The sequence below is a fragment of the Sphingobacterium sp. JB170 genome, from assembly GCF_900163865.1.
GTDB lineage: Bacteria > Bacteroidota > Bacteroidia > Sphingobacteriales > Sphingobacteriaceae > Sphingobacterium.
The window spans coordinates 173,014-230,684 of record NZ_FUKU01000026.1 but is presented as its reverse complement, the minus strand read 5'-3'; the positions used below and the strand labels follow the sequence as shown (position 1 = coordinate 230,684).

General features: G+C 41.6%; 47 protein-coding genes and 1 tRNA gene (2 of these 48 only partly in view). 24 read left to right on the top strand and 24 right to left on the bottom strand.

The genetic code is table 11. The features are described 5' to 3' along the window. The 8 genes from atpB to FM107_RS06485 form a co-directional block, all read left to right on the top strand. Nucleotides 1-102: the 3' end of a F0F1 ATP synthase subunit A gene (gene atpB, locus FM107_RS06520; protein WP_086947703.1), read on the top strand. Its footprint begins 987 nt before the window's first position; 102 of the gene's 1,089 nt are visible here — the last part of the coding sequence; its start codon lies beyond the left edge, outside the window; the stop codon is at nt 100-102. 36 nt (nt 103-138) lie between these two features. Continuing rightward, nucleotides 139-327 carry an ATP synthase F0 subunit C gene (gene atpE / locus FM107_RS06515; RefSeq protein ID WP_028070619.1) on the top strand — a complete coding sequence of 63 codons (189 nt, stop codon included), beginning with the start codon at nt 139-141 and terminating at the stop codon, nt 325-327. Between the two features lie 102 nt (nt 328-429). After that, nucleotides 430-930, top strand: coding sequence for a F0F1 ATP synthase subunit B (gene atpF, locus FM107_RS06510; protein ID WP_086947702.1), 501 nt, complete (start codon nt 430-432; stop codon nt 928-930). Between the two features lie 30 nt (nt 931-960). After that, the gene (locus FM107_RS06505; RefSeq protein WP_086947701.1) at nt 961-1,506 is read left to right on the top strand and encodes a F0F1 ATP synthase subunit delta; all 546 of its coding nucleotides are present in this window, start codon (nt 961-963) and stop codon (nt 1,504-1,506) included. A 56-nt stretch (nt 1,507-1,562) separates the two neighbouring features. Then, a complete protein-coding gene (gene atpA / locus FM107_RS06500; RefSeq protein ID WP_086947700.1) occupies nt 1,563-3,137 on the top strand; it encodes a F0F1 ATP synthase subunit alpha in 1,575 nt (524 codons plus the stop codon). 74 nt (nt 3,138-3,211) lie between these two features. Beyond that, nucleotides 3,212-4,096, top strand: coding sequence for an ATP synthase F1 subunit gamma (atpG, locus tag FM107_RS06495; RefSeq protein WP_086947699.1), 885 nt, complete (start codon nt 3,212-3,214; stop codon nt 4,094-4,096). Between the two features lie 212 nt (nt 4,097-4,308). Next, nucleotides 4,309-6,210 carry an ATP-dependent DNA helicase RecQ gene (locus FM107_RS06490; protein ID WP_086947698.1) on the top strand — a complete coding sequence of 634 codons (1,902 nt, stop codon included), beginning with the start codon at nt 4,309-4,311 and terminating at the stop codon, nt 6,208-6,210. A gap of 104 nt (nt 6,211-6,314) precedes the next feature. Next, nucleotides 6,315-6,965 carry a sterol desaturase family protein gene (locus FM107_RS06485; RefSeq protein ID WP_256959383.1) on the top strand — a complete coding sequence of 217 codons (651 nt, stop codon included), beginning with the start codon at nt 6,315-6,317 and terminating at the stop codon, nt 6,963-6,965. A gap of 49 nt (nt 6,966-7,014) precedes the next feature. On the opposite strand, the gene FM107_RS06480 is transcribed toward FM107_RS06485, so the two are convergent. After that, a complete protein-coding gene (locus FM107_RS06480) occupies nt 7,015-8,061 on the bottom strand; it encodes a 3-oxoacyl-ACP synthase III family protein (protein ID WP_086947697.1) in 1,047 nt (348 codons plus the stop codon). Between the two features lie 379 nt (nt 8,062-8,440). On the opposite strand from FM107_RS06480, the gene FM107_RS06475 reads away from it, so the two are divergent. The 3 genes from FM107_RS06475 to FM107_RS06465 all read left to right on the top strand — a co-directional run bounded on the left by FM107_RS06475 (nt 8,441) and on the right by FM107_RS06465 (nt 12,123). Beyond that, the gene (locus tag FM107_RS06475) at nt 8,441-8,722 is read left to right on the top strand and encodes an ATP-dependent Clp protease adaptor ClpS (RefSeq protein WP_086947696.1); all 282 of its coding nucleotides are present in this window, start codon (nt 8,441-8,443) and stop codon (nt 8,720-8,722) included. An 82-nt stretch (nt 8,723-8,804) separates the two neighbouring features. Then, the gene (locus FM107_RS06470; protein WP_086947695.1) at nt 8,805-11,255 is read left to right on the top strand and encodes an outer membrane beta-barrel family protein; all 2,451 of its coding nucleotides are present in this window, start codon (nt 8,805-8,807) and stop codon (nt 11,253-11,255) included. 52 nt (nt 11,256-11,307) lie between these two features. Then, nucleotides 11,308-12,123: a DUF1080 domain-containing protein gene (locus FM107_RS06465; protein WP_086947694.1), complete on the top strand. Its 816-nt coding sequence runs from the start codon at nt 11,308-11,310 to the stop codon at nt 12,121-12,123. A gap of 74 nt (nt 12,124-12,197) precedes the next feature. Here the strand turns inward: FM107_RS06465 and FM107_RS06460 are convergent, their stop codons facing one another. Continuing rightward, nucleotides 12,198-12,899 carry a YjjG family noncanonical pyrimidine nucleotidase gene (locus FM107_RS06460; RefSeq protein ID WP_086947693.1) on the bottom strand — a complete coding sequence of 234 codons (702 nt, stop codon included), beginning with the start codon at nt 12,897-12,899 and terminating at the stop codon, nt 12,198-12,200. A 108-nt stretch (nt 12,900-13,007) separates the two neighbouring features. Here FM107_RS06460 and FM107_RS06455 point away from each other — a divergent pair, with 108 nt between their 5' ends. Genes FM107_RS06455 through FM107_RS06430 form a run of 6 tightly spaced genes read left to right on the top strand, consistent with a single transcriptional unit; the run spans nt 13,008 to nt 17,265 of the window. Then, a complete protein-coding gene (locus tag FM107_RS06455) occupies nt 13,008-13,886 on the top strand; it encodes a sensor histidine kinase KdpD (RefSeq protein WP_086947692.1) in 879 nt (292 codons plus the stop codon). Next, complete coding sequence (locus FM107_RS06450) at nt 13,876-14,586, top strand: response regulator transcription factor (RefSeq protein ID WP_086947691.1); 711 nt, start codon at nt 13,876-13,878, stop codon at nt 14,584-14,586. The genes FM107_RS06455 and FM107_RS06450 overlap by 11 nt, the downstream gene beginning before the upstream one ends. Nucleotides 14,587-14,594: 8 nt before the next feature. Beyond that, nucleotides 14,595-15,116 carry a hypothetical protein gene (locus FM107_RS06445; RefSeq protein ID WP_086947690.1) on the top strand — a complete coding sequence of 174 codons (522 nt, stop codon included), beginning with the start codon at nt 14,595-14,597 and terminating at the stop codon, nt 15,114-15,116. Beyond that, the gene (hemE, locus tag FM107_RS06440) at nt 15,113-16,147 is read left to right on the top strand and encodes a uroporphyrinogen decarboxylase (protein ID WP_086947689.1); all 1,035 of its coding nucleotides are present in this window, start codon (nt 15,113-15,115) and stop codon (nt 16,145-16,147) included. The genes FM107_RS06445 and hemE overlap by 4 nt, the downstream gene beginning before the upstream one ends. Nucleotides 16,148-16,197: 50 nt before the next feature. Continuing rightward, the gene (locus FM107_RS06435; RefSeq protein ID WP_086947688.1) at nt 16,198-16,749 is read left to right on the top strand and encodes a CopD family protein; all 552 of its coding nucleotides are present in this window, start codon (nt 16,198-16,200) and stop codon (nt 16,747-16,749) included. A 9-nt stretch (nt 16,750-16,758) separates the two neighbouring features. Continuing rightward, nucleotides 16,759-17,265, top strand: coding sequence for a hypothetical protein (locus tag FM107_RS06430; protein WP_086947687.1), 507 nt, complete (start codon nt 16,759-16,761; stop codon nt 17,263-17,265). Nucleotides 17,266-17,277: 12 nt separating this feature from the next. Here the strand turns inward: FM107_RS06430 and FM107_RS06425 are convergent, their stop codons facing one another. The 4 genes from FM107_RS06425 to FM107_RS06410 all read right to left on the bottom strand — a co-directional run bounded on the left by FM107_RS06425 (nt 17,278) and on the right by FM107_RS06410 (nt 22,315). Next, on the bottom strand, nt 17,278-18,711 hold the full coding sequence (locus FM107_RS06425) for an NAD-dependent succinate-semialdehyde dehydrogenase (RefSeq protein ID WP_086947963.1): 1,434 nt from the start codon (nt 18,709-18,711) through the stop codon (nt 17,278-17,280). Between the two features lie 341 nt (nt 18,712-19,052). Beyond that, nucleotides 19,053-20,267, bottom strand: a complete 1,215-nt coding sequence (locus FM107_RS06420; RefSeq protein WP_086947686.1) for a bifunctional 3,4-dihydroxy-2-butanone-4-phosphate synthase/GTP cyclohydrolase II — start codon at nt 20,265-20,267, stop codon at nt 19,053-19,055. Between the two features lie 75 nt (nt 20,268-20,342). Then, nucleotides 20,343-21,803 carry an LptF/LptG family permease gene (locus FM107_RS06415; RefSeq protein ID WP_086947685.1) on the bottom strand — a complete coding sequence of 487 codons (1,461 nt, stop codon included), beginning with the start codon at nt 21,801-21,803 and terminating at the stop codon, nt 20,343-20,345. Nucleotides 21,804-21,934: 131 nt separating this feature from the next. Beyond that, nucleotides 21,935-22,315 (bottom strand): START-like domain-containing protein, encoded by a 381-nt coding sequence (locus tag FM107_RS06410; protein ID WP_086947962.1) that lies wholly within the window; start codon nt 22,313-22,315, stop codon nt 21,935-21,937. A gap of 391 nt (nt 22,316-22,706) precedes the next feature. Between FM107_RS06410 and FM107_RS06400 the strand changes: the two genes are divergently transcribed. Beyond that, a tRNA-Met gene (locus FM107_RS06400) sits at nt 22,707-22,780 on the top strand. Nucleotides 22,781-23,438: 658 nt separating this feature from the next. Here the strand turns inward: FM107_RS06400 and FM107_RS06395 are convergent. The 9 genes from FM107_RS06395 to FM107_RS06355 form a co-directional block, all read right to left on the bottom strand. Next, nucleotides 23,439-24,599, bottom strand: a complete 1,161-nt coding sequence (locus FM107_RS06395; protein WP_086947683.1) for an exo-alpha-sialidase — start codon at nt 24,597-24,599, stop codon at nt 23,439-23,441. 11 nt (nt 24,600-24,610) lie between these two features. After that, complete coding sequence (locus FM107_RS06390; protein WP_086947682.1) at nt 24,611-26,599, bottom strand: beta-N-acetylhexosaminidase; 1,989 nt, start codon at nt 26,597-26,599, stop codon at nt 24,611-24,613. Between the two features lie 34 nt (nt 26,600-26,633). Then, on the bottom strand, nt 26,634-27,812 hold the full coding sequence (locus FM107_RS06385; protein ID WP_086947681.1) for an AGE family epimerase/isomerase: 1,179 nt from the start codon (nt 27,810-27,812) through the stop codon (nt 26,634-26,636). 2 nt (nt 27,813-27,814) lie between these two features. After that, a complete protein-coding gene (locus FM107_RS06380; protein ID WP_086947680.1) occupies nt 27,815-29,908 on the bottom strand; it encodes a GDSL-type esterase/lipase family protein in 2,094 nt (697 codons plus the stop codon). A gap of 1 nt (nt 29,909) precedes the next feature. Beyond that, the gene (locus FM107_RS06375) at nt 29,910-31,154 is read right to left on the bottom strand and encodes an MFS transporter (protein WP_086947679.1); all 1,245 of its coding nucleotides are present in this window, start codon (nt 31,152-31,154) and stop codon (nt 29,910-29,912) included. A gap of 6 nt (nt 31,155-31,160) precedes the next feature. Further along, nucleotides 31,161-32,294 carry a hypothetical protein gene (locus FM107_RS06370; RefSeq protein ID WP_086947678.1) on the bottom strand — a complete coding sequence of 378 codons (1,134 nt, stop codon included), beginning with the start codon at nt 32,292-32,294 and terminating at the stop codon, nt 31,161-31,163. Then, the gene (locus tag FM107_RS06365; protein ID WP_086947677.1) at nt 32,294-33,217 is read right to left on the bottom strand and encodes a dihydrodipicolinate synthase family protein; all 924 of its coding nucleotides are present in this window, start codon (nt 33,215-33,217) and stop codon (nt 32,294-32,296) included. The genes FM107_RS06370 and FM107_RS06365 overlap by 1 nt, the downstream gene beginning before the upstream one ends. A 131-nt stretch (nt 33,218-33,348) precedes the next feature. Continuing rightward, nucleotides 33,349-34,902, bottom strand: coding sequence for a RagB/SusD family nutrient uptake outer membrane protein (locus FM107_RS06360; RefSeq protein WP_086947676.1), 1,554 nt, complete (start codon nt 34,900-34,902; stop codon nt 33,349-33,351). 19 nt (nt 34,903-34,921) lie between these two features. Continuing rightward, complete coding sequence (locus FM107_RS06355) at nt 34,922-38,302, bottom strand: SusC/RagA family TonB-linked outer membrane protein (RefSeq protein ID WP_218778930.1); 3,381 nt, start codon at nt 38,300-38,302, stop codon at nt 34,922-34,924. Nucleotides 38,303-38,432: 130 nt separating this feature from the next. Between FM107_RS06355 and FM107_RS06350 the strand changes: the two genes are divergently transcribed. Both FM107_RS06350 and FM107_RS06345 read left to right on the top strand, forming a co-directional pair. After that, the gene (locus FM107_RS06350) at nt 38,433-39,140 is read left to right on the top strand and encodes a FadR/GntR family transcriptional regulator (RefSeq protein ID WP_086947675.1); all 708 of its coding nucleotides are present in this window, start codon (nt 38,433-38,435) and stop codon (nt 39,138-39,140) included. Next, entirely contained in the window at nt 39,137-40,234 is a 1,098-nt protein-coding gene (locus FM107_RS06345; protein ID WP_086947674.1) for an SGNH/GDSL hydrolase family protein, read from the top strand. Before FM107_RS06350 ends, FM107_RS06345 begins: the two co-directional genes overlap by 4 nt. 369 nt (nt 40,235-40,603) lie before the next feature. Here the strand turns inward: FM107_RS06345 and FM107_RS06340 are convergent, their stop codons facing one another. After that, nucleotides 40,604-40,972: a family 16 glycosylhydrolase gene (locus tag FM107_RS06340; RefSeq protein WP_086947673.1), complete on the bottom strand. Its 369-nt coding sequence runs from the start codon at nt 40,970-40,972 to the stop codon at nt 40,604-40,606. Nucleotides 40,973-41,564: 592 nt separating this feature from the next. Between FM107_RS06340 and FM107_RS06335 the strand changes: the two genes are divergently transcribed. After that, the gene (locus tag FM107_RS06335) at nt 41,565-42,425 is read left to right on the top strand and encodes an endonuclease/exonuclease/phosphatase family protein (RefSeq protein ID WP_086947672.1); all 861 of its coding nucleotides are present in this window, start codon (nt 41,565-41,567) and stop codon (nt 42,423-42,425) included. Between the two features lie 44 nt (nt 42,426-42,469). Here the strand turns inward: FM107_RS06335 and FM107_RS06330 are convergent, their stop codons facing one another. Next, nucleotides 42,470-43,036: a pentapeptide repeat-containing protein gene (locus FM107_RS06330; RefSeq protein WP_086947671.1), complete on the bottom strand. Its 567-nt coding sequence runs from the start codon at nt 43,034-43,036 to the stop codon at nt 42,470-42,472. Between the two features lie 88 nt (nt 43,037-43,124). Here FM107_RS06330 and FM107_RS06325 point away from each other — a divergent pair, with 88 nt between their 5' ends. Beyond that, entirely contained in the window at nt 43,125-43,454 is a 330-nt protein-coding gene (locus FM107_RS06325; protein WP_086947670.1) for a cupin domain-containing protein, read from the top strand. 242 nt (nt 43,455-43,696) lie between these two features. On the opposite strand, the gene FM107_RS06320 is transcribed toward FM107_RS06325, so the two are convergent. From FM107_RS06320 to FM107_RS06290, 7 genes are all read right to left on the bottom strand, one after another. Then, the gene (locus tag FM107_RS06320; protein ID WP_086947669.1) at nt 43,697-46,237 is read right to left on the bottom strand and encodes a TonB-dependent receptor; all 2,541 of its coding nucleotides are present in this window, start codon (nt 46,235-46,237) and stop codon (nt 43,697-43,699) included. A gap of 570 nt (nt 46,238-46,807) precedes the next feature. After that, nucleotides 46,808-47,074 carry a hypothetical protein gene (locus FM107_RS06315; RefSeq protein WP_143559445.1) on the bottom strand — a complete coding sequence of 89 codons (267 nt, stop codon included), beginning with the start codon at nt 47,072-47,074 and terminating at the stop codon, nt 46,808-46,810. 499 nt (nt 47,075-47,573) lie between these two features. Further along, nucleotides 47,574-48,596 (bottom strand): asparaginase, encoded by a 1,023-nt coding sequence (locus FM107_RS06310; protein WP_086947667.1) that lies wholly within the window; start codon nt 48,594-48,596, stop codon nt 47,574-47,576. A 7-nt stretch (nt 48,597-48,603) separates the two neighbouring features. Further along, a complete protein-coding gene (locus FM107_RS06305) occupies nt 48,604-49,386 on the bottom strand; it encodes a TatD family hydrolase (protein ID WP_086947666.1) in 783 nt (260 codons plus the stop codon). A gap of 118 nt (nt 49,387-49,504) precedes the next feature. Next, nucleotides 49,505-50,473 (bottom strand): FKBP-type peptidyl-prolyl cis-trans isomerase, encoded by a 969-nt coding sequence (locus tag FM107_RS06300; protein ID WP_086947665.1) that lies wholly within the window; start codon nt 50,471-50,473, stop codon nt 49,505-49,507. A 21-nt stretch (nt 50,474-50,494) separates the two neighbouring features. Next, nucleotides 50,495-51,505: a bifunctional oligoribonuclease/PAP phosphatase NrnA gene (locus FM107_RS06295; RefSeq protein WP_086947664.1), complete on the bottom strand. Its 1,011-nt coding sequence runs from the start codon at nt 51,503-51,505 to the stop codon at nt 50,495-50,497. A 161-nt stretch (nt 51,506-51,666) separates the two neighbouring features. Next, nucleotides 51,667-54,288 (bottom strand): PQQ-binding-like beta-propeller repeat protein, encoded by a 2,622-nt coding sequence (locus tag FM107_RS06290; RefSeq protein WP_086947663.1) that lies wholly within the window; start codon nt 54,286-54,288, stop codon nt 51,667-51,669. A gap of 316 nt (nt 54,289-54,604) precedes the next feature. Between FM107_RS06290 and FM107_RS06285 the strand changes: the two genes are divergently transcribed. Continuing rightward, nucleotides 54,605-54,994, top strand: coding sequence for a DUF423 domain-containing protein (locus FM107_RS06285; protein WP_086947662.1), 390 nt, complete (start codon nt 54,605-54,607; stop codon nt 54,992-54,994). A 359-nt stretch (nt 54,995-55,353) separates the two neighbouring features. Next, nucleotides 55,354-57,671: the 5' portion of a primosomal protein N' gene (gene priA / locus FM107_RS06280; protein ID WP_306298637.1), read on the top strand. It continues 244 nt past the right edge of the window; the window shows 2,318 of its 2,562 coding nt (coding positions 1-2,318); its start codon is at nt 55,354-55,356; its stop codon lies beyond the right edge, outside the window.

The following is a 57,671-nucleotide window of genomic DNA, read 5'->3' as shown; positions in this document are numbered from 1 at the left end:
TTTTTCCTTGAGCTATTGGTTGCTTTTTTACAAGCGTTTATTTTTACAATGCTATCTTCTTTATTTATTGGGATGGCGGTCGAGGAACATGCGCATCACTAAATTGAATTTTTTGTTAAATTTTATAAATTAATTATTATGTACAATCTAATTGGAGCAGGTTTAATCGTTATCGGTGCAGGTTTAGGTCTTGGTAAAATCGGTGGTTCTGCAATGGAAGCAATCGCTCGTCAACCTGAAGCGGCATCTAAAATTCAAACTGCAATGATCATCATTGGTGCCCTAGTTGAAGGATTAGCATTCGGTGCTTTAATCTTAGGGAAATAATCCAATGTATCGTACTTAAAGTACCGCGTGCAACGGTTGGTTGCAAACGGTACTTTATTATTGAACAAAAAATAAAACGAATAATATTTTACAAAATATAAAATGGAAGCATTAGTTGAACAGTTCTCGTTAGGTTTAGCGATTTGGCAAGCGATTATCTTACTGATCGTGATCTTTGTCTTGGGTAAATTCGCTTGGAAACCTATTGTAAACGGATTGGATGAACGCGAAAGAGGAATTTCTGAGGCCCTTGCTTCTGCTGAGAAAGCTAAATTGGAGATGGCTCGTTTAACGAACGAGAATGAGCTGCTACTGAAGGAAGCTCGCGCAGAACGCGATTCGATTTTAAAAGAAGCCAAAGAACTAAAAGATAAGATTGTGGCTGAAGCCAAAGGTGAAGCACAAGATGCGAGTCTTAAGATTTTAGAGCAAGCTAAAGTTGAAATTGAAGACCAAAAGAACAAAGCCTTAGCAGAAGTCAAAAGTCAAGTGTCTTCATTATCTTTGGATATCGCTCGCAAAGTACTATCGAAAGAATTTGAAAACCAAGGGAAGCAGGAATCATTTGTTTCTGATCTGTTGAAAGACGTGAAATTAAATTAATAGGTTCGTCACTTTTTTTAAATTTAGTATATGTCAATTTTTACTGTTGCATCCAGATACGCCAAGTCACTCCTTGATCTTTCTAAAGAAAAGGGGAGCGAAGATATCATAAAGGGTGATATTGATCAGGTTATTGCGGTTCTAAAAGAAAATTCTCAGTTACAGAAAGTTCTTAAAAATCCAATTATAAAAGCGGATAAAAAACGAGCTATTCTATCAGGAATTTTTGAAGGAAAAGTAAATCCGTTGGTATTATCTTTTTTTGGAATTCTTGTCGATAAGGGTCGTGCTAATATTTTGTTCGAGATCGCTAATGAATTTGTGCGTAGCTATAACGAGTTCAAAGGTATCGTGAATGCAACGGTCGTTTCGGCAACCTCGCTGTCTGATGAAATTCTGACGGAATTACAAAAGACACTTGAACAAGAAATTAACAACCAAGTTATTTTGAAGAATAATGTAGACCCTTTGTTAATTGGTGGTATTGTTGTTCGCGTTGGCGATAAGCAAATCGATGCGAGTATCGCGGGTCGATTGGATAAATTGAAGAAACATTTTGTAAGTCAAGGCATATAATTTCGCTTTGGCTTTTTTAAGATAAATAGAATAGAAAACCCCTTATAATAACAACAATGATAGAGGTAAGACCAGATGAAGTTTCGGCAATTCTAAGAGAGCAATTGTCAGGGTTTAAGTCAGAAGCCGAACTAGAAGAAGTGGGTACCGTACTTACTATTGGTGACGGTATTGCTCGTGTTTACGGCTTAACTAAAGTTCAGTCGGGAGAATTGGTTGAGTTTGGTGACGGATTAGAAGGTATTGTATTAAACTTAGAAGAAGATAACGTAGGTATCGTTCTTTTAGGCCCTTCTGACGCTGTAAAAGAAGGTGACGTCGCAAAGCGTACAGGACGTATTGCATCTCTTAAAGTAGGTGAAGGTATGTTAGGCCGTGTTGTTAATACGTTAGGTCTACCAATTGATGGTAAGGGGCCAATTTCTGGCGAAACCTATGAGATGCCGATTGAGCGGAAAGCACCCGGTGTTATTTATCGTCAGCCAGTGACTGAACCACTTCAAACGGGTATTAAGGCGATCGATGCGATGATTCCTGTGGGACGTGGGCAACGTGAGCTTGTGATTGGTGACCGCCAGACTGGTAAGACAGCGGTGTGTATCGATACGATTTTAAACCAAAAGGAATTTTACGATGCGGGGCACCCTGTATTCTGTATATATGTTGCCGTTGGTCAAAAGAATTCAACCGTAGCGAATATTGTGCGTGTTCTTGAAGAAAGAGGCGCAATGGCCTATACAGTAGTTGTTGCTGCATCAGCCGCTGATCCTGCTCCACTTCAATTTTATGCGCCAATGGCAGGTGCTGCAATTGGAGAATTTTTCCGCGATACAGGTCGTCCCGCGCTGATAGTATATGATGATTTATCGAAACAAGCAGTTGCATACCGCGAAGTTTCCCTGCTGCTACGTCGTCCACCGGGACGTGAGGCATATCCGGGCGATGTTTTCTATTTGCACTCCCGTTTATTGGAAAGAGCTGCGAAAATTAACACGTCGGATGCAATTGCTAAAAACATGAATGACCTTCCGGAATCGATTAAGCATTTAGTCAAAGGAGGTGGTTCACTTACAGCTTTACCGATTATCGAGACACAAGCTGGTGACGTTTCCGCATATATTCCGACGAATGTAATTTCAATTACCGACGGTCAGATATTCTTGGAATCGAATTTATTTAACGCGGGTATCCGCCCTGCAATTAACGTCGGTATCTCGGTATCACGTGTGGGAGGGAATGCCCAAATTAAATCGATGAAGAAAGTTTCAGGTACTTTAAAGCTGGATCAAGCACAATACCGCGAGCTTGAAGCTTTTGCGAAGTTCGGGTCAGACCTTGATGCCGCTACAAAAGCCGTATTGGATAAAGGAATACGTAACGTAGAGATTCTTAAGCAAGGACAATATTCTCCTGTTGCGGTTGACAAACAAGTTGCGATTATCTACGCGGGTACGAAAGGATTGTTTCGCAGTGTACCAGTGAATAAAGTTCGTGAATTTGAAGAAGAATATTTGACACAACTAGAACAACGTCATCCAGAAGTGTTGTCTGCGTTAAAAGCAGGTAAATACAGCGATGAGTTAACTGGAGTGTTGGATAAAGTAGCTAAAGAATTAGCAGCAAAATATTAATCAGATAAGGGGTTGTAGTACGATATTCTAAACAAAAGTATCTCGCGCTGCTGGACTCAAATCTAAACTAGTATATGGCAAATTTAAAAGAAGTAAGAAACCGGATCGGTTCGGTAACATCGACTCAACAGATTACCAAAGCGATGAAAATGGTGGCTGCGGCTAAATTGAAACGTGCAACAAATGCAATCGTGCAATTACGTCCTTACGCTAATAAGTTAAGAGATATCTTGGCGCAAGTTTCTGCTTCTGTTGAAGATAATGATTCTCCGTTTACTCAAGACCGCGTGCCGACGAAGGTATTGGTGATTGTGTTAACTTCAAATAGAGGTTTGGCGGGAGCTTTCAATGCAAATGCGATTAAAACAGCGAATAACCTCATATTTGGTAAATATGCTGAGCAACATGCCCGCGGCAATCTTAGTATTATTGCTATTGGTAAGCGTGGTCATGATTTCTTCCAAAAGCGGGGGTTTAATGTCATTGGGGATAATAATGAACTGTATAGCGATCTTACGTTTTTGAATGTGTCGAAAGTTACCGATTATGTAATGGACGAATTTAAAGTAGGTAATATTGATCGCGTTGAAGTGGTGTATAACCAATTCCGTAATGCTGCAGTTCAGTTATTGACCGCAGAGCAATTACTACCTTTAATCCCGGAAGAAAAACAGCGAGAAGAAGTTTCAGCAGAGGTGGATTATATAATTGAACCTTCAAAGGAAAAAATTATTGAAGAATTGATTCCAAAAGCGATAAAAACGCAGTTATTCAAAGCTGTTCTGGATTCTAATGCTTCTGAACACGGAGCAAGAATGACGGCGATGGATAAAGCAACAGAGAATGCGGGAGATTTATTGAAAGCACTTAAGTTATCTTACAACCAAGCACGTCAGGCAGCAATTACGACGGAGCTAACGGAAATCGTTTCGGGGGCGGCAGCATTATCGAACGGATAATTAGCGCTTCAATTTAAAGTATAAGGGAAGGTAGAAATACTTTCCCTTTTTTTTTTTTAAGTATGTTTTTCGAATTGGGTAGCCCAAGGAGTTTAACCTACGAACATGTGAAGAACGATAAAAGGCCGAATTAGGTGTTTTTTTGTATTTTTAGATTCCGGTACGTTTAAAGTGACTACCGGAGCTAGAAGCATTGTGTGATAGAGTGATACATGGAACAAAAAAGTGTTACAATTTTAAAGCAGTATTGGGGCTACGATTCTTTTCGTCCGTTGCAGCAGGAAATTATCGATTCTGTTTTGCAAGGACATGATACGCTTGCCTTAATGCCTACTGGAGGGGGCAAATCAATCTGTTTTCAAGTACCAGCCCTTCAGCTTGCTGGAATCTGCATTGTGATAACACCGTTAATAGCGTTGATGAAAGACCAAATACAAAGCTTGAGAAGCAAAGGTATTGATGCTGTAGGGGTTTTCTCTGGTATGTCCAAAAGAGAAGTCGACATCATTTTAGATAACTGTATTTTTGGGAAAATTAAGTTTCTCTATTTAGCACCTGAACGCTTGCATAGCGAAATCGTCCAGGAGCGTTTACGCTACATGAAAATATGCCTTTTTGCGATTGACGAGGCACATTGTATTTCAGAATGGGGTTATGATTTTCGTCCATCATACTTGCAACTTTCTAAACTCAGGGAAATTCACCCTACTGTTCCATTTTTAGCATTAACAGCGACGGCAACGGTACGGGTAGTGGAAGACATCCAGGAGAAGTTGCAGTTCTCGGCACCACAAATATTTCAAAAAAGCTTTCGCCGTGATAATCTTTGCTATTTGGCACTTGAAGAGAACGATAAGTTTGCCCGTATGTTACGTATGATGCACACACTTCGCGGCACTGGTCTTGTCTACGTTCGCAATCGCCGCGAAACGCAGGAGGTGGCACTTTTTTTAATGAATCATGGGATCTCGGCAGATTATTACCATGCAGGGCTTTTACCAGCCGAACGCTCAAGAAAGCAAAACGATTGGATGGCGAATCGTATACGCGTGATCGTTGCCACAAATGCGTTCGGGATGGGGATTGATAAACCCGACGTACGTTTTGTATTGCATTTGGACGTGCCAGAGACCCTGGAGGCTTACTATCAAGAAGCTGGGCGTGCGGGACGTGATGAGAAGAAGGCCTATGCCGTGATGCTGTACAATCAGGAAGATCGAGATAAATTGTCACGCTATTTTGTAGCTAGTTTTCCTTCGATTCCTTTCATACAACAGGTGTACCACCAACTGGCTAATTTTTTTCAGATTGCTTATGGGGCAGGAAAAGGAGTGGTCGAGTCTTTTGATATAGTTGGATTTGCCAAGCGCTATAAATTTGATATACTTTCCACGATGAGCGCACTTAAATTCCTGGAACGTGATGGATGGATTGCGCTGTCGGAGCCCGCGGTATTGCCCGCACGAATTAAATTTGAAGTAGATAGTCAGGAACTGTATAAATTCCAAGTTCAGGCTGCAAAGTACGACCCGATTATTAAATATTTGCTGCGAAATCATGGTGGGCTATTTGAATATTTTATCGCGATCAATGCGTACGATATAGCACGGACATTAAAAATATCGTATGATGGCGTTTCTGAACTGCTTCGTGGGCTGGAAAGCTTGCAAATCGCAACTTATCTACCAAAAACCGATGCGCCACAGCTGGAATTCTTACAGCCTCGTGTTGACTATAAGAATCTATTTGTCGATAGTGCATTTATATTTGAGCGAAAACGAATTAAACGTGAACAATTAGAATATATTAACGCGTATTTGGAAGATACGGTTTGCAGGAGCATCGCACTTCAAAGCTATTTTGGTGAAATCGAGGAAAAGCAATGTGGTGTATGCGATATTTGCCTTAAACGTACACATTGGCAGCAAGTCGAATTAAAGATTACTGAAGCGATTCAACACATTTTGTTAGCAGAACCGATGTCTGAAGAGGAGCTTATGAATGCGATCGAGGATAAGAACCAACAATTAAAAGCATCTGTGCTCCGTAAATTAGTTGATAATCAGGAGATTGTGATTGATAGCGGGCTATGTCGCTGGAATACTGCATTCTAGTCGATGGTTGATTAATTTGACAAAAAAATGAAAAAGTTCAAAAAGTTAAATTTTGTATCTATTTCAATACTCGTTACCTTTGATTTAAATTCAAGTTATACATTATGGCAAAGAAGTTGTATGTGTCAAATTCTACGGAGTCGTCACGTATGTTCAAAAATGATTTTTTGGAATCATTAACGAAAATACATTACAGCATTCCGTTGATCTTTTGGATTCCAGTCATCTGTTATTTCGTATATAAAGCATATGTTAATGGAGAAATGACCGCGGGAAATGTCGCGTTATATTTTTTTTATGGTTTAGCATTCTGGACTCTGGCAGAGTATATTCTACATCGGTGGATCTTCCATTTTGAACCTCGTTCAAACTTTGGGAAACGTATTCATTTTATCTTTCATGGGATACACCATGACTACCCGAAAGATCGTTTACGCTTGGTGATGCCACTGTCCGCTAGTATCCCTATGGCGGCGATAATTTATGGGATTTTTAGTATTTTCTTTACCGAATATACTTTAGCAGGTTTTTTTGCTGGTTTTCTATTGGGTTACTTGATTTATGATGAGTCCCACTACGCTATGCATCACGCAAATTTTAAATCTGGGTTATTTAAACGCATAAAGGATCATCACATGTTGCACCATTATGCTGATCCCGAGCGCGGGTTTGGCGTAAGTTCAGGAATATGGGATGTGATCTTTGGTTCTGGTTTTCAAAAGAAAGAAAAAGCGAAGAAGAAACAAAAGACATAACGAGCAACAAAGAAATAAAACAACTAATGTTCGTTTTGTTTCTTTGAATTTACCATCGAATTAGTGTCGAACCCCAAGTGAATCCTGCCCCGAAGGCAGCTAAACAGACCAAATTACCCTCTTTAATTTTACCCTCTAGAAAGGCTTCGCTCAGTGCAATAGGCACGGAAGCGGCAGTCGTGTTTCCGTATTTTTGTATGTTGTTAAAAACTTGCTGGTCGGATAGTTTTAACGTTTTTTGTATAAACTGAGAAATCCTCAAATTTGCCTGATGGGGGATCAGTAGATTGATATCTTGTGTCGTTAAATTATTTTTTGTTAAAGCTTCTTGAATAACCTCCGGAAATTTAACCACCGCCTTTTTAAAAACCGCTTGCCCGTCCATGTAGGGGAAAGCCGTTCCGTTTTCGAGCATTTCGGGTGTCATTAACATCCCCCCAAGTTCCTGTTCGGGCCATTCTGGCTTTTCATCTAACCAAAGTCCGGCTGAGGAACCTGGATAATACATCGCAAGTTTTTCCGCTTCAGCTCCATCGGAATGGAGGTGTGTACTTAAAATACCTTTCTTTGGATCGGTTGATGGCTGGAGCACTACTGCGCCGGCTCCGTCACCGAATATTACGGATACACCTCTACCTCGTGTCGAATAATCTAGTGCAAACGAATGTTTTTCCGAGCCGACCACCAGTATGTTCTTGTACATACCCGTTTTAATAAATTGATCAGCGACTGATAACGCATAGATAAAACCCGAGCACTGGTTTCGGATGTCAAGTGCACCTATTTCATTCATACCCATTTCGCGTTGAAGCAAAACGCCGCATCCGGGGAAATAATAGTCAGGAGATAAAGTAGCGAATACGATAAAATCGATCTCTTGAGCTGTTGTACCCGCCTGTTGGATAGCGATTTTCGAGGCCTCAATAGCCATCGTTGTAGTCGTTTCCGTTAAGCGATCCGCATACCGGCGTTCTTTGATCCCCGTACGCTCTGTAATCCACTCGTCACTGGTATCCATAAAGCGCGTAAGATCATCATTTGTGTAAACGTTATTGGGGACATAATGTCCTATTCCTGCTACCTTTGAATTAAACATAAACTGATTTTTTTTCAACTGTGAACTTATCTGATCACTATAGAAGTTTTAATTTATATACGTAGTTACGGATAGTGTAGGTTTATCTTCGCACTCACCGTAATTATCGTGCTATCAAAATTAATGATGCTGCGATGGCACAATATATTACAAATATTGCAACTTTTTGTTTTTTAGCAAAAACGATGGATTGATTTCTGGACCTATAGCATTCAACTACCGATGTGTTTTGCTGGTGATTTTTGTTTTTTTAGAGAAGTTTTACAAGATACCTGGAAATCCCGAACTTATAAACTTTGCACAAGGGGACGGGATAACTTCATTTGAAATCGTACGATTTAAGGTTCACTAAATTTTAAAAATTGCCTATTTTTGTTTTATGAGTGTAGAAACCGAAGTAGAGACCTTCACGTTAGCAGAGATTTTAGCCGTAGCCCGTGATTCCAATCGTTTAATTTTGTGGAACGACGAGACTAATACATTTGAGCATGTAATACGTTGTTTGATGCATCATCTTCAGTATTCAGAAACCGAATCAGAGCGTATTGCTTGGGAAGTGCATAATAAGGGAAAATGCATTGTTCTAGAAGGTAGTTATACGGAGGTTGAAGTCTATCGAAAAATCCTTAAATCCGAGGGTTTGACCGTCTCCACAGAGTAGTATTACGTACGTAATAATGCAGTTACGATGCTGCTAAAACTATTTAATTTTGGTTGTTTTGTGAAACATATATTTTTATTACATGCTTTCATCAATAAATTTAAGAGTATTCATCGTTTTTTGTTTTTCACCCTTATTTCTTTTAGCGCAAAAAAACACCATTAATGCCGTTGTTGTCGACGCCTCGACGAACGAGCCCGTGATTGGTGCTAGTGCTTCCTTATTAAAGCAGTCTAATAAAACCTATGTCTTGGGAGCACAAAGTGACATCCAAGGTAAACTTGTATTCCCCGAAGTCCCTGTTGGTAGCTATGCCTTACGGATTTCATATGTAGGCATGCAAGACATTATTCGAGAAAGTATCCAAGTGAACGAAGCAGAAAATATTAACCTCGGCGTTATTAAGCTAACGGCGGATGGGAAAGTTATTCAAGAGGTGGTCGTTGAAGGACGTGCGCCAGCGATGAAACTCGCAATTGACAAAAAAGTATTTGATGCTTCCCAAAGCCTCGTCAGTGCAGGAGGATCTGCGACCGACTTATTGCAAAATGTACCGACAATTCAGGTCGATATGGACGGTTCTGTAAATTTGAGGGGGTCGTCCAACGTGAAAATTTTGATCGATGGTAAAGAATCGGCAATGGCTGGAAGCGATGTGAATTCCCTTCTTCAATCCTTACCTGCAAATGCTATTGATAAGGTTGAGATCATTACCAATCCGTCTTCTAAATATGATGCTGAAGGACAATCAGGAATCATTAACATTATCTTGAAAAAGAATATTCGTACCGGCTTAAACGGTAATGTTACCTTATCGGGCGGTTCATATAATAACTATATGGCGGGTGTTACATTAAACTACCGTGATAGAAAGTTTAATTATTATGGTAGCTACAACTTCAACAGGAGACATAGCGTTGGGTCGGGGTTACGAGAGAATTTCTATTTAAATAATAGTAGCCAAATTAACAATACGGAGGAAAGTTCCAGAAAGGGAATCAACAATACGGTGAAGCTCGGTGCTGACTATTATATCAATGATAAAACTACTGTTGGCATTTCAGGAGATATAAGTATTCGTGATAACGATCGAGGCGAAGATTTGTTCTATTCCTACTTTAACCATCCGGATCTCTCGGGTACGAGTAGCCGAGTGAACCGGCAAGAAGAAAGTGATTTGGGGTATGATTTAAATTTAGATTTTACACGTAAATTCGAAAAAGTAGGGCATGAATTGTCAGCTAATTTCAGCTACGGAAAGGATACGGAGGATGGAGTAAACGATTTTACGCAAGATTATACGGCGAATATACCCACTAGTGGACGTATAAATAATACGAGTGAAGATGGAACGTTGATCAACGCGCAGATTGATTATGTCCTACCTTTTTCTGACGAGCATAAGTTTGAAGCGGGCTATCGGACCGTCGTTAGAAAATCTTTTGATACACAGTTCTCCGATACACTAAATACTCAAGACAACAACTATTACCCAGACTACTCAATCAGTAACGATTTTGATATGACCAATACTGTGCATGCGTTGTACGTAAACTATCAAAATCGTTTATCCAGCAAAATAGGATACCAAGTTGGTCTTCGGGCTGAGCAGACGGATCTCACAACGACATATTTTGCAAAAGACCCTTCGTTACCTGCTAATGAATTACAAACTGAAGGAGGTATGGACTATCTGCGACTGTATCCAAGTCTTTTCCTCACCTACGACGTTGGCCAAGATGGTGATAAAGTGCAATTAAGCTACACCCGTCGGGTACAACGTCCACGCGGATGGCAAGTAAATCCATTCCCAGATGTGTCGGATGAGATGAACCGTCGCCAAGGTAATCCGGACTTATTACCCGAGGATATTCATTCGTTAGAGGCGAGTTTTGCGAAGACTTATAATAAGTGGAATTTTATATCAACAATATATTATCGCCGTATGAATGATGTCATGCAGCCTTATATCTATTTTGTGGATGATCGCAGCGTTACCTATAGTAAATGGGAGAATTTGACAAACTCCAACGTCGCGGGGCTTGAACTTATAGCTAAGGTGAATTTAAAAAACTGGTGGGATGTGACCTGGAACGGGAATTTATTCTATAATAAATACGAAGGAAATCCAGAATTTGATATCGAGGAACAAGAGGGTGTAAACTGGAATACCAACGTCAATACTAACTTTAGATTTCCGAAATCCTGGTCGGTGCAATTGCGTGGAGATTACCGCGCACCGCGCGTCATGGCACAAGGAAAAATGAAGTCGATGACCGGTGTTGACGTAGCTGTAAAAAAGGAATTTATGAACAAGCGCGCGAATGTATCGTTCAATGTGCGTGATGTATTTGACTCTCGCCGATTTGGAGCAACAACGGAAACACCTCAAATCCGGTCGAGTTTTGAGCACAGATGGATGAAACGTATGTTTACGCTGTCCTTCTCGTATCGTTTCGGGCTTCAGGATATTACTAAAAAACGTGCTCAAGAAAATCAAGGATCTGAAGAAGATATGGGTGGTGGGTTTTAAAAATTGGTTTAATTTATTACCTTTAACTAACAACTAAACTAAGTTCAAAAGAATGGAAAAAAAATTTATGAGCATCATAGGTGCTGCTTTGGTATTTACAATCACGTCTTGTAATACACAGAAAGTTAAAAACACCTCAACTCCAACTCCCGAGTATGAGATAACTACAAATCCCAAAGTTAACATTAAGTCCTTTAAAAAGAACGCTGATGGAGCATACGTCTTATTTGATGGTAGCTCACTGGAAGGATGGAGAGGATATAATAAAGCCGAGGTCCCAGGGAAATGGGGTATTGATGGCGAGACGTTGAAATATTCAGCAAGTCCAGCAGGAAATCCGGACGCCGATGGTGGTGATCTGATTTTTGCTTACGATTTTAAGAATTTCGAACTCGAATTTGAATGGAAAATTTCCGAGGGTGGAAACTCCGGCGTATTTGTCCTAGCGAAAGAGGTTAAAGATCAACCGATCTACATATCAAGCCCGGAATATCAATTATTGGATAATGAGAATCATCCCGATGCGAAAATGGGCGTAGATGGAAACCGTAAATCAGGATCCCTTTATGATATGATTCCTGCCAAACCGCAGAATGGAAATCCTGCCGGTCAATGGAATAAAGCGAAAATTGTTGTAAACAACGGAAAGGTTACACATTATCAAAATGACGTGAAAGTTGTAGAATACGAATTTTGGACGCCGGAATGGAGGGAGCTGATACAATCCAGTAAGTTTAGTGAAACTAAATGGCCTTTAGCGTATAAACTTTTAACTGAAGTTGGTGGGAAATCAAAATCTGGTGTTATTGGTTTTCAAGATCATGGCAACGATGTTTGGTTGAAAAATGTTACCGTAAAAGTGTTGTAGTAACCAGGAACGACTAATAAAGAAACGACCCGCTAAATATTTATTTAGCGGGTCGTTTACAATATGCAGGGGCCTTAAAACATTGATTGAAGCTCCTTTAAATTTGTAACCATATGTAATACGTCATCCGGTTTTTGGGCGCCCACTGCATTAAAATATATCGCATCGATACCGGCATTTTGCGCCCCGCGAATATCAGCGTCTAAGTTGTCACCGATCATCACCGCATTTTCAATGCTCGTTTTTCCATTGCTGATTGCGAATTGAAATATCTCCGGACTGGGCTTGTTGACCCCAACAATTTCAGAAATGACGATTGTATTAAAGTACGGACGAAGTTTACTGCGATCTAACTTCATTTCACAAGCCTCTTTGAAACCGTTTGATATTAAGTGTAGATTATAGCGAGATTGGAGGTAGGTTAATGTCTCATGCGCATGGGGAAATAGTCTCGTTTTTGTCGGGCAGATCGCAAGATAATCGTCATTAAATTTCCAAGGAAATACCTTTGGATCAATGCCTAATTCGCGGAACGTGTCCTCAAATCTTGCTTTTCGCAATGTTTCTTTATCAATCTTTCCATGATGATAAAGATGCCATAGTCTGTGGTTATTAACAGTGTACGTCTCGATGAATCTATCGGAGTTTTCCTCACCAGTCAGATCGCGGAACGCGTATCTTCCATAGAGCTCGTGGAGGGTTTCACGTGCATTAAGATCAAAATCCCATAAGGTGTGATCTAGATCAAAAAAAATATCTTTTTTCGCTGAAAACATTTACAAACTTACACAAAAAAGGAATCTTCGTATTAGTGTCAAAATCGACTGAGTATTTCCTTTGGTCTTCACAAATAGTTATTTTTGTGTATATTGATAATTCTTGCAATGAAGAGAGCACTGTTATTGTTTTATTTCTTGGTTTTATATGCGATTATGCAACTCTCTTGGTGGGGTTACTTGCTCGTGAACTATGAACCAGAGCGCCGCGTAATGATAATAGGGGAAGGCGTGTTTTTCCTTCTGATATTTATTTGGGGGGCGTTGCGTTTGAAAAAGCTAATCGTAAGAGAACATAAGCAACAAACACAACAACAAAACTTTTTGCTTTCTGTGACGCATGAATTGAAATCGCCATTAGCGTCTGTTAAGTTATATATTCAGACTATTATGAAACGCGATTTGAATAGAGAGCAGCAGCAAATGTTTCTTTCTAACTCGTTAAAAGATATCGAGAGATTGGATTATCTGGTTGAAAATGTTCTTTTATCGACAAAATTGGAAAACAATCATTTTAATCTACCTAAAGAAGACTTTAACTTCTCAGAGGTAGTAAGCAATGTGGTCGGGCGTTTACAAAAGAATTTCTGCAGTACACAAATTATTGAACCAGACTTAGAAGAGCAGGTTATCATTCATGGCGATAAGTTTGCGATCACTAATGTCGTGAATAATTTAATCGAAAATGCTATTAAATATTCTCCGCCGTGTGCGAAGGTAAATGTGGCGTTGAAACAAAAAACGGAAGGTAGACTCCTGTTTTCTGTCTCTGATCACGGCTCTGGAATTTCGGAAAATGAAAAAAAGCTGATTTTTAATAAGTTTTATCGCGTGGGAAATGAATCGACACGTAAAACAAAAGGAACTGGATTAGGCTTGTATATCGTAAAGACTGTATTACAAAAGCATAATGCGACCATTAAGGTTAAAGATAACACTCCTTCTGGGAGTATTTTTGAAGTAACATTTGACAACTATGCAAACTAAACAACGTATACTATTAGTCGAAGATGAAGAACATTTGTTAGAAGCTATTAAATTAAATTTGGAGCTTGAAGGCTATCGTGTGACCACTGCGGTTGATGGTAAGATGGCACTTAAACGGTTTAAAGAAGAGCGCTTTAATCTCGTGGTTCTAGATGTGATGATTCCGGAAATTGATGGTTTCCAGGTCGCAGAGACAATTCGGTTGCAGAACACAGAGGTTCCTATTATGTTCTTGACAGCGAAAAACAGTAGCGAGGATCGTATCACCGGGCTAAAAAAGGGAGCCGATGATTACTTGGTGAAACCTTTTAATTTGGAAGAGCTTATTTTACGCGTAGGAAATTTAATTCGTCGTGGTCTTAAATCGGACGATCTTAAGGAATTTAATTCCTACACTATCGGTGATAAAACGATCTATTTTAACTCTTTTGAACTTCATCATAGCGATGGCACGATCACGTCATTGACAAAGAAGGAAACAATGCTTCTAAAGTTGTTAATTGAAAGAAAAAATGATGCGGTTTCTCGAGAACAGATTTTGGAAACTGTTTGGAACTACGATGTTTATCCTTCGACTCGGACGATCGACAATTTCATTTTAACGTTCAGAAAATATTTCGAACCTGACCAAAAGCACCCGGTGTACTTCCACTCCATTAGGGGCGTCGGGTACAAATTTACGGATACGCCGTCAGCATAATCGACTAGATGAATACGAGATCAAGAGTAATTGTCATCGCAGTCGCGACGGCATTTCTTCTTTATGCACTGTATGCAGGGCATTATAATATCACCGTTTATATTCTTGGGGGAATCGGTTATCTCGTATGGTCGCATTTTCGTGAGGGCACTGTGTTTTTGGCGACGCAGGCATTTCATAAACAAGACTACGAGAAAACAAAAGTCCTTTTGGAAGAAATTCAAAACCCAGATAAATTACGTAAAGGTCGTCGTAACTTTTATGAGTTTATGATGGGGAATATTGCTTTAAAAGAGGAAAAGATTGATGAGGCTGAGTATCATTTTCAGTTGGCGTCTCGACTACCTTGGAAGCGGGATTCGGAGAAAGGCTTTGTCTTCATTAATCTTGCGAATATAAGCTTACGGAAGAAGAATTACGAGCGAGTACAACCTTATTTAGATCTAGCAAAAAAGCTGAAGTTAACGGCTCGCCAGACGGGCATTATAGGGAAAATAGAAATAGAATTAAATAAACTAACAAAGAAGTGAGTCAGATTTTAGAAAACGATTTATTGATCCGAGCTGCACAATTGCAGCAGACCGAACGACCACCCGTATGGATGATGCGTCAGGCCGGTCGTTTTATGCCTGAATATTGGGAGATTAAGAACAAATATAGCTTCTTAGAGATGTGCAAAACGCCAGAGATTGCCGCTGACGTAACGATGCTTCCTGTAGATTTGTTAGGGATTGATGCTGCGATATTATTTTCTGATATTCTGGTAACCGCAGAAGCCATGGGAGGAGATCTTTCCTTTGAACAAGGTGTTGGCCCTCGATTTAGCAACCCCATTCGCTCGAAAGCGGATGCCGCTAATCTTTCAGTCGACTGTTTAGATAAGCTGTCCTACGTTCCCGATGCAATCAAAGTAATTCAGCAAAGACTTGACGGCAAACTTCCTTTGATCGGATTTGCCGGTGCACCTTTTACTATATTAAGCTATCTAGTGGAGGGCGGGTCGTCTAAAGATTTTAAGAAAACGAAGTTGATGCTCAACAATGAGCCAGAATTGGCACACAGTATCTTGCAAAAAATAGCGGATGTGACTATTCAATATTTAAACCTACAAATTGACGCAGGCGTTAATGCTGTTCAACTTTTCGATAGCTGGGCGCTAGCTTTGTCGTGGAACGATTATAGAGAATTCTCTCATAAATATAATGCTTATATACTGGCAAATATTAAGCGTTCTGTACCCGTGATTTCGTTCTGTAAAGGCTCGTCTGTTTTTGCCCCAATTATGGCTGAAGCGAAACCAGATGTGATTTCGGTAGATTGGAATGCGGATTTAAAAATTATTAAACAGTCTCTTCCCTCGGGAATCGCAGTACAGGGAAATCTTGATCCATTTGTTTTGTATGCGGATAAAGCCGTTATACGGAAGAAGATTCTTGATCTTTTCGAGCGCATGCGTGGTGAAGGCGGTTTTATCTTTAATTTAGGTCACGGAATAATGCCTGATATCCCATTCGATAATGTGAAGTACGCTATTGATGTGGTAAAAGAATTTAGATATTAATTAAGGGGGGGGTAATCGCAAACATATCCCCACCCTGCTTTTAGAGTTCTATGTTGTATTTATACGCGAAATCGGTACATATAATCTTCATGGTCTGTTGGATGGCGGGACTTTTTTATATGCCCCGTTTATTTGTGTACCATACCGAAGCGAAACATAAGTCGCGTGACGAGTACCGTGTTTTACATGAACAATTTATAGTGATGGAACGTCGGCTTTGGTGGGTGATCGCTACACCGGCGATGTATATCACAATATCCTCGGCTTTGGTGATGCTGTATTTGTCTCCTGGTTTTTTATCTCAACCCTGGATGCATATCAAATTGGCTTTTGTCGTCTGTCTTATTGCATACCATTTTAAAACACAGCATTTAATGCATTTGCTTGCTAAAGGCCAATCGAGATGGAAATCGGCTCACCTTCGATTATGGAATGAGGTGTCCACTATTATCCTATTTGCTATTGTATTTTTGGTTATCTTTAGGTCAGCTGTCGACTGGGTATTTGGCGTGCTCAGCCTTGTCGGGTTGGCAGTGTTACTGATGGTTTTAATCAAAGTCTATAAACGGTATCGGAAGTCTAAAGGAGAGCGCATTGACTAACTTATTAACATGAAAAATATACTCATAATATTTGTCCTAATTGCTTTAGTTCACACAAGCTATGGACAACAAAATTCATTTGCATTAGGTTTTTACGGCGAGGTACAGCTAGAAGATCCCTCCTATAATGGTGCTTTCGGGATACAGGGCAAATATGATTTCACGAATCATTCTGGTGTTCAGGCACAAGTTTATGGACGGAATGGATATGTGGCGGTGGGCGCAGATTATATCCTTTCGATCTTAGATCGAAGTAAGACGAATTTTCAGGTTTTTATCGGTGGGGGTGTTAGCCAAGATTTTTATCGGTACAATGATGCGGATGACAATGATAATATCACCATTCCCGAATCGAAAGATAATTTCACTGTCCTCAACGGACAGGCCGGATTTGGCTACTTTTTTCCTGACGTCAATTTATCCGTCTACACGGGATACAAGCTGAAATATAACACGAATTGGGATGAGGTAGATCCCAATTATGTAATGCTGGGTGTTCGTTATCATTTATGGTAGGTCCGAGTAACCTCACTCACCGAAACAAACGTACTTTACCTCTAAATACTCGTCGATACCATAGGTGGAACCTTCGCGGCCGATCCCTGATTGTTTTACGCCACCAAATGGAGCAGAGGCGTTGGAAACCATCCCGGTGTTAACACCAACCATTCCCGACTCGATCTGTTCACTGACTCGATGGCAACGAAAAATGTTGTTGGAATATATATAAGCGGCAAGCCCGAAGGGCGTATCGTTGGCGAGCTGAATGGCCTCTTCTTCGGTCTCGAAGGGAAATAGGGCACAGACTGGGCCGAATGTTTCTTCGTGAGCGATAAGTGCATCAGTTGGCAAGTTTGTGATCACCGTCGGGCTGTAGAATAGACCTCTCAGGACTTTTCCTCCAGTTAGCAGCCTCGCACCACGGTTTAGGGCATCCGCAATGTGTTCGTTTACTTTATCGACACCGCTTTGATTAATAAGAGGACCCACCTGAGTGTCTTTTTTGATACCTTCACCCACTTTGAGTTTTTTTACTTCTACCGTGAGTTTCTTTGCAAACTCATCGTAAACGTTTTTTTGTACATAGAACCTGTTAACTGCAACACAGGTTTGTCCGGCATTCCTAAATTTACCTGCCAATGCCCCTTGCACGGCTTTATCGATGTCTGCATCGTCGAATACAATAAACGGAGCATTGCCGCCGAGTTCCATTGATACCCGCTTTACGGTCCCTGCTGCTTGGCTCATCAACGTACTACCAACTGAGGTAGATCCTGTAAATGATATCTTGCGCACGAGCGGGTTTGTCGCAAGTTCTTTACCGACCCCCTTACTATCTTTCGAAGTGACGATGTTCAATACTCCGGCCGGAAGTTTAGCAAGCTGCGCTACTTTCGCGAGCGCTAAGGCCGAGAATGGGGTTTGCGAGGCAGGCTTAAGTACAACGGTACACCCCGCAGCGAGAGCGGGCGCTATTTTTCGTGTTATCATGGCTAGGGGAAAATTCCAGGGCGTAATAGCAGCAATAACACCGACAGATTGTTTTATTGTTGTTAAACGTGAGCCAAGCTTTACCGAGGGTATTGTTTCTCCATAAGTACGTTTACCCTCTTCAGCAAACCATTCCATGAATGAATTAGCATAGTCTACTTCGATAAGTGATTCCTGTATAGGTTTACCGCACTCTAGTGTCATAATCTCTGCGAACTCGTGGGCATGTTCATTTATTAGTTCAAACATCCGTCTTACGTAATTTGAGCGTTCGCCAACAGTGGTGTTGCGCCAACTGAGCCATGCTTGATTAGCCGCTTCGATCGCGCGTGTGCAATCGGCGACATTAAGATCGGCTACGGTACCAAAGGGTTTTAAGGTCGCTGGATTTATGACGGTAAAGGTTGATTTACGAGTGACGAATTTTCCGTTTATATAGGCACTGTTTTCGAGAAATAGTTTGTTGCTCATGATGATCGTTCTTTGGGTATAGATGCGTGTTTTCGGGTAAATAAACATACCCCGGCCAGCGCTCATTCTTGGCCTCTTTTATCAGGAACCCAACAACTGAATTTTTGTTTGTTTGATTTAAAACTTATGTATTTTAAATTCCATTGTGATTTGTGAAAGTTGGGAAAAATGAGTTAGCGAATTTAAATTTCGGAAGTCATAAACCCATTATAAACTACTCGGGAGCATACCTATGTATTGACCTTTTGATACTTTGGGGAGCGGAGATCATTTACGTCTTTAAAAAAAGCGCCGGACTCGGGTTCTCCAGAGCACGACGCTTTTAAATATGCGAGATCGGGTTATAAATTCTTAAGAATTAAATGACCCATTTTATCTCGCTTGGTCTTTAAGTAAGCTTCATTAAAGGGGTTAGGCGTGATTTCGATAGGGACGTTTTCTACTATTTCTAAACCGTACCCGACTAAACCTGCACGTTTGGTTGGGTTGTTAGACATCAAACGCATCTTGGTTACTCCTAAATGACGTAAAATTTGTGCCCCCACACCATAATCACGGAGGTCAGCTTGAAATCCTAGTTGTATATTCGCATCTACGGTGTCGACGCCATTTTCCTGTAATTTGTAAGCGCGTAACTTGTTGATAAGACCTATGCCTCTACCTTCTTGGTTCATATAAACGACAACGCCACTTCCTTCGGCCTCAATCATCTCCATCGCTTTATGGAGTTGCGGTCCGCAGTCACATCGGCAAGATCCAAAGATGTCACCGGTTATACAAGAACTGTGTACCCGCACTAGGATCGGCTCATCTTCTTTCCATTCGCCTTTGTATAAGGCTATATGCTGTTCGCCTGTATTTTTTTGTGTAAATGCTTTAAGTTTAAAGTCACCCCATTGTGTAGGCATTGCAACAGTTTCTTCTTCTTGAATTAGCGAGTCGTGTTTTAATCGGTATTCAATTAAGTCTTCGATACTTATGATTTTTAAATCAAAACGTTTAGCCACTTCCATTAAGTCTGGAAGACGGGCCATCTCACCATCCTCTTTAAGGATTTCGACAAGTACACCTGCTGCTTCAAATCCAGCTAAACGAGCCAAATCGACGGATGCTTCGGTGTGGCCGGTACGGCGCAAGACACCACCATCTTTAGCGATAAGCGGGAAAATATGTCCCGGACGACCTAATTCTTCTGGCTTAATATTCGGATCTATTAGAGCTTTGATAGTTTTGGATCTGTCTGAGGCGGAGATACCAGTGGTACAACCATATCCCTGAAGATCGACCGATACGGTGAAATTTGTTTCATATACGGCGGTATTTTGACCCACCATTAAATCGAGATGAAGTTCTTCACAACGCTGTTGCGTGAGTGGTGCACAGACTAATCCGCGACCGTGTGTAGCCATGAAATTGATTATCTCGGGGGTCGCATTTCTCGCTGCTGTCACAAAGTCACCCTCATTTTCACGATCTTCATCATCGACAACAATGATGACTTTTCCAGCTTGGATGTCCTTTATCGCTTCTTCGATTGTATTTAATTTTGTACTCATGTTGTGTTAGTCTTTCGATGCAAAGGTAGCGTACTTTCGTGCTATTTGTATAATAGACTTGTCAAAAATATTCCTTTATTGTGTAGATGATTTTTTGGTGAATTTTGCAGTAAACCATTTCCATGCAGCCTCAATTTTCAATTTATATTGGTCGAGGTCAAACAGTGAGGAGTCGGTTGTTGCTTTGTAAGTCAAGAATGCTGCTAAAGGTGTCAAGACGATTATAGCCATCCACATGCCCATAAATGGCTCCAAGCTTCCATCGCGTGATGCTTTCTCGGAAACGGTGGAAATAATGTGGTAGATTAAGAAAAATATTATGGCTACCACGACCGGTAACCCCAATCCCCCTTTACGGATGATTGCGCCGAGCGGCGCTCCAATAGCGAAGAGAAGTAAGCAGGAAACAGCTAACGTGAATTTTCTATGAAATTCAATATTATAGCGAATATCCTTTTCGGAATACAGTTTATATTCAGCTTCTTTCATTTCGAACACGTTGTTTAATTGCTGAATTTGACTTAACGCATTACTAATTACATTTCGTCGTTTGTCGGTGGGTAAGTAGTCTGTTAAGAAATTTGTAAAATTTGGAACCTCTACCGGTTTAACCTTTGCGTCATGATGGTAAGGTGAAAGGTAGTTTATGTAATTTTTTGTCTCCTGAAATACCATTCGGGAAACGCTGTCTAGTTGAATTTGATTCGAGTCTGTGTATAGCCTCAACTGTTTAAGGTTTAGCATAGAGTGGTGAGACTTGAATAAGCTCTCGTCCGTTCTTTTCATTTGGAAGGCACCCATATCAAACTTTTGTTCAGTTTCTTTAAATCGGAATCGGGTGAACTGTTGGCGTGGATCATAACGCTTTGCATTCTGCGTTCGCGATTCTTGGTAACGCACGCCATCTTTTAGGCGTAGAATCATGTAATTATTATCGGCAGAGTTTTGCATAAAGCCTTCCTTTGCCAAAAGGACGTTGTTCGCCGTATTTCCCGTATTGTGATCGTAAATCATTAGATCTTTCAATATCGTACCGTCGTCACTTTTTGTTCGAGCACGAATAGAATATCCAGGTATTGTATTGTTGAATATACCCGGTTTAATTAGAAAATCAGCCTTTTTATTTCGCACGTCCCATAGTAATGAACCCATTTTCAAGTTCACCACGGGCAGAATATAATCGGAAAACAGGAAGGAGCCTGCAGCGAAGAGGGTGACTAGAAAGATGAGCGGTGTCATCGCTTTACGTAGTGAGTAGCCCGCCGCTTTGATCGCTACTAACTCATAGCTCTCGCCCAAGTTACCAAACGTCATGATTGATGATAGCAGCATTGAAAGTGGTAATGCCATTGATAATTGTACGGCACATTGGTATGCAATTAACTCCAAAAGCACATACCATTCAAAACCTTTACCAATTAAGTCGTCTATATACTTAAATAAAAAAAGCATCAGAAGAACGAACATCACGATACAAAAACATACCAGGAACGGTCTTATAAATGCTTGTAAAATTAGTAAATGTATCTTCTTCATGCACAATAGATATTATAGCGGAATATCAGCCACAAAGATACTACTTTTTCTGTATTTGTTATTTCTCGAACGTTCGTGTTCAACGGATTTTCGAATATTTTGAAGAGCGCATACCAATGCCCGCTTTTAGTCTACTGCGCACCGATAACACTTTGTAGATATCCGATCGAATTATTCCATATTTGTTTACGATCCTCTAAGTTATCTTGTTTTACGAAGTCTGTAATTGACAACGCAACATCATTCGTCAGCTCATCCTGAATAATTTCAATCTCGAAGTAATAAGGCTCGTCTTCAATCCATTTAAATCGCACGGACTTGTTGTCTTTAACAGACGCTAGCCGAGCTAAGTTGACTTCATCGTCCCAAATGAACTCGTAGATACCATCTTTGAAATTCACATCGTCAGCAAACCATTGCGATAAAGCATTAGGTTCTTGAATAAATGGAAATAAAATTCGAGGAGACGAATTTATGATGTATTCTAAATGAATTTCAATTTTTTGTTCCATGTGATTTATTTTGGCAATTATTGTTTTTAACAACATCGACGCATCGTGCTGTTTGTAATAATACAGTTTTATTTTGGAATTCAAAATTAAAACAAAAATAAAATACAATTATCTTTGAACTTGCCGACAAAATTGCAAAAGTAGCCCAATAATAGGTTTTTAATCACCACAGAGATAAATTATTCGAACAAGTCTCTGCGGATCCTCTATACATGCATTTGAAAAAATATTTTCTATTTCTTGAATATATTAATGTAACGGTGTTTTTTTCAAAAGAAAATATCGAATTAAGAATGAGTCTTTTCCGTATTTATTCACAGCAATTTACGCTTAATTTTATATTTTTTACTTTGCATATTGATGGTATTTGCTATATTTGCATCACCAAAACGGCGGGGTAGCTCAGATGGTTAGAGCGCAGGATTCATAACCCTGAGGTCGGCAGTTCGATCCTGCTCCCCGCTACAAATTGCAAAAGAGGCATAATTCAGAGCTAATTCTGGAATGCCTCTTTTTTTTTATAAGTTGCTGGCAAATATAAGATATACCATATTGCTTGTTTATATGTTGTTTAGTTCTGTAATAAATAAGATCCATAAGTTATTCGGAATCTCTCTTCGCAGGGTCATTGGCTACTGTCAACGTCCAAATGACGGAGATGTCAATAGGCGCTTTTTCCCTACTTCGGTTACCGATAGGAAACGGGAGATGTATACCGTCGACCCTTTGAATCAAGTATAAGCGGGATCTGTCATGATGCCTGTGACAAAGTAGTCAAAATCGAGGTGAAAATGATCTCCTGTAAGCAATGGTGTTTCGTCTATGATCGTAAGTTTCACTAGTCATTTAAGCTACCTGCCACCCAATTCGTCATATGAGCGAGTTATTCACTGTATTTATGTTGTTTTGTGTGCGTTTTTCAAGAAAACTCAGATCACTGTAGGTGTTTTTCATGTTATGCGTATGGAATATATCCAATAATATCAAATCCGCTAGCTTAATTATTACGTCAGCGAGAAAGGCCCAAGTAGCTTACGGTGATAAAAATCGGATTTGCATTAAAAAAGAAATCCCCTCAAGTTTTGTTTTAAGGGGACTGCCGATTTATCGGCAGTCGATCCAATTATTTAATTTTAACAGGGCTGAAAACAATTTTTTGATAGTTCTCTTTTTCATAGAACACACCAATTGTTTTCTTATTTATCAAAACAATGTCTGAGTAGGCGGCGTAAGAATTTGCTTTACCCTCAGGCGCCTTGGCGATTGTTTTATTAAAATACCACGATTTTCCTCCGTCCTTCGACAGTCGGAGTGTTAGATTGTCTCTATCTTTCGTATCGGCAGCGTTACATACTGCGAGAATATATTTTTGTCCTTTCTTCCAGGAAAGTGTACTTCCTTGATTTACAGGGTCGGGAAGTTTCTTGTCGTAAAATGTGGTATCCCACGTAACTCCGCCATCACTCGAGTAGCTGACAATACGTTGGCGTACATTACCTTGTTGATTACGAGTGTTCATATAAAGTTCGGTCTGCGAAATTTGTGCAGCCATGGATTCGTTTCCTCCTTCAAAAGGAATAGTTTCACTCAGCGTAAAGGTCTTACCGTGGTCATCCGAGTAATAGGCGTTTGCAAAATAATCTTTGCCGGCTTCTTTTGGCGTCCCCTCCGAGTGGTTTGCGGGGATATAGAGTCTTCCTTTATACTTTCCGGAGTTAAATTGCATTGCATGTCCCGGCGTGTTCGCGTGCGTGCGCCAGTCTTCTTTGAAATTATAGGCAGCATTCATGGTAGGTTGTTTTGGTCGATGTACTTGGGTAGTAATGTTTTGTGGTTCCGACCAAGACTTAGCGCCATCTGTAGAGGTAATATACCAAACCTCACGCAACCCGTTTCCTTTTCTAACTTCGTGTTCGTGATTGTTTCCGGTGTTGTAGAACATGAATATTCTCCCTTTGGGGTAGGCAGGATCAAATTCATCAACAACGGGGGCTACGTTACCTGCCTGTAGTTTATCGTAGTCTGCAGCAATCTGAATTTCTCCCCATGTTTTTCCCTGGTCTTGGCTAATTTTGTATACGATATCTACATTTCCATAGTCACCTGCGTGATCGACGCGCCCTTCCGAAAATGCGATGAGGTCACCATTTGTATTTTTAATAATTGCTGGAATACGAAAGCTTGCATAGCCATCTTTTCCTGACTCGAATACCGTAACTTCCTGTGCTCTGATGGCAAAAATAGCCAATAAGGAAACGATTGTAAGATAGATTCTCTTCTTCATTTGATTTTAATTTAAATGTTATATGGAACAAAGGTGAACATCCATTTTATTGGATTATCCCAGGTTCTACCTTGAAAGCTCCCAACGGGGAGTTTCACGAGGACATTGTTCCAGCCTTTTTTCAATTTTATTTTTTTAGGTTTTCTGAATGAGTACCCTTCATCGATAAGTGGAGTTTCGATATCTCCTTTTATTCCTGCTTGTTTCCAGGTAGGAGGGGCAATATACTTGTTATTTACCCAAATGGCACTTTTCTGCGTATCCCATGTCCCCAGCGAAGGGGAGTCGCTTGCGTAAGAACGCGACAGGTCGTTAAATCCTATCCAAAACTGTTTTACTTGATCGCTGTCACTCCATATTTGGGTATATGCATACCAAGTCGTGTTTTCCTGTGGATTGTCGATAGCGCCTTTTATGACATCGTTCCACCAATGGCGCAAAATGAACGTTCCTCCTTTTATTTTCTTGAAAATCGGGTACTCGCTCAAGTCTGTTGCTTGTTCGACGGCGAAACCCTTGGTTAGATCACCACCGTTCTCAAAGGGCCCGACAAGATTCCAAGTAATATCCGTTTGCTTTGTGTATGGGAACGGTTCGTCATGGAAGTATTTTTTTTTATGGAAAAGTAAGCGGGTTTCAAATTCCTCAAATTCTTGGTATCCTTGGGAACCTGATGGCATAACGTTACAGATCCAATCGGTCTCGCCACCACCTCGCCATATTCGCTCCGCGTAGGTGAGTATTGAAGGATAAACCGCATTTTGATATAATATATCTTCAGGCTTTAACACGGCTCGATCGGGCCATACGCACAAGGTTCCACCTAAGAGGTTAGCGTGACCATAGTCTTGTAAGCCGATCTTTCTGTGAAAGAGTGTTGTTACCGTTTCTAATGGGTCCATATGGTTAATATAGAGGTGTTTGGAGTCGATGTGTTGGACTGCACCTTCCTCTAGGATTACTTTTGCGCCACCCATCCATAGCTGCCTGATTGTCTGCTTGGAAAGATTGCTTCCGGGATCCCAACCAATAGTTTTATACCCCAGACTTTCAACATAGCGAGTTATTTCTGGCATGAAGTTTTTGTTCGTAATTTTCACTTCATCACCACCGATATGCATGTAGGGGAGTTCGGGGTAGGTTTCTGAAAACTCTTTAAGTAGTTCCTTGATATATATCATTCCAGAGTCGGATTGCATATCAACCCCGAAAAAGCGGCTAAAGGCTTTGCTATGTCCAGGCATGTCGATCTCTGGAAGGAAGGTAATATGACGCTCTTCACAGTAATCAATTAATGATTCGAATTCTTTCTGGGTGTAATGCAGTCCTTTCCCGCGGGTCATATACTTGGCGTCGGTTAAACCGGGATATTTTTCACTGACCAAGCGCCAAGCAATATCTTCTGTGAAATGGAAGTGTAACACATTTAGCTTATATGCAGCCATCACATCGATCTGTTTTTTGAGCATATCCAGGGGCTGGTAATTTCGACCTACATCCACCAAGTAAGCGCGCCATGCAAAGGCAGGCTTATCATTGATGTCACAAAAGGGGATTTTATGATTGTTAATTTCAAATTGTTTGAGTGTTTGTAAACCATAAAACAGTCCAGATTTGTCACTCGCCTTGATCGTTATCCCATCCTTGTTAACGGAAAGTTGGTAGCTTTCGGGTTGAATGTTTTTGTCGCCCTTTTCCGACAAGCTTAACAATAACGTCGGCGTGCTACCTTTTTTATCCGATTTGGTCGCTGTTATGTTTAATCCAGCAATAACAGTAGTTGCTAGCTGGTATTCATTTTCAAGCGATGGGTTATCTGTTTCAACAGTAATACCATGCTTTACGTCTAATACGTCGCTTGTCCAAGAGGCCTCTGTAGGCATGGGAATAAGTGACTGTTGGGCGGCTGTCGTAGAAATGTTTACAAATAACGTAGAAAAAAATATTACCGCACTAAAAAATATGGCAGCATATCCATTGTCGTAATTGTCGCTTTTCATTGAATTTAGATTGTAAATGTGGGATACTCGCATGCTATTTGTTGAGTTCGTTTTCTAAAACAGACCAACAGTACCATTCTTGACGCGGTAAATGAAATGGCCCTTTAAACATATTTCCTTTGGCGGTCTGCGATATGCGTCCGTCACGGTGTAGATAGCCAAACCATTCACCATTTTTTTTATCATGAAAATGTGCGTAGGCGTAATCGTGAATTTTTTTATGCATTGCTGCGTACTTTTTGTCTTTTGTAAGTAAGTAGGCCAATAAAGTTGCTATAATTGTTTCATTTTGCGGCCACCAAAATTTCATATCTTGCCAATATTCTTGTACAGGTTTGTTGTATACATCTCGGAAATATAGTATTCCTCCGTGTTCTTCGTCCCAACCGCGTTCCCACATATAGTCCAGCATGCGACAACCCAGATCAATGAGTTTGGTGTCATTTTTTCGATACATTGCTTCATGTAGAATGAACCAAGCACCTTCGATAGCATGACCAGGGGTTAATGTCCGTCCGTCAATATGATCAACGATGTCGCCGTTTGCACTCACCTGTTCCATAACGCAACGAATGTCATCTTTCACAAAATTATCCTCAATTTGATGGATCCACCCCAAAATAGCTTCATCACATCGAGAATCGCCGATAGTGTCGCGAAGCTGCTGCGCGGTGTTGATCATAATCATCGGTATACCTATGCCTTTTGTGAGGCGAGTATCTTCGAATTTTGGTTCAATTGGGCGTTCCCCATTTGCATATTCTAGACAGATGCCGAACAATTCACGTGCATTATCTGCTGCCTGTTGGTCCCCCGAGGCTTTAGCGTAAGCAGCAAATGCAATAACAGCAAATGTTTCGGAGAAAAAGTAACGTCGCATGCGAATGGGATTCCCTAGTTGGTCAACGTGGAAATACATTTTTCCATTTGTATCGAAGCACTTATCACGTAAAAACTCGTAACCTAGCCGCGCACCTTCAAGCCATTCCTGGCGTGGTTCGATGGTATTGTATAAAGTGGCAAGTAACCAACAAGTGCGGCCCTGAATCCATACCGCTTTATCGGTATCGATTAATGTTCCATCACCATCGCGCATTAAGAGGTATCCACCATTTTCTTTGTCGTAGGAACGCGGGAACCAAAATGGTACCGTGTCCTCCAAGAGTTGTTTTTTATAAAATTCGCGAAGGGCAATGAGTTTTTCTTTATCCATTTTTATTTCTCTAATAATATACTAAATGTGCTTGCTGGTAGGCCTGCATCATTGGTTAAGTTTCCTCTACTGACGGGGTCCCATCCGTACACTAGGGTCATAAGTTTGGAATTCCGAGGCATCTCCAAGTGCACGCGATCGTCTACAATCTGCGCGTTTGCCACCATAAACTTACCGTCACTTCTTTGGAATGCGAACCCTCGGACAGGAGAGCCGTCATTTGTTTGCAAATTGTATTTATAATCGAAATCCACTTCGATAATGTTTTTTATAACTTTATAGCTTTTGTAAAGTGGTCCAGAAGGAATATTACTCTTGTCGTATTCGTTTGACAGCGCCCATTGCGCTAATCGTTTTGCTACGATGATTTTTTCTTTTGGATGTACGTCATTTGGGTTACCTATATCGCTGGATACGGCCATCCCACTATTGGGAATGTCACGCAACAGTAAGCGCTGTACATTACGGAAATGCGGCCAGGATTGGCGCTCGATACTTGAAAGCTGCGTATAATAAAAAGGAAGGTCATCGTGCCACGCTTGGCGAACGCTTTTCACAAATGCAGGGAATAGCTTTTGATATAGCTCGGCGTTATCAGCGTCGCTTTCTCCTTGATACCAAATTATCCCTCGAATAGAAAACGGTACCATGGGTGCTACTCCCGCCTGGTAAATATAAGACGGTGCATAGGGGTGCTGTTGGAACGCGGAATTGGATAATTCGAGGTTTTTCATTGCGCGCTCACGGCACCATAGCGTTAAGTAATCGCTTTGGCGCCACGGGTGAAGAGATTGTACAAATGTGGGATTGGATTCTAAAGTTAGGCGCGGAAGCCAGGCAAGTTGCGGGGACCCGCCCACTGCAAGAGAAATGATTCCGATAGGAACGTTTACCTCACGCGATATCTCGTTAGCGAATGCATAGCCAATCGCCGAAAAATTCTCAGCATTTTTTCTGTTGTTTTCATGCCAAGTGCCCGAGAAGAATTCCAGCTCATTGGCTTTCTGCAATGTAAGCGAATCCCATGCTGTATTGTCTGTGTTCGCTGCCGTTTCAAATTGTAATAGCCGTATGTTCGGGTCTGTACCGGACGCATCAGCTAAGCTATCGCCGCGGAAGGCTTGATGTAACCGGAAGCCCATATTCGACTGTCCTGCCGCAAGCCATACATCGCCTACGAGCACTTGATCAAAAGTGAATTTACTTTGGCCGTTCTCAACAATCAGTGTTTTTGATTTTGGACTCAGCTTCGGTGCTGGGAACGTTAGCTCCCAATGGCCATCTGTGGAAACCGTTGTATGCTGCGTATGCCCATCCCATATAACGCTCGTACATGTTCCTGCATTTGCCGTGCCCCATATCTTTAGCGGCTTATCTCGCTGGACAACCATATATTTCCCAAAAACGGAGGGAAGTTTCAGATCACCAAAGTTACCGGTAATATGCTGATAGACCGTTTGGGCAATTAGCGTGGCTCCTGCAACATTGGGATGTAACGTGGGAGCATCCGTCACTAGATCTGGCCGATTATGCAAAGCGGTGTACAAATCAATTATGGGTAAATCTCTCGTGTTAGCAACATGTGTTATCTGCTTTTGTAGTGCATGGTACCAGTCGAACGTACTTGAGGAGAATCGCGGATGCCCCGTAAATATGGGAGACATTTGACAAATGAAAATTTTTATCTTCGGATTATCCTGACGCAGGGTGTCAATAAGCCACAGGTAGTCGCTTATAAATTGGTTGCGGAAGTGTGGGAAATTTCTCGGATCCGTATCGTTTAACCCTAAATGTATGACTGCTATATCAGCTTTATACGTTAATGCGTCCTTGAATTGTTTGGTTTTATTGTATGGCCTGTGCCCATTACGAAGAAGTGTGGCACCACTGTGTCCAAAATTCTTCACCTCGTAGTTTGATCCCAGTAATTTAGCTAGGGTGGCCGGATAGGAATTTTCTTCAGAGTTTTCTAGTCCCTTTCCTTCAGTGACAGAATCTCCAATGCTTGCAACCCGGGTTTTGGTTTGCCCATACACCGACAGGCCAAGTAGCACCTGCAAGCAAAGTAGTAATAAGCGTTTCAAAATTAATGTCATGTTATTTTTGTTTATCGGTAAAATCGATTACTTTCGGACGAAGCGTAAATAATTGGAGTAAGAGCGCGGCCAAGACGACAACTGCCAAGGTAGCAAAGCCATTTCCAAAATGTCCTTCGTCTTTAAATTTACCTAATACCTGTGTGATGGCCGCACCGGCGAATACACCAACCATGTTCATAAATCCATATGCCGTGGCACGTAAACGCGAGGGTACAAATTGACAGAGAATAGGCATATTGTTGGCATCGAATATACCGAAACCTATTCCGAATAATATTGCTGCGCCGACTACGGTGAGAAAAGTGGTGCCCATCCCCAGAAGAATCAATGAAGGGATCGTGAATGCTAAACCGATTGCGCTGGTGTATACGCGTCCTCGGACGTTTTTTAAAACCCATCGGTCACTGACCATTCCTCCCATGATTACGCCTACAAAAGACGAAGCGGCGATCGTAATCGTTGACAGCGGACCTGCTTGCTCCATCGGGATATTTAAGCTATCGGCAAACAACGTCGGAAGCCAATTTTTAGTTGCCCATCCCGGTAGGCTAGGCGCGGCGAAATAAAATAAAATTACCCAAAATGCAGTCATTGAAAAAAGCGTAGATAGTCCTTTAAGAAATGGTATCTTAATCGGTGTCCGGAGCATACCGTCAGTATGGGGCTCACGACTTTTTTCGTGCAGTAAAAAGCTTAGGATTATCGCGTAGACGATACCGACAATTCCAAACCAGTGGAATGCGGAGTGCCATCCCACGCTCGCGGCAAGCGTGGCGCCAAATCCCCCCAAGGCTTGCCCCATATACAGGCCTGTCATGTGTATACCGATAGCCAATGATCTAGTTTTTCCAGTATGATAGTCGGCGATCAGTGCAAGCCCTGCAGGAATATATAAGGCTTCGCTTATTCCCATTACTGCTCGTAAAATAAGTAGATGGTCGTAGTTGTCAACGACACCCATTGCATAGGTGACTGCTGACCAGATGAAAAGGCTTATCACGATCAGCCATTTACGATTTACTCGATCGGCAATTACACCTGCGACCGGACTCATAAAGCCGTATATATACAAAAAAATAGCCATGAGAATCCCGAATGCTTCGGCTGTCTGTAATTCTACAATATCTACTTGCATTGACTCACGCATCGTTGATAACATCTGCCGGTCTAAGTAGTTCAGTAGCGCAACAAACCAAAGGAGGCCTACGACGACCCATGCGTATTGTTTAGTATTTTTTAACATGCTATTTTAGTTTCTGTCAATTTTTCCAATTAAAATTTGATCTGTACGCACACCGGCACGTTTTTCTCCGCTCGGGATAATGATTTGATCTCCATAGATTATTGCCGAGGTGGTTACGGGGCTTTCTCCGGCAACAGGCGACAGTGGATACCATTTTTTTTGCCCGATGTCGTAGGACCAAGATTGATGACTGAAACCTGGATGGTCATTTTGGAGCTGCGCCTTTTGCGCGTTCAAGCGTTCTTTTTGTACAGGGTCTGTTGTTTTATTTAATTCAGCTATAATAGTTTCGACTTTATGGAAGGTTTCGGCGTTATCTCCTCCGAAGATAAATAAATCTCCTGAAGAGTCCAATATTCCGGTTCCTGCAGCCAATGGTTCTGGTAAACGTCCAATTTCCTGCGTTGCACCACTGGCAATATCTATCGCTAGCACCTTGTCGTATATCGTGCTTAAGGCACCATCGTTTCGCTTTCTGCCGCCTGCGATATAGATTTTATGAACGTTATTGGAAACGACCACAGCATGCGTTAGCGGATACGGAAGTGTATATGCTTCCTTCCACTGGTTGGTTTTCGAAGAGAGTTCAAGACTATATATTTTGTCGGAGACATGATCTTGGTTCTCTCCGCCAATATAGTAAAGCCGATTATTTGCAGCCACGAGCGAACCATTGGTCAAAGGCTGCGGTAAATCCGCAAGATTCTCTTGGCTGAGCGAATCTTGCTGGAAGGTGAATTTTCTTGTCTCGGCAATGATGCCATTTTTGCTTTCTCCGCCCGCTGTGTAGAGCGCATCATTCACCGAACAGTTGCCGGAATAGGCAACCCCCTTATCGAGATACCGCTTGCTTTGTAGGGAAATATGATCGCCATCGATTTTGAAGATATATAATTCTTGCGGATATTGTTTTGCTCCGCCTTCCCATGGTTTCTTGGCGGGAAAGTTGGCACCACCGGCAACAATCAAGTGGTCGCCGATAACACCTGTAATCGGTCCTGCTACCCCGAGGTGCCGTTGGCCATCCTGTTGTTGAGGAAGCGTTTGACTCGCATTCCAGCGAACTTGATAGTTTCCACGCTTTGATGCACAAGCGGTAATTATGGCCGTAATCATGAGTATTGCAGGTTTAAGTTTCATTAAATTTTTGATTTGAATGATTCAAAGTTCAGTGCTTGTACGTCTTTTTGAAAGTGTGCAAAATCGCCCTGACTCATATTGGCGATCGGAAGTCGGAACTCGCCACAGTTGATATCAACGAGTTTCATATATGCTTTCCCGGTTGCTATACCACCGTATTTGCCCAGTAAAGTAATCATGTCGATTGATTTTTGTTGCAGCGCGTTTGCTTTTTCCAAATCGCCCTGCTGAAAAGCCTCGATAAGATCCAAATACAGCGGAGCGGCGTAGTTGTAGGTGCTACCTACGGCTCCCTTACTTCCGAGTACTAAAGAAGAAAGCATGTTTTCATCGCGGCCCCAAAGCATGTCGTACTTACGATTGTTGTAATTCATGCACGAAAGGAAATCCATAAAATCTTCATGGGTGTATTTTATTCCTTGGAAGGTCGGGACCAAGCCGTCGATTTCTTTGAGCAGATCAAGCATGCCTATGTTTACTCCTGTTAGTACTGGAATATGATAATAGTAAAAGGCGGTATTAGGTGCCGCCGAAGCGACTTGCGCACAGCATAATGCAAGTTGTTTTGCATTTGCTGGTTTGAAATAGAATGGTGCAGTAAATGAAACTACGTCCACTCCAGAATCTTCTGCAACTCGGGCAAGTTCCATACATTCTTTAATGTTTGTTCCTCCTAGAAACATCATCAATGTGAAGTCTTTATCTTGGGCGGTTAATGCTGCCCACGCTTGCATGACTTTGATTTTTTCTTGAAAGGTTATCGATACACCTTCACCCGTAGAGCCGCATATAAAAGCTCCTACCACTTTGTTTGCCTTTAGAAAATGGTAGTAGGCAGGTATGGCATCGGTGTTTACTTCTCCCTGATTATCAAATGGTGTAAATGGCGCTGCGATCAGGCCTTCTATTTTTTTTGTATGCATTTTTTTAAATTTAACTTCGAAAGTTGGGTATTTGTACTTACTAACATATCTGTTTAAAGAGAACCCAAAACGAGAACTAACGAAACTGGAAAATCATTAGCTCTCAAATAGGTTACTTAGCTAAAAACTGACTAAGGTTTTGTTGTCGGGTAACCAGGTGTTTGGTCAACTAGTGGATCGTCCGTCCACACCTGATTACCTACTGGCCACAATACTTTATATGCCTGGGTGCTTTCATTTAAAACGCCGTAAGGGTGGCTCGCGGATTCAAATACGAAAGGTTTACCCGCATAGGTCATCCGGCGGATATCGTACCAACGTTTTCCTTCAAAGACGAATTCTTTGTTTCGTTCTTCGAGTATCGCTAGTTCGTTTTGGTCTTTGCTTCTATTCACAAATGGAGTAGGGTCGTTGCCACGGTATGCCCGATCACGCACTGGCTGAATATACTGCGCAGGGTTGCCTCCTTCGGCGTTAGCAATTTCACCTAACATCAGTAATCGATCCGCTTCGCGATAGATCGGCCAATCACTATCCCAGTAATGGATATTGTTGTTCTCTTCACCTAAAAACTTAGTTAATACAGTGTTCCGTATCGTAACCTTTTGTGGTGATGCATTTCTGTCTATTGCATAAAAATCGTAGAAAGTAACGTCTCTACGTTGGTCGCCTAAATCATACGACTGGAAAAGCTCGTAGGTATAGGCATAACGTTGGATTCCTCCAATATTTGATTGTCCGATATCCAAAGGATCAATGATCGTTTCTGCGTTTGTATCGACGGTATCTTTGTAATAAATTCCATTAAAATTTGAAATGGCATACGTGAACATATGTGTGTGGGACATGTTTGCTTCGTTGTACGAAAATGGAATCGTCAAAATAAGTTCGTCATTCCGTTTGTCATTTACAACATCGGCGAAGTCCGGCAGTAGATTATAGCCCGTTATATCGTTCAAGGCTGATTTGGCGTCCGTTAAATCCGCCGTGTTGCCATATACTTTTGCTGACCAGAGGTACACTTCGCCTTTTAACATTCTGGTCGCATTCAAATTCCAGTACGTTTTATCAGGTCCAAGATAGCTTCCAAAGTTTAAGAGGGAGGAGGCGATGTCCGATTTGATTGCAGTTAATACCTCTGCTTCTGTGGAGCGCGCTAATCGCAATTCTACCGGATCGGGTTTGTTGAGAATAACATCGGCCGTAAGGCGTAGTGGAACGCCTCCGTAAGTGCGTAATAAATGAAAGTAAAAAAAAGCACGCAGCCCGTACGCTTGACCTAGATATTCCCCTTTTTTCTCCTCACTTAAAAAGGTGATCGATTCGACTTTGTTGATAAACAGATTAATTTGAAGTATGGTATTCATGAACCCGCCCCAATGCGCAATACCTGGTGAAACCTCTGTTAGATTGTGTTCTATGATACCCAAATCACTTAAAGAAACATCCATTCGTGCTTGATTTTCGAGCCCGCCGCCGCGCATCTCACCCAGTCGTATTAAGGTGAACTGATCGCCGCGAAGATCACTGTGGATACCGGTCATAAAACCATCTATCTGTGTCTCATTTTGCCAATAATTACCGTCAGCATAGAAATCTTCGGGTGCAAAATCAAGGTGCTTATTACAGGCCGCAAAAGTCCATATGGATAAAGCGACAGCTGTTATTTTTATATACTTTTTCATAATTATTTGCTTAAAAAAATTAAAACGTAATCTTGCCACCAAATATCAACATCGTGGGTATTGTATACGCACTGTTTTGGAAACCTGTACGTTCAGGTAAGACGTTCATTTTGTTTGTAATATAGCCTAAGTTTTGTCCGGTGACGGATAATGTTAACCCGGAAATCTTTGCTCTGCTAAGCCATTCCTGTGGAACGGCGTAACTCAATGTTACCTCTCTAAAAGCAAGGTAGTTGGATTTCTTCCAGAACATATCGCTCGGTCTGTCGAAGTTCTTTGCGTTGAGTTGATCGGCCCAAACATAACGTGGAAATTTAGCGCCTGGATTATCAGGAGTCCAAGTATCGTTCACGAGCGTGGTCGCGTTGAATTCGCCTTGGAAGAAGCCGAGTGCCCACATCTGCATTTGATCCATTTGAACGTGCCCCAAAGCGTAGTCCATGCGTGCAAATAGGGAGAAGTTTTTGTAACTCACCGTTGTATTAAAACCGCCAGTCCATTTAGGAAGTGAATTACCTAATTTTATGCGGTCAGACTTATCGATAACGCCGTCGCCATTAATATCATCCCACATCGCGTCACCGAGTTGTGTTTTTAAATAACCGGTTAATCCCTGTTCTTGAATGACTTGCTCACTCGCGACCTTTTTCCCTATTGATGCACCATACCATACTTCACCAGCAGCATCGTCACGGACATTATAATTTGCGAGATCTTGCTCGGTACGGATAATTCCCTTCATACGGAAACCGTAGACGTCGCCCCATTCCATACCTTCTTGAAGTCCTTCCACCCAAACCAATGATTGGCTCGTAGGATCGAATACTTGTGTTCCACCTTGACGGTTATTGTCATTTCCATTGAACGGAAGCTTCATTACGGTGTTGCGAACATAGGCTGCGTTTGCATGAATTGACCATTTAAAATCACCTTTATCGATGAACCTGTATCCTAAATCAAATTCGATACCGCGATTACGCATCGTACCGTTGTTGGTACGGATAGAGGATATACCTGCCGATGTAGGGAGGTTGATATAAGCTAATTTATCGTCCGTGATGCGGTTATAAAATGCTGTTGAAAATGTAAGTCTGTTGTTAAGAAATGCGAAATCTGCCCCCACTTCTGTCGTATTGGTTTTTTCCCAAGTTAACTCCCCTAGAGGTGGCTGCGTGAATAGGAATCCTGTATTTTGATTATATAGTCCCGTTGTTCCATATTGCCCCTGAACTTGATACTCGGTGATCGGATCATTCGTACCAATTCCGATGTTTCCATTTTTACCCCAGCTCGCGCGTAACTTGAAGAAGTTTAACCACGAGGAGCTCTGTTGCATAAAATCTTCACGCGTAACAACCCAACCGACTGATGCGGCAGGGAAGATACCCCAGCGTTTATCAGGCGATAGACGCGATACCCCGTCGACTCGATAGGTAACCGACGCCATGTATTTTCCATCATAATCATAATTTACGTTACCGAATTGCGAAAGAATACGATCGTTATAGTGGAATGAACTCGTTCCTCGGGTTGGATTTTCTGCGGTGTTTAATGTTAAACCGAGCGAGTACAAATCATCGGAAGGGCCTAAGCTGCCCGAAGCGCCCAATCCGCGGCGGTACGAATCGTAGAACTCTCCACCGACCAATGCGTTTACATTGTGAACTCCGAAGGTCTGATCGTAGTTCAATACCGCGTTGTAGGTTTGTTTAATATTTCGCCAGAAATTTGCCGCATTTGAGCGTTGTCTGTTCCAACCTGCATCGGGGTTGGAGTAACTGAGGAATCCAGAACGAAAATCTTTATCAAATGTTTCGCGGTATTCTTCTTCGTAGTATAATATACCATTTAACTTAAACGACAGTTCAGGAAGAAGCTTCACAACTAGGGCTTGATTCAATGTAAATTTGTCATTCTGATAGTCCCTTTTAAAGTTATCAACATTGACGAGCGGGTTTCCATCACTCGCATCACGGCCTAAGATCCAGTCGCCAGTAGTTGGGCTTTTGGAGCGTAGCGTCGGAGGGGCCGAGCTCATACGGCCCCAATAGTTTGATTCACCGTTATAAAGCGTCTGGTCTCGCCAGTCTGCACGTGTATAATTGATTCTAGATTCGGAGGTTAACCAATCTTTTATCTTATAATCTGCATTCACAGTAAAGTTGTATCGCCGATAAAATGTATTTAATGAAAGTCCTTTCTCGTCATAGATTCCAATATTACTGTAGTATGACCCGTTATCGCCCGCGCCGGAGAACGAAAGATTATAATCTTGCGTTGCAGATGTTTTGTGAAAGGCAACATCGCGGTAATTGAATTCTTCGAATAACAAATCATAATACTGACCATTGGGGTCGTAATTTCCTGACACATCCGTCGGCACGACGTCTTTCATTGTCTTCCAACCTTCGTCCAATAAGAACCGGTTTTGATCGTTCAGACGCATTAGACTCCAGCGTGCACGGGTGTCATAGTTTCCGTCAAGTGGCGTTACACCATCGCTGTCGAAATATAAGTTTCCGGTGCCACGAGGACTTGGACTTCCTAAGGTTGTGTTTGCTAACGTGCCGGCTTTGATGGCCTGAACCGCTCCTAAGCGGTTCCATTTTACATAGTTTTCCGCATCTAAGAACTCGTAGGGAGAATTCAGGTAGTTGATACCTCTGTTGATCTTTAGATCGAGTGATGATGTACCCAACTTACCTTTTTTGGTTGTAACGATGATTACCCCGTTACTAGCTCGAGCCCCATATATTGCGGTTGCAGCAGCATCTTTTTGAACATCAATACGCTCAATCTCTTCGGGATTGATATCCGATAAGCTACTACGCACTTGGCCGTCGACCAGAATTAGAGGACTACCCGATCCGTCGAAATGCGTACCACCCCGGAGTACGATTGAGGGCATGGCTCCAGGTCGTCCGGACCCAGTTGCCACGCGCACGCCGGGAATAGTTCCAGCAAGTGCTTGCGCAGGGTTCGCGCGCATACCTGATTCCAAAACCTTTTTATCTAAAGTAGAAACAGAAGCTGTTAACTTTGATCGTTTTACCGTCCCGTACCCCATGACGACAACTTCTTCAAGTTGCTGATCATCAGTTAGTAGGATTATCTCAAGAAAATTTAAACTCGTAAGGCGGAGTGTTTGGCTGGCGTAACCAACGAAGCTGAATACAAGTTGGTCGCCTGCGGTACTTTGAATGGAAAATGTGCCATCCGCATTTGAAGATGTAGAATTTTCAGACTTGGGATTTGAAACGCTCACACCTTGTAGGGCGGTGCCCGCCTCATCGGTGACCTTTCCTTTTAAGATAGTCTGCGCATAGGTAATTACTTGTGCTAGACTGAAAAGAAGCAATAAAAATAGCTTCTTGTGGTTAGTAGAATGCAATTTTATCATAATAGAATAATTAGTGTTTTTATTATGTATAACATAATAATTATATTCAAATGTATAACATAATATTTCATTTGTCAAATTTTTTTCGATATAATTGTGAAAGGGAAATATTTCTTAACTCATTGATACCATGGAATCACAAGAAAGATTGGGCGAAATTGATACGTCAAGTTTAGTAGATAAGGTTGAAAAGCGCCTTATGGAATACATTAAAGAGAGGCAGCTTAAGGTAGGCGATGTACTCCCGAAAGAATTAGATTTGTCAGAAAGTTTCGGGGTCAGCCGAACGGTGATTCGTGAAGCCTTACTGCGGTTAAAAACAATCGGACTGATTGAATCGAAAAAACACAAGGGGGCTGTCATTTGTAACCCGGATGTACTTGGACCTTTACGAAAAGTATTTCATCCATCGATTTTAGATAATACCACGCTAAAGGATATGTTTGAAATGCGTTTAGCACTGGAAGTGGGAATGGCAGACTTTATTGTTAACAAAATTACGGACAGAGATATAGAAGAACTTGAAACGATCGCGCAGACTATTGTGTCGGGGGATACAGCCGCACCTTGGCAGGTAAATGATGAGATACGGTTTCATGGCAAACTTTACTCAATTTCGCAAAACAAGGTGTTGCTAGAGTTGCAAGAGTTGCTAATTCCAATCTTCCAATATGTTCACCAAAGTAGTTTTCTCGAGCGTCCGATTGTAAAAGGCGATTTTGTATCACATGCGGAGCTGGTAGAGATTTTAAAAAAACGAGATGCGGAAGCGTATCGCAAAGCGATTCGCCAACATCTTAATAATCATTTTGCGCGTATTTTAGATATTATATCATGAACAAGCACATAAGAAATATTTTTAGCATACTTAGTATGGTATTCATCTGTTCTGTCGCAACGGCGCAGTTACCGATAAATTGGATTGACCCACTTAATGAAGGGGTTTTGCAAGGACGGCTAGCCGATAATGATATCACGGGATATAACCGGTTACCCGATTCGGTGAAAAGTGTTGTACGTGAACCGGTTTGGGCGCTCGGGACAAATAATGCCGGTGTTTACGTGAATTTTAAGACTAACGCAAAGGAAATTCAAGTACGATATACCGTAAGCGGTGCACTGGATATGCCGCATATGCCTAAAACGGGCGTTAGCGGTTTAGACCTTTATGCATCCAACAATAACGGAGAATGGTATTGGACACCAGGGGACTATCGATTTAAAGATACCATCACCTATAGTTTTGGACCCGTAAAGGAAAACTCCCATAGGATCTATAGGTTGTATCTTCCGTTATATAACACAGTAACTTGGATGGAGATTGGTGTGTCAAGTGATGCTACAATTGAATTTCAGAAAGAGGAGGAAAGCCCGATAATCATTTACGGTACTTCCATCGCTCAAGGAGGCTGCGCAAGTCGCCCCGGATTGGCTTGGAGTAACCTGCTCGGACGTGCACTGAATACACCCGTTATTAATTTGGGGTTTTCGGGCAACGGCCGTCTAGAAAAACCGATTATTGATTTGATTGCAAACACACCTTCACGAGTCATTATCCTCGATTGCTTGCCTAATCTAACAGGGGTTACGCCTGAAAACACAGAGCGTATTGATTCATTAATTCAGGCGGCTGTTTATCAGTTGAGAGCTTCACAGCCGAATACACCCATCGTGTTGACTGATCATTCCTCGGGTTTTAATAAGAATATATTAGACGAGACGGATAACACGCTCTATGAGCAAACCACGCAGGCTGGGCTTGCGAGTTTTGAAAAGCTGAAACAGGCCGGCGTGAAGAATTTGTATCATTTACGCAATGCGGATATCGCGCTAGATATTAATTCGACTGTGGACTACGCACATCCAAATGACTTTGGGATGGTTAAAATTTCAGATGCATATCAGCGGTTGATTGAACAATTTTTGCGGTAATCACCGTGTGGGTTTTCTAGCGATGACACGACCGCTTGGTGACTATTCTCACTCCTAGGTTATGCATACCAGCACAGCACAACATTGTGCCGTGCTGGTATTTCCAGATTATCGTGCTGCGCTTGCTTGTCGGGCCACCTGCAACACGATGAGAAGACTCATATGAATTTAATTATGCCCGTTGAGGCGGCATTTTATTTCCCCCGCTTTTTATATACGCGAACATATTCTACTTGCATTTGAAAGAGAAGATCTGTATTTATGATTGAACCCGGCCAGCACCACCTGATTGATTTAGGATAAGGTAGAAAGGCATATCAAACGGCCAGCTGGCAGACGTTGAATCTGCTGGTTCGTTGTACGTATAAGTTAAAACTCCATTCCCGTAAAAGTTGATTTTACCCGCTTCCTATACAATACCATAGGTATTATAGGCATCGATCGTACCGCGCCATTATGGATCGTCTGATGGATGACTGGTTTCGTATTTACATGCTCCATAATATCAATTTCACCACTTTTTGCCGAATTACCGTAAGCTACAGGTACGTTGGGCATCATCCAGATTGTGGACCAAGACCTGCGTCCGTGATTAAATTTAGCGCGAACTTCGACTTTCCCATACGTAAAATTAAACTCTTCAGTAGTTTGGATTTCACCAGAGTTAAATGGGACTGGGTCACCTGCAATTGCTTGATTGTCCCTCCGTAGCAATAGATTTCCCCCTGCTTGTGACACATATGCGGGTGATTCGGTAAGATATTTTGCCCAAGCTGGGTGCTATCGTGGTGCAAAACTCCATTTCAAGGAGTCGAAATTTCCTTCACTGGTAAATTCGTCGACAAAAATGAGTTACCAGCCGTCTAACGGCGCCGTGCTCATTGCCGCATCTTTATCGAATGCTAATTTTGTTTTTTATGGATTTACTCGGGAATTTAAAGTGGTGCAGCTTATCCAACTTCCGAGCTGTACGAAGCAAAGTAATTTTAAATTGTGCACGTTCATTTATTAGTCACGTTGTGTGTACTTGGTTAGTATACTTTTTTTTTAATCACAAGTAAATGATTAGTATAGAGAGATAAATGTAATCGTTTTGTTTTTTATGTACTTCATAATAAAACTTATTTTAATGCGGATTAATAAGTTTTGAACCAATATTGAATACTTTGCGTGTTGGAATTGATCTGGATATTTTGCGGCATCACTATTGACTAGCTTCTGTTTTAAATTGTCAGGGTTTTGGCCATAAACTCGAATAAAGAGTTACATATATTGCGTCATAATGGTATCTTGCCGTTTATAACTACAGTGAATTATAAGAATATTTTTAATGAAGCACCTTAAATATTTTATCGGCCTATTGGTCTGGCAGTTCATCTTCTTGCAAGGCTATTGTCAAAACACAGATTCAGCGGAGGTTCGTGTTGCAAGTTATAATATCCGGTATGCAGCAGAAGCAGATGTTAAAAGCGGTAATGGGTGGGATATACGAAAACAGCCACTTGCTGACTTAATTACAGAACATGAATTTGATATCGTAGGGACGCAGGAGGGGGATTCAGCACAACTAAAGGATCTGGAGTTACTTTTACCGACACTTAAGTGTGTTGCGCATCCCTATGGTGGCAAAGGCGATCTTCATAATGCGGCTATCTTATATAAGCCAGAAAAGTTTGTTTTACTCGAGTCTAATGTGTTTTGGCTGAGTGAAACGCCGGCGGTACCAAGTATTGGATGGGATGCAACGGATAGAAGAGTTTGCCAATGGGCAAAATTTAAGGAGAAAAATACGGGTAAGGTGTTCTATTTTTTTAATGCCCATTTTTATTGGCGTAAGCAAATTGCAAAACAGGAATCCGGCCCATTAATTGTTACGAAAATTAAAGAAATTGCGGGTGATTTACCGACCTTCCTGGTAGGTGATTTTAACTCGACACCCGAGACTACGCAAGTGAAGGCAATAAGTGAGCTTCTATCGGATAGTTATGCCGTGTCGGAAACGCCAAGAAAAGGGGTGGAGGGTACAGGTTTTCCTGGTGGGGTATTCCAAGGCACACCGGGTGGTCGAATCGATTACGTTTTTGTAAGCCCCGGCGTTCGGGTGCTGGATTATCAGGTGATTTCTGATGTGTATAATGTCGACCATTATCCCTCGGACCACTTGCCGGTTTCCTGTCTGGTTAAATTTTAATCATACTGCCGCAGGTGTAGCGAATTATTGATTTTTGTTGTACGTTAACGTTCGATCTTGATGTTGTACTTTGCTAGTAATCCTGCGATGCTGGATAAAGAAAATTTCGCTTTGTTTATTTTGTTGTTTTCCGGATCGATGATGTAGTTGAAGGACGTTCTGAAGTCGGTTTTTTCAAGTATTGTCTGCCCGAAAGTTGCACGATCTAAATCACAGTTATTAAGAACGCCATCGGAGAGATCCGTCTGGGAGAAATCGACATAGTGCAAGATGGAGTCACTGAAATGGGTTTGTTTGATCTTTAGATTGAAAAAACTGGAATACGAAAGTTGGCAGCTTTCAAAAGCAAAGGATAGACCAAATGTATCACATCGATCAAATATTAGTCCCATCATTTTGCACTGCTCGAACTTGACTTCTTGAAAGGATGTGCGTGCAAGTATAGCGCTACTGAGGTCGCAGTCTACAAACGAGCAGCTGATAAATTTTGAATCCGTGAAATCCCCTTGATTAAATGAACAGCTATCAAATACGCAATTTTCAAATTCGGCCCCCTTTGTTTGGAACGCTTGATTATTTACCTTTTTAAATATTTTCTCCTGAATGTACATCGTCTTTATTCACTTTTTAACGAGCAAATTTAGACTTTCCCGCGTACAATTGTAATAAGAATAGATATATTTGTGAAAACAAAAGGCGATGAATGAACTATTTGGTACAGATGCGGTAAAACAGTGGGTGGACCTTGGCAAAGGCGTTTTTCGTAAGGTTCTTGTTCACAACCAGGATCTCATGTTGGTATCCGTGAAATTTGAAAGCGGCGCTATCGGTGAAGTACATCAGCATCCGCACGTGCAAACTTCATACGTACAGTCAGGCAAGTTTTTATATACCATTGGGGATAAGCAACAACTATTGAACAGTGGCGACGGCTGTATAGTCCCTACTAATGCGTGGCATGGCTGTGAGTGTCTCGAAAAAGGTGTATTGATCGATTCTTTTACGCCCAGAAGAGATGATTTTCTGTAATCCAATCACGTCGCACTTTATTGTACGATAAGCATTTTTTGTTCAGCAGCATGAACCGCTATTGTTCGTCTCAAAAATCATAATTGTTTCATATTTTTGGCAATGTTTAACAGTGAATACATACAAGTGCCACCTCCAATTGCAGACTTGTTTCATTATTAGTAATATTCGGGGATAACAATCGTGTATCCTCGAAAATGTTTAATTATTGACTGATTGATAAAGTCTATTAAAGCTGTTGATTATTGGATTTCGAATTTTAAAGTCACGCCGAGGGTTCTAGGGTCGCCGAGCACGGCCGCGTAATGTCCTGCACTACCAGCCCCGGGCAGTAACTGCTCAAAGTAATCTATATTCGCCAGGTTTCGCGACCAAATAAAAAAAGAGGTCCCCTGCTGACCGCGAAAGCCGACACGCGCATTTAATAGGGTATAGCCCGCGACATTCAAATAGGCAGAAGGAGAAGGACTCGAGGAAAACTCGGATCGGAAATAACCGTCAAGGGCTAAAAAAAGTTTACCGCGCTGCCCTATAAAGCTGACGTAATTAGAGGTCAATTCAACACCAAATGAGGTAGCCCATCTCGATATTCCAGGTAGTCTACCCCCAGATATGTCTTTGAAGTTTTGACTTCCAGTTTCTTCGAGTGGTACCGGGGCATTTTTAAAGCTGATATACTTGCCCTCGGTGTAGGCTAGCGAGCCGTAAGCAGAAACGTTCTTGTGGAGCAGTGCGCGTGCGTCAATTTCCGCACCACGTACCCGGACTTTTTCTGCATTTGCCAGATAACCTCTATTGACAGACAGGTCGGCTGCTTGAACTTGGGCTTGGTAGTCCTCAACATCTGTATTAAACAATGTCAGGTTCAGTAGAACGTCCTTTAATGGCTGACTTTTTACACCCAGCTCGTAGTGTCTAACTCTTTCGGGTTTAATTACGGCTAGTGCTAACATGGGCTGACCTTCGCTATTAGGAAGTCCCCCAAGATTGAGTCCGACGGGCTTGAACCCGGTAGAAAAGGTAGCAAAAGTATTAATGCGCGGCGTGGGCTTATAGCTTACTGTTAATTGTCCGGAGATATCCATTTTATCGGTAGAAGATTCAAATGACTGATCGCTATATACTGAGTTCTTTAATGCCAACAGCTCTGCGTCGTCAGTTTGAAGTCCACCATATGTTTCACGGCGAAAGGCTACGGATTTGTCATCATAATTTAGGCGGAACCCTGGAAGGATATTCAACCCAGGGAGCACTTCCCAATCAACTTGCGTGAAGAAAGCCCCGCTAAAAGTTTTCAAGCTCGGATAACTTTTGATCCCGTATCCTTCCAATAGTCCCGGTGTTTCCCACAGCTTGCTATCGGAATTTTTCGAAAAGCGCCATTGATCAACACCAGCTTCTTCTGTATGCGCAGGATCTGCATTTAGCTTTTGGCCAAAAGCAAATACGCCGGCAACCGCGTGCAGGTTTGGTGAGAGTTGGCCAGCCCACCTGATTTCCTGGGACCATTGATCCTGTCGCGATGGTGCTTGTGATTTTGCTAATCCCTGAAGGCCTGTGAAATCTCGGTCATTTGAAGGGTCCCAATTCCAGAATCGCCAAGCAGACGTCGAGGTTATTGTACCCTTGCCTAGTTGAATGTCGAGATTTGCCGATAGCCCCCCCATGTCTTGGTTGGCTTGCCATTTTGTATCCTGATCGATTACGCGGTCGAATGGGTTTCTTGTGGGGAGTTCATAGTTAAGGTCTACTAAAATGGATTCGAATTGTCGATAGCTCGCCCGTTGTGTTTCGACTGTACCGGCATAAACTTGCGCGTATCCATTCGGTCGCTGTCGCGAGAGATCACCCACTAGACGCAGGGCGATCTTGTCAGAGGGTTGAAACAAGAACTGACCCCGGAAGCCCAGATTGTTTTGATCATTTATGTTTTGCTGCGTTCTGGAGTTGAATAAAATGCCGTCTCGTTGGGTTCCGCTGAACGATATGCGCGCGGCGAGGTTTTTCGTTAATGGTCCCGTTATAGACGCTTTCCCTTGTATGTATCCATAATTCCCGTAGGTCAACTCAGCATGTGCGCTTGGGGTAAATTCTGGTTTCCGTGTCACAACGTTGAATGCACCAGCAACTGTATTCTTACCAAATAGGGTTCCCTGCGGCCCGCGTAGTACTTCAATGCGTTCCACGTCAATAAAGTCGAGCGTCGTAGCGGCGGGTCGTGCGAAATAGACGCCGTCGACATAGAATCCCACGCCTGGATCAATACCATCGTTGGTTAAGCCGAATGTCGTTCCCAGTCCACGTATACTCAACCCTGTATTACGAGGGTTCGAAGAGTAGAGCTGCACCGAAGGGATTAATTCCTTTAATCGGTTTACATTGAATGCGCCCGCCTCCTCTATGGCTTGACCACTCACTACCGAAACCGGAATTGGTACATCTTGGAGCTGCTCGGCTCGTCTTCGAGAGGTTACCACTACTTCGGAAAGCAAATTATCTGGAACGAGTTGTAATTGCAAACCGTCTTGTGATATTTCTTGTACGTTGAAAATCGCCTGTTTATATCCAACCGATTTGACCGTAATTTGAAAAGGTGGATTAATATGTTTTTCGAGTATGAATTTGCCATTTTTATCCGTAGCTAATCGTTCGTTTGTTTGCTTTACTATAAGTGTCGCAAACGGTATATCGCCTCCGCTGCCATCATTGACTGTGCCATGGATTCGCTGTGCTGTCGTTAAGCCACCGTATAGTAGAATAGCGATGAATATGAGTCGCTTCATTATTTTTTCGTAAGGTTTTGGTGTCAATGTTTATTCGGTCATCGGTTTAAAATACGCTTCCTTGGGGACCAGCCATGGGATAGGAATCTACCGACACATTCGCTGTGACAAACCACAGACTTTTAGGGGATAGATATTGCTTTTGCTATTATAATAAAACTGCGCGTTATTTGCGCGAAAAGGAAAATTCATCTGAATATTTGTTTAGTGAACGATTTGATTAAGTTGCCAACGCCAATTGCTAACCGAACAAATATATAAACATTTTTTATAAACTACTAACTCTATAGGAATTATAGTTTTAATATTTTCACTTGAAAATTCATCAATTCGGTTGATGACTTATACAACTAGGATGGGCTTTTCAGCCACGGAAGAGTAAGGAGATAGGTGACCTGAATTCGGCCGTCTGCACGCGAGCCGTATCTTATTGATTAGTAGTCAAGTGTCTACAAGTAGGGGTGAATTCGGCTGGAGGAATTATAGGTCCGCACACAACCTAACGGTTATTTTGCTCGAACAAGTGTGTCGGTTAAAAATTTCAGTGATGGTTGGGCGATCCGAAGTGGGCTAGATTGCGGGCATAGGGGTCGGGCCGTAGTTTGCTTTTTCAAAGCCAGCTAGGAACGACACGTGGTGACCACCGTGTAGCATGATTTTAGAAATGTCGTGTATGTCGGGATTCACTGATTCAATCCGCAAAATTCGATCTTCGTCCTCGATGTCTACCGTGGCAAGTTGGATGTCTTGGGAACCTTCATATAATTTCCCTATAATTTTCGCCCGATCGATGGTGGTTGATATGGTCGTTTTAAAGATTAGTATGTAGTTTCCCATGAGTAAGTTGTTTTTTTGAATAGACGTTTCGGGTTTTTTATACATCGAATATGCATTGTTTTTTTGTTCCTTACAGCGTAGATTCGACCAATATCAGCTATGATTCGGTAAAAGCCTGATTTTGTTCGGTGAAACTATTTGTTGTATATATACACATTTGCTTGCATGTATGTTGTTTGGCTATGTCGATCGATTTTTTCGTGAAAGGATTTTACTTGGAATAGTTTTGTGTTTCGGAATAAGTCGTTATTTATTGAAAAGAGGTAGCGTGGCAATTTTCCGCTGCATGATTTAAGGGTGTGAGAGGCGCTTGGTAGTATGCGTGGCGCGTATGTATGGTTTTGCACTACAACGAAGAACCCAGATACATTTTATTTGGGTCAAAATAGATACTTTCATCGTTCTCATGATGACTATATTTAAATGAATGATCCAAGATAGCTATATCTGCTTATTCTCGATCTTATCATAGGACAAGAAAAGAAATATTATTTGACGTTTAATCGTTAACAGTCAACTCCCCACGTATGTCTTTCTCGATCCAATAAGCAACAGATTCCTGGTCCTCGAAAACTCCTTGGAGGTACATTAGTTTCGTGACAGCGGCTTCAAACGTTAGATCATATCCGTTCAAAATACCGATTGATTTGAGCCCTTGTGATGTTTCGTACCGTCCTAATTCTACTGAACCGACTTTGCACTGCGAAATGTCAAGGATATTTTTTCCTTTGTTGACTGCCTCGCCCAAGAGTTCTAAAAACCAGTTATCAGTCATTGTATTACCTGAGCCGAATGTTTCCATCACCACGCTTCGAACATCCGAACCTAGAATTGACTCAATAAACTTCGGGTTCACTCCCGGGAAAAGTTTGAGTACACCGACGCGGTCATCAAGTTTAGAATGCATTATGAAATCTTTTTCCGTATTATCCAGCAATGCATCTTTATTGTAATTGATGTGGATTCCTGCTTCGGCTAACACAGGGTAGTTTGGAGAACGGAACGCCTCGAATTTTGCGGAATTATATTTGAACGAACGATTACCGCGGAAAAGTTTGTTATCAAACAAGATGCAAACCTCCTGTATAATCGATTTGCCATCGCGTTTTGCCGATGCAATCTCCAAGGCGGTCATCATATTTTCCCGTGCGTCGGTGCGTATTTCTCCAATCGGCAATTGCGATCCAGAGAGGATTACCGGTTTTTGCAGCCCTTCGAGCATAAAACTCAGTATAGACGCCGAAAAAGACATCGTGTCCGAGCCATGAAGTATTACGAATCCATCATAGTAATTATAGTTGTCTTTTATAATCTGTGCCATTTCGACCCATATGGAGGGTCTCATATTCGAAGAGTCAATGATAGGCGTAAAGGAGTGAACCGTAATTTTATAGTTTAAACGCGCTAAATCGGGTAGATTTTGAGCGATAAGTTCGAAGTCAAATGGAACAAAAGTACCTGTTTGCTCGTCCTTAACCATGCCAATAGTACCGCCGGTATAGATTATAAATATGTTATGCATGATTATATCAGATTCTGAAAATGCGTTTGGCGTTCGCCGTAGTGATATTTGCTATGTCCGAAAGATCGCGCTGGTATATGTCGGCGACTTTTTGCGCGACGTGTATAATATAGCTGCTCTCGTTTTCTTTGCCTCGAAATGGGGTTGGGGGCAGGTATGGCGCATCCGTCTCCAAAACGATATGCTCAAGGTCGATTTCGGTTAATACTGCGTCTAAACCAGATTTTTTATAGGTTACCACGCCGCCGATTCCCAATGCGAATCCTAATTTAATAGTCTTCTTGGCTTGCTCTAGGTTTCCGGTGAAACAGTGTAGAATACCGAATAGTTTATCATCGTGGATTTCCTCTAACAGTTCGAATAGTTCCTCAAAAGCGTCGCGACAATGTATGACGATTGGAAAGCCTAAAGATTTCGCCCAGTTGACCTGGATACGGAACGCGTCTTTTTGTATTTCCAATGTACTTTTATCCCAATATAAGTCAAGGCCTATTTCGCCGATCGCGTATATATTATGTTCTTTGATGGCATGTTCGATTTTGTTTAGTTCATCCAGGTAGTTATCTTTAACAGAACAAGGATGCAGGCCAAGCATGGGGAAACAATTTTCAGGATATGCTTTTACTGTGTCCATTACCGGTTGTATGGATTCGGAATCAATATTGGGAAGGAACAGGCGGCTCACACCATTTTCAATGCACCGAGTTATTTGTTGATCAAGCTTCTCGGTGTGTACATTGTAGTAGATGTGTGTATGTGTATCTGTTATTGTAAAAGGGATAATAGACATTGCTCTGCGGTTATGTTGCCGCTAAATTTAAGGGTTTCGCGCTAGAAGACCTAATTGAAAACGAAAAACGCGAGATTATCAATAACCTCGCGTTTCTATTGTGAAATTTTTAACGTTTTTATTTCGTGGTTGCGGTGCTATCTGCAGCAGGTGTTTCCGCTGGTCCAGCAATGATGTCTACAACCTCAATGTTAAATACTAATGGTGCGTACGGAGGAATTGTGCCACCACCACGTTCGCCATAACCCAATACAGAAGGAACAACTAACGTTGCTTTGGTGCCCTTGTTGAACAGTTGGAATGCTTCCGTCCAACCTTGTATTACTGGATCGTGCCCAACACGGAAGCGAATTGGCTCGTACTGACGCGTAGGGTTGAAGGTGTTATTCTCTTTGGCAACCAATGAGTCGTTGGTATCAAATACTTTATCATTTACCAACGTTCCCGTGTAGTTTACAACTACTGTATCACCTAATGATGCTTTGTTACCCTTTCCTTCTTCTTTCACCACGTATTGTAAACCAGAAGCAGTTTTTGTTGGCTCTAATTTGTTTTTTGAGATGTAAGATGCAAGTTTACTTTCTTCAGACGACTTTAATCCTTCGATTTCACCTTTAAAATAAGTGTCGATTTGGGCATATAATGCAGAATCCGTTAAATCACCTTTTTTGAAGTGTTTTCTAACTTTTACGCTAAACGTAACAAATTTATCAGCAAATTCTGGTTTCGGTTGACCTGTTTTTGCTGCCATTGTATCCAGATTTAAACGGAAAACGGCGCTATCGCCTTCGCCCAATAGTTTAAACATCGAGTTGTAATCACCTGCGTATAGACCGGGGATTGTATCTGCTGCAATATTTACAACTTGTGGCAAGCCAATGTCATACGTGCTTTGCAATAACGAGTCGTTTCGGTCTGATTTTATAATCATATCAACCGATAAAAGATCGCCGGCAACTGCTTTTTCCGCACCCGCATCTTTTGCGATGTTATATTCAAGACCACCGTCACCTTTTTTGAAGTTTTGACAAGCCGCCGTCGCTAAGACAGTAACCGCAGCTGAAAGGAATAAAATAGATTTCTTCATTTTTCTGATATATTCACTGATTTATTTTGTTAATATTTCTTTATAATCGGGCAAAATAGATTTAAACCTATTTACAACCTGGCTTAACTTTTCATTGGAGCTCCCCCCTGAAGCGTTTAAATGTCCACCTCCATTGAAATGCTTTTTGCATATTTCATTACAAGGAATATCTCCGATGGATCGCAAAGATAATTTAATTAATTCAGTTCTGTCGATAAATAAAGCAGCTAATCGAATGCCTTTTATCGACAACGCATAATTCACTAACCCTTCTGTATCGCCAGTGGTTACGTTGAATTGTTGCAGGTCTTCTCTACTGATTGAAAATAATGCGGTATTATAGTTTGGGAGTACTTCCAGACAATTCAACAAGCAATAGCCTAAAAATTTTAATCTATTTTCTGTAGCACTGTTATAAATTTTTTCATGGATCTCCCAGTTTCGCGCACCTGCGTCAATTAAGTTAGCAATAATATTGTGTACCGCAGAGGTTGTAGAACGGAACCGGAAGGATCCCGTATCAGTCATGATTCCTGCATATAAACAGGTCGCAATCTCTGGAGAAATTCCAGCCGGATCATTGTTAAGTTCGGCAATAAAAGTGTAAATCAGTTGTGCCGTTGCTGCTGCATTAGAATCCCAATAACTTAACTGTGCAAAGTCCTCCGGATCCAGGTGATGATCGACCATCCATTTCTGCGCTTTGGATTCACGTAGTAGCGGTTCAAGAATATTTGTGCGGTTTAATGCGCTATAGTCTAGACAAAAAATTATTTCAGCGCTATTTATCAGTTGTTCAGCTTTTTCTGTATCGTTTGGGTATATGAGTACCTCATCTCTTCCGGGAATCCAATCTAAAAATGTGGGGAAATCGGATGATAATACGACCTCCACGTGATGGCCTTTCGCTTTTAACCAATGAAATAATCCAAGAGAAGATCCTAATGCATCTCCATCCGGTTTATGGTGGGTTGTAATAACGATTTGTTTAGGTTCGTTGAGTAACTGTAAACTATTTTGTCCTTGTAACATAATTATTCTAAGAGTGCAAACCTACTATTATTTTATTAGTTCGAGAAATTTTTGGTTCGATGTGTATCTTAAATAATGTTAAGATAATCTAAAGGCAATTGTAAACGCTACACACCCGCACTCGAACGCTATACTGTTCTATAATACTGTGATATAAGTGTTTATTTTTTAAAAGCATATAGTTTTTTATCGCGACGCACACACAACAAATAAACGCCGCTGTTGTAATCAATTTTTCCATAATAGAAATCGGACAATGCCGTAATTGGAAAGCCATCATAAAGATTGCCTTTTGGATCGAATAGGTATATCATTGCGTTGCCCCGTGAGGCTATACCCAACATATAATTATCCGATTCATTTGGGAAGAACTGCGGTCTGTCCTCGATTTTTTGTGTGAAATTATAGGCATAAGTAATGGTGGTGTCCAGCAGCCCTTGGGAAAAGAGTTGTTTGTTATCGATGGAGTATAACTGCAATTTGTTGTTGTCGGATTGTGGCGTAAAGAAGTGGGTTGCACGCGAAGACCAATTTCCTATTTTTGCTGCTCGAGGTTCGTTCTTGAAATCAATGAAGTATAAGGTACTTGCCGTATCTATTGCAAATACACCCCACTGTTTCTCGAGGTTCTCACCAGTTGCTATCGGATTGCTAAACCCAGTTCCTGTGACTTGTTCTTCTTTCAAAAGGTCTCCGGTCGCATCATACTGATAAAAATTTCCCGAATCCGTACCCATATACACATGGTTGTCGGATACTTTGATGTCAAATAATATATTGCCGTGCACCGCGTTATTCTCCCATTCATTTTTTTGCTCGCCATCCATGTCATACACCAGGAACTTGTCGTTGGTCGGTATAAAAATCAAGCGTTCGTCATTGACTGTAGCTACTGTCGGTGAATTGGATGGTTCGTAACTTAACTCGGTCGAAAACCCGGGCAGCGTTTTACCTTCCGTGTTGATTCTGTACAGTCGATTTCTGTCGGTTACAAACACGATCGAGCGGTCCTCTAGTTGTTGAACTTGTCCGACAATTCGGCCTTGTAGGACAGCTGACCATAGCTTAGCGCCATTTGGGTAAATTCCATGAAGTGTGTGATCTTGTTCCTGAATCAAGATAAATTGGCTGGTGTCCGAATGTTCAAAAACCCATGGCTGAGTGATGGGGCTGTTCGCAAATTGGTACGTCCATTCCGGCGTCACTCCCAATGCATTTTCACTTTTATAGATCCCATAAATATTAGATGTAAACTCGCCATTATTTCCGGAAATCTGCATCGACCAAGAATAAAAGTCGTTGTATCCATAGTTTACTTTGTCGCGGAATACTTTGTAAAATGAAGGCTTCAATAGTCTGTATAATACGTTGCCCGATTTTTCCGTTCGCAGGAAGTAGGTAATGTTCGCATCGTTACCTTGTGTTTTCTCAAAGTTTTTGAAGCCTACTGTGTTGATCAGGCGTTGGTCAGTCTTCATGTCTTTTTGATACGTTCGAAGTAAGGATAGATGATTCGAGATGATAAGTGTATTGTCCAGGCATATGAAATAGGGACGTGAAAATGATTTTAGCGGGTCCCCAAAAACCATGTAGGGTATATTCGAATTATCAAATCGATAGATGGAATCGGCAACACGTGTAGAAAGTTTTTCCTTTAAAATGTTACTTTTTGTCGTGTCGGCCAGCGTTATAAATGCTAGCGTCGTACGATTGCTCTGCTCAATTAGGGCAAACTCATTGGAAAATATCGGACGTATTTCTTTCTCCCAATTCATGTTCTTATTTTTTGAAATGGCAGCAAACTGGTCATCCATTTTTGCGTATTCCGAACGCAAGGTAAAGAGATTTTTAAGATCACTATCGAATTTTTGCTGATTGCTGATCGCAAACGAAAGGAATGAGGATGTATTTTCCGGGAAATAATTAAATAGGCGCTGGGTTGTCTTATTCTGGGCGCTAAATATTTCCAGGTAGTTGTCCTTTTTGTGGGATGTTTCGCTTTCCCCGCTAAGAATGAGGGCGTCGTTTTTAAAACTCAGGTTCCATGCTGAATGACCACCAAGCTTTTCAAATAGTGATAAAAAGTTGGCTGGCTTACTGCGCATAAATGTTTTTGCGATCCCGCTCAGTTGGTCGTGCGCGAAATAGACGCTTAGCGGCGAGTTGCGACTGTTGTTCTCCACGAAATAGTCGATGGCTTCCTCAGCGAGTTTAGGGGTATTGGGATCAATTACATTTTGCACCAGTGCGTTCGAATAGGATCCAAAGAATATTTGTTTGTAATAAGCGATATGGAAAATAGAATCTTTTACGCCGCTGTTTAAGCTATAGATTTTTACGCCAAGTGTATCATTTTCGGTAATGGTATAACTTTCTGCCACCTGTTGGATTAATGTGTGAATTTCCGAAGCCGATATTGTTTCCGTTGTCGGAAGCGTAAATAAGGTCGATATGCCTGTCTTCGCTGGGTGTTGTGAAATATAAATTTCTGATCCATTAAGATATGGTTGAAGCTGTTGCTTACGAACTAAGTTGCTTTTCAGTTCTTTCCATTTAGTTATTTCTGAGGTTCCGACCATTGCTTCAAAAATCTCAAAATCTTTGAAAATATTGTCGATAGTTACATCATTGCGAAAAGTAGCGATTACAAATGTTTCCTCCGGTAGAAAAGTCAGAGGCCGGATTGTTTCTTTCTTCTCACCATTGACATTAGCAAAGTAGTAAACTGTGGCGCCGATAACGGCGATAAAAAGTAAAATTGTTGTAATTATGGTATTTTTCATCGTACACAAGCCTGTCGCTACTCAAAAATAGAAAATAAAAGAGTATTTCAGTCTTTTAGTGCTATCTTTCCTGTGAATAGAACAGCCATAATTAAAAATAATTATGATTCCGGCGCTTTCGGGATGCTTTCGATAGGCATGAAAAAGGGCTATTTCGAAAAATTTGAAAGGCTTATTACAATTATTTTTTTAAATTTATGGTTTAAAATCGCGGGCACGCATTAAATCTATTTCTTGGTGTCGTTCGGATTATGTTCGGAACAGTAAAATTCGATTACGGCGACGCTTTATTTAATATTTTGCATTAGGATTATTTATGAATAAAAGAATTATACTAATAGCATCCTTTTTTGGGTTAACAGCTGTTATATTAGGAGCCTTCGGTGCGCATGGTCTGGAAAGTAAGATTAGTGATCATCATTTGGATACGTGGAAAACTGCGAATCAATATCACTTTTATCATACCTTGGCGCTTTTATTTCTCTCGACCTTTTCCAGGGCAAAGAATGCTTCTATTCGCGTGTCATTTATCGCGTTTACAATCGGTATTTTATTATTTTCTGGATCGCTGTATTTGCTTAGTGTTCGCGAATTATTGGGATTCGAAGGTATGACGTTTTTAGGCCCGGTTACACCACTCGGCGGTTTATTTTTTATCGCAGGCTGGATTGGATTGTTTATCGCGGCGGTGCGTAACCGATCCTAGACTGAGCGCAAGCACTATCAGTGACCTTTGTTTGTAACTAAATGAAGGCATTGTTTTTTATTCATATTTTCACTACGACGCGAACGATCTATACCCGGACAACCGTTGAAAGCGTAAATCTAATAACATTACGTGGTTTAACGGTTTTCGTACATTTACGACGAACGGATTAGCAAAAAGTTGCTGGCCGGATCGCCGGATATACCTTTAGCTAGGAGCACTAAAGGATAGAACCTGGTACACAGCGAAAACGAACGCAAGGTTTTCGGGGTGATTGAATACGATTGTCAAACAACGGGATTTTGCGTCCCATAGATTAACAACTACGGGCGGATAGCTCGGAAGTAACGCCTGCGGAGATGAATTTTTATTTTCGTCTACGAAGCAGGAAGCCCGTTTCATTAGCATTGCGATGGATGGGCATTTCATTTTTTGTTTTTATGTATGAAGAGTCATTGTTTCAGCAAGATCGACAAACCTTATTTGTAGAGGTAATTTTACCGCTTTTCATAGCCAAGACGTATACGTATCGAGTACCCGCGGAATGGAATGACCAAATCGAGGTGGGGAAACGGGTTATTGTACAGTTTGGTCGTAATAAGATATACTCGGCAATCGTCTATCGCGTTTCAGGAGAAGCGCCATTGAAGTACGAAGCGAAATATATTCTCAATATTATTGACGATGAGCCCATCGTGAAACAACAACACCTTGAAACCTGGGAGTGGATGTCGAGTTATTACATGTGTTACCTGGGGGAGGTAATGCAGGCAGCTTTACCTTCAGCGCTAAAAATGGCCAGTGAAACCAAGATTATCGCATCGAGCAATATAGACTTAGATCGCAGTTCGTTGTCGGATAAGGCATATTTGGTGATGGACGCTTTAGATGTTGCTAAAGAGTTGACCGTTAATGATATTGTCAAGCTTTTAGGGCAGAAGACAGTTTTTCCATTACTTAAATCTTTATTTGAGAAAGGCCATATTTTAATAGCTGAGGAGATTAAGGATCGTTATAAACCAAAGCGTAAGAGTTTTTTGGAGTTTGCATCCGAATTTCAGAGCGAGCAGAGCAAGCGACTGTTACTGGATTCGCTTAATCGAGCGCATAAACAACAGGACGCCGTTATTGGATTTATGCAGCTTCGCAAAGCTAAAGCCGAGGTTACTAAAGCCGAAGTAATGGAGGCTACTGCCGTTAGTTCGGGTGTAATTGCTTCGTTGATCGAGAAAGGTGTATTTATTGTTAATGAAAAAATTGTTTCCCGGTTCGAGGGAGAAGATATCGATTTTAGTGCGGAATTTAATTTTAACAAAAATCAAGCGCGCGCGTACACGGAAATTATTGATTGCTTTGAACAAAAAGACGTCGTACTTCTTCATGGGGTAACAGCATCAGGGAAAACGCAAATTTACATCCGTTTAATAGAAAAGGCGCTCCTAGAGGGTAAAAATGCATTGTATCTCTTGCCTGAGATTGCCTTAACCGCTCAAATTACTGAACGATTACGCGTTCATTTTGGCGATAAATTAGGTGTCTATCATTCCAAGTTTAACGACAATGAGCGCGCCGAAGTTTGGCATAAGGTGTTAAAAGGAGACCTGAAAGTGATTGTCGGAGCACGTTCTTCGGTGTTTTTGCCTTTTAAGGATTTGGGCTTAATTGTTATCGACGAGGAGCACGAGGTGTCTTACAAACAGTATGAACCGGCCCCGCGGTATCATGCTAGAGATACGGCGATATTCTTGGCTCAATCACATAAAGCCAAAGTAATTTTGGGCTCAGCAACACCATCGGTGGAAAGCTATTATAACGCCAAAGCAGGCAAATATGGATTGGTGGAACTCAAGGAGCGATTCGGCGAGGCGCAACTGCCAGAAATTTCCGTCGTAAACATTACCGAGGAAGGACGTAAAGAACAAATGTTTTCTTATTTCAGCGGTGTACTTTTGAACGGAATCAATGATGCATTACAAGAAAAGGAACAAGTGATCTTGTTTCAGAATCGACGCGGTCATACTCCATTCGTGCAGTGTAACAGTTGCGGGTGGGTGGCCAAATGCGTGAATTGTGATGTCAGTCTCACCTACCACAAGACTAGTAACCACATGCATTGCCATTACTGCGGGCATAATGAACCACCGATTCAGGTCTGCCCGGCATGTGGCATGTCTCATATTGAGAGTAAAGGCTTCGGTACCGAGCGTGTTGAGGAGGAGCTAGAACTGCTTTTGCCAAATGTGCGTACAGGTCGACTCGATCTAGATTCCACAAAGGGGAAATATGGTTTTGATAAAGTAATCACCGCATTTGATGAGCATGAATTTGATATTCTTATCGGTACACAGATGGTGGCAAAAGGGCTTGATTTTGGGCGCGTTAATTTAATCGGTATTATAAATGCCGATTCGATGATCAATTTCCCTGATTTCCGGGCTTACGAACGAGCCTTTTCGCTTTTCTCGCAGGTCGCTGGGCGCGCCGGACGCCGACGAAAACAAGGTCACGTTGTCATACAGACCTATACACCTAATCACCGCGTTATAGAACAGGTCATCGCGCACGATTATGAAGGGATGTTCATGACTGAAATCAAAGAACGTAAAAATTATTTTTACCCACCATTCTATCGATTAATTCGTATCGAGATTCGGCATACGGATATGCAGTTAGCCTA

Coding starts and splice junctions, on each gene's coding strand:
- atpE (WP_028070619.1), top strand. CDS start 139: ATGTACAATCTAATTGGAGCAGGTTTAATCGTTATCGGTGCAGGTTTA.
- atpF (WP_086947702.1), top strand. CDS start 430: ATGGAAGCATTAGTTGAACAGTTCTCGTTAGGTTTAGCGATTTGGCAA.
- FM107_RS06505 (WP_086947701.1), top strand. CDS start 961: ATGTCAATTTTTACTGTTGCATCCAGATACGCCAAGTCACTCCTTGAT.
- atpA (WP_086947700.1), top strand. CDS start 1,563: ATGATAGAGGTAAGACCAGATGAAGTTTCGGCAATTCTAAGAGAGCAA.
- atpG (WP_086947699.1), top strand. CDS start 3,212: ATGGCAAATTTAAAAGAAGTAAGAAACCGGATCGGTTCGGTAACATCG.
- FM107_RS06490 (WP_086947698.1), top strand. CDS start 4,309: ATGGAACAAAAAAGTGTTACAATTTTAAAGCAGTATTGGGGCTACGAT.
- FM107_RS06485 (WP_256959383.1), top strand. CDS start 6,315: ATGGCAAAGAAGTTGTATGTGTCAAATTCTACGGAGTCGTCACGTATG.
- FM107_RS06480 (WP_086947697.1), bottom strand. CDS start 8,061: ATGTTTAATTCAAAGGTAGCAGGAATAGGACATTATGTCCCCAATAAC.
- FM107_RS06475 (WP_086947696.1), top strand. CDS start 8,441: ATGAGTGTAGAAACCGAAGTAGAGACCTTCACGTTAGCAGAGATTTTA.
- FM107_RS06470 (WP_086947695.1), top strand. CDS start 8,805: ATGCTTTCATCAATAAATTTAAGAGTATTCATCGTTTTTTGTTTTTCA.
- FM107_RS06465 (WP_086947694.1), top strand. CDS start 11,308: ATGGAAAAAAAATTTATGAGCATCATAGGTGCTGCTTTGGTATTTACA.
- FM107_RS06460 (WP_086947693.1), bottom strand. CDS start 12,899: ATGTTTTCAGCGAAAAAAGATATTTTTTTTGATCTAGATCACACCTTA.
- FM107_RS06455 (WP_086947692.1), top strand. CDS start 13,008: ATGAAGAGAGCACTGTTATTGTTTTATTTCTTGGTTTTATATGCGATT.
- FM107_RS06450 (WP_086947691.1), top strand. CDS start 13,876: ATGCAAACTAAACAACGTATACTATTAGTCGAAGATGAAGAACATTTG.
- FM107_RS06445 (WP_086947690.1), top strand. CDS start 14,595: ATGAATACGAGATCAAGAGTAATTGTCATCGCAGTCGCGACGGCATTT.
- FM107_RS06435 (WP_086947688.1), top strand. CDS start 16,198: ATGTTGTATTTATACGCGAAATCGGTACATATAATCTTCATGGTCTGT.
- FM107_RS06430 (WP_086947687.1), top strand. CDS start 16,759: ATGAAAAATATACTCATAATATTTGTCCTAATTGCTTTAGTTCACACA.
- FM107_RS06425 (WP_086947963.1), bottom strand. CDS start 18,711: ATGAGCAACAAACTATTTCTCGAAAACAGTGCCTATATAAACGGAAAA.
- FM107_RS06420 (WP_086947686.1), bottom strand. CDS start 20,267: ATGAGTACAAAATTAAATACAATCGAAGAAGCGATAAAGGACATCCAA.
- FM107_RS06415 (WP_086947685.1), bottom strand. CDS start 21,803: ATGAAGAAGATACATTTACTAATTTTACAAGCATTTATAAGACCGTTC.
- FM107_RS06410 (WP_086947962.1), bottom strand. CDS start 22,315: ATGGAACAAAAAATTGAAATTCATTTAGAATACATCATAAATTCGTCT.
- FM107_RS06395 (WP_086947683.1), bottom strand. CDS start 24,599: ATGAAGAAGAGAATCTATCTTACAATCGTTTCCTTATTGGCTATTTTT.
- FM107_RS06390 (WP_086947682.1), bottom strand. CDS start 26,599: ATGAAAAGCGACAATTACGACAATGGATATGCTGCCATATTTTTTAGT.
- FM107_RS06385 (WP_086947681.1), bottom strand. CDS start 27,812: ATGGATAAAGAAAAACTCATTGCCCTTCGCGAATTTTATAAAAAACAA.
- FM107_RS06380 (WP_086947680.1), bottom strand. CDS start 29,908: ATGACATTAATTTTGAAACGCTTATTACTACTTTGCTTGCAGGTGCTA.
- FM107_RS06375 (WP_086947679.1), bottom strand. CDS start 31,154: ATGTTAAAAAATACTAAACAATACGCATGGGTCGTCGTAGGCCTCCTT.
- FM107_RS06370 (WP_086947678.1), bottom strand. CDS start 32,294: ATGAAACTTAAACCTGCAATACTCATGATTACGGCCATAATTACCGCT.
- FM107_RS06365 (WP_086947677.1), bottom strand. CDS start 33,217: ATGCATACAAAAAAAATAGAAGGCCTGATCGCAGCGCCATTTACACCA.
- FM107_RS06360 (WP_086947676.1), bottom strand. CDS start 34,902: ATGAAAAAGTATATAAAAATAACAGCTGTCGCTTTATCCATATGGACT.
- FM107_RS06355 (WP_218778930.1), bottom strand. CDS start 38,302: ATGATAAAATTGCATTCTACTAACCACAAGAAGCTATTTTTATTGCTT.
- FM107_RS06350 (WP_086947675.1), top strand. CDS start 38,433: ATGGAATCACAAGAAAGATTGGGCGAAATTGATACGTCAAGTTTAGTA.
- FM107_RS06345 (WP_086947674.1), top strand. CDS start 39,137: ATGAACAAGCACATAAGAAATATTTTTAGCATACTTAGTATGGTATTC.
- FM107_RS06335 (WP_086947672.1), top strand. CDS start 41,565: ATGAAGCACCTTAAATATTTTATCGGCCTATTGGTCTGGCAGTTCATC.
- FM107_RS06330 (WP_086947671.1), bottom strand. CDS start 43,036: ATGTACATTCAGGAGAAAATATTTAAAAAGGTAAATAATCAAGCGTTC.
- FM107_RS06325 (WP_086947670.1), top strand. CDS start 43,125: ATGAATGAACTATTTGGTACAGATGCGGTAAAACAGTGGGTGGACCTT.
- FM107_RS06320 (WP_086947669.1), bottom strand. CDS start 46,237: ATGAAGCGACTCATATTCATCGCTATTCTACTATACGGTGGCTTAACG.
- FM107_RS06315 (WP_143559445.1), bottom strand. CDS start 47,074: ATGGGAAACTACATACTAATCTTTAAAACGACCATATCAACCACCATC.
- FM107_RS06310 (WP_086947667.1), bottom strand. CDS start 48,596: ATGCATAACATATTTATAATCTATACCGGCGGTACTATTGGCATGGTT.
- FM107_RS06305 (WP_086947666.1), bottom strand. CDS start 49,386: ATGTCTATTATCCCTTTTACAATAACAGATACACATACACACATCTAC.
- FM107_RS06300 (WP_086947665.1), bottom strand. CDS start 50,473: ATGAAGAAATCTATTTTATTCCTTTCAGCTGCGGTTACTGTCTTAGCG.
- FM107_RS06295 (WP_086947664.1), bottom strand. CDS start 51,505: ATGTTACAAGGACAAAATAGTTTACAGTTACTCAACGAACCTAAACAA.
- FM107_RS06290 (WP_086947663.1), bottom strand. CDS start 54,288: ATGAAAAATACCATAATTACAACAATTTTACTTTTTATCGCCGTTATC.
- FM107_RS06285 (WP_086947662.1), top strand. CDS start 54,605: ATGAATAAAAGAATTATACTAATAGCATCCTTTTTTGGGTTAACAGCT.